General features: G+C 35.8%; 65 protein-coding genes, 1 tRNA gene, 1 pseudogene and 1 other annotated feature (1 of these 68 running past the window's edge). Of the genes and pseudogenes, 22 read left to right on the top strand and 45 right to left on the bottom strand.

The features are described from left to right. Positions 1-1058 carry the 3' portion of an ABC-F family ATP-binding cassette domain-containing protein gene (locus ACSKT4_RS00335; protein WP_186870031.1) on the top strand. 499 nt of this gene lie to the left of the window's left edge, so the window shows 1058 of its 1557 coding nt (coding positions 500-1557); its start codon lies off the left edge, out of view; the stop codon is at positions 1056-1058. A 51-nt stretch (positions 1059-1109) separates the two neighbouring features. Here the strand turns inward: ACSKT4_RS00335 and ACSKT4_RS00330 are convergent, their stop codons facing one another. From ACSKT4_RS00330 to argS, 12 genes are all read right to left on the bottom strand, one after another. Next, positions 1110-1415 (bottom strand): MGMT family protein, encoded by a 306-nt coding sequence (locus ACSKT4_RS00330; protein WP_186870030.1) that lies wholly within the window; start codon positions 1413-1415, stop codon positions 1110-1112. Positions 1416-1506: 91 nt separating this feature from the next. Further along, on the bottom strand, positions 1507-2049 hold the full coding sequence (locus ACSKT4_RS00325) for a GNAT family N-acetyltransferase (protein ID WP_211741645.1): 543 nt from the start codon (positions 2047-2049) through the stop codon (positions 1507-1509). A gap of 30 nt (positions 2050-2079) precedes the next feature. After that, the gene (locus ACSKT4_RS00320) at positions 2080-2691 is read right to left on the bottom strand and encodes a class I SAM-dependent methyltransferase (RefSeq protein ID WP_186870028.1); all 612 of its coding nucleotides are present in this window, start codon (positions 2689-2691) and stop codon (positions 2080-2082) included. Positions 2692-2818: 127 nt separating this feature from the next. Next, complete coding sequence (locus ACSKT4_RS00315) at positions 2819-3982, bottom strand: anti-sigma factor (RefSeq protein ID WP_465822616.1); 1164 nt, start codon at positions 3980-3982, stop codon at positions 2819-2821. After that, positions 3972-4472, bottom strand: coding sequence for a sigma-70 family RNA polymerase sigma factor (locus ACSKT4_RS00310; RefSeq protein WP_465822615.1), 501 nt, complete (start codon positions 4470-4472; stop codon positions 3972-3974). The genes ACSKT4_RS00315 and ACSKT4_RS00310 overlap by 11 nt, the downstream gene beginning before the upstream one ends. Positions 4473-4639: 167 nt before the next feature. Next, the gene (locus ACSKT4_RS00305; RefSeq protein WP_465822614.1) at positions 4640-5491 is read right to left on the bottom strand and encodes a DUF72 domain-containing protein; all 852 of its coding nucleotides are present in this window, start codon (positions 5489-5491) and stop codon (positions 4640-4642) included. 284 nt (positions 5492-5775) lie between these two features. After that, positions 5776-6045 (bottom strand): 30S ribosomal protein S14, encoded by a 270-nt coding sequence (gene rpsN / locus ACSKT4_RS00300; protein WP_211741648.1) that lies wholly within the window; start codon positions 6043-6045, stop codon positions 5776-5778. A 27-nt stretch (positions 6046-6072) separates the two neighbouring features. Further along, a complete protein-coding gene (locus tag ACSKT4_RS00295) occupies positions 6073-7272 on the bottom strand; it encodes a GTP-binding protein (RefSeq protein WP_465822612.1) in 1200 nt (399 codons plus the stop codon). A 44-nt stretch (positions 7273-7316) separates the two neighbouring features. After that, positions 7317-8333 (bottom strand): CobW family GTP-binding protein, encoded by a 1017-nt coding sequence (locus ACSKT4_RS00290; protein ID WP_186870022.1) that lies wholly within the window; start codon positions 8331-8333, stop codon positions 7317-7319. A gap of 108 nt (positions 8334-8441) precedes the next feature. Further along, positions 8442-9425, bottom strand: a complete 984-nt coding sequence (locus ACSKT4_RS00285; protein WP_465822611.1) for a ZinT family metal-binding protein — start codon at positions 9423-9425, stop codon at positions 8442-8444. Between the two features lie 323 nt (positions 9426-9748). Continuing rightward, positions 9749-10387 (bottom strand): PAQR family membrane homeostasis protein TrhA, encoded by a 639-nt coding sequence (gene trhA, locus ACSKT4_RS00280; RefSeq protein ID WP_186870020.1) that lies wholly within the window; start codon positions 10385-10387, stop codon positions 9749-9751. A 122-nt stretch (positions 10388-10509) separates the two neighbouring features. Then, positions 10510-12192 (bottom strand): arginine--tRNA ligase, encoded by a 1683-nt coding sequence (gene argS, locus ACSKT4_RS00275; protein WP_465822610.1) that lies wholly within the window; start codon positions 12190-12192, stop codon positions 10510-10512. Between the two features lie 43 nt (positions 12193-12235). Next, positions 12236-12462, bottom strand: a binding site (T-box leader). A gap of 156 nt (positions 12463-12618) precedes the next feature. On the opposite strand from argS, the gene ACSKT4_RS00270 reads away from it, so the two are divergent. Then, on the top strand, positions 12619-13890 hold the full coding sequence (locus tag ACSKT4_RS00270; RefSeq protein ID WP_186870018.1) for an ATP-binding protein: 1272 nt from the start codon (positions 12619-12621) through the stop codon (positions 13888-13890). A gap of 88 nt (positions 13891-13978) precedes the next feature. Further along, on the top strand, positions 13979-14212 hold the full coding sequence (locus tag ACSKT4_RS00265) for a hypothetical protein (protein WP_186870017.1): 234 nt from the start codon (positions 13979-13981) through the stop codon (positions 14210-14212). Here ACSKT4_RS00265 and ACSKT4_RS00260 read toward each other — a convergent pair. After that, positions 14187-14663, bottom strand: a complete 477-nt coding sequence (locus ACSKT4_RS00260) for a hypothetical protein (protein WP_465822609.1) — start codon at positions 14661-14663, stop codon at positions 14187-14189. The genes ACSKT4_RS00265 and ACSKT4_RS00260 overlap by 26 nt on opposite strands. A 307-nt stretch (positions 14664-14970) precedes the next feature. Between ACSKT4_RS00260 and ACSKT4_RS00255 the strand changes: the two genes are divergently transcribed. Further along, entirely contained in the window at positions 14971-15561 is a 591-nt protein-coding gene (locus ACSKT4_RS00255; RefSeq protein ID WP_186870015.1) for a cell wall hydrolase, read from the top strand. Positions 15562-15695: 134 nt separating this feature from the next. Here the strand turns inward: ACSKT4_RS00255 and ACSKT4_RS00250 are convergent, their stop codons facing one another. The 4 genes from ACSKT4_RS00250 to ACSKT4_RS00235 form a co-directional block, all read right to left on the bottom strand. After that, entirely contained in the window at positions 15696-16646 is a 951-nt protein-coding gene (locus tag ACSKT4_RS00250; protein ID WP_186870014.1) for an RNA polymerase sigma factor, read from the bottom strand. A gap of 185 nt (positions 16647-16831) precedes the next feature. Further along, positions 16832-17143 carry a DMT family transporter gene (locus tag ACSKT4_RS00245; RefSeq protein WP_186870013.1) on the bottom strand — a complete coding sequence of 104 codons (312 nt, stop codon included), beginning with the start codon at positions 17141-17143 and terminating at the stop codon, positions 16832-16834. Continuing rightward, positions 17143-17484, bottom strand: a complete 342-nt coding sequence (locus ACSKT4_RS00240) for a DMT family transporter (RefSeq protein WP_255488115.1) — start codon at positions 17482-17484, stop codon at positions 17143-17145. The genes ACSKT4_RS00245 and ACSKT4_RS00240 overlap by 1 nt, the downstream gene beginning before the upstream one ends. 142 nt (positions 17485-17626) lie before the next feature. Then, positions 17627-18217 carry a TetR/AcrR family transcriptional regulator gene (locus ACSKT4_RS00235; protein ID WP_186870012.1) on the bottom strand — a complete coding sequence of 197 codons (591 nt, stop codon included), beginning with the start codon at positions 18215-18217 and terminating at the stop codon, positions 17627-17629. A gap of 224 nt (positions 18218-18441) precedes the next feature. On the opposite strand from ACSKT4_RS00235, the gene ACSKT4_RS00230 reads away from it, so the two are divergent. Next, entirely contained in the window at positions 18442-18909 is a 468-nt protein-coding gene (locus tag ACSKT4_RS00230) for a CBO0543 family protein (RefSeq protein ID WP_186870011.1), read from the top strand. A gap of 240 nt (positions 18910-19149) precedes the next feature. On the opposite strand, the gene ACSKT4_RS00225 is transcribed toward ACSKT4_RS00230, so the two are convergent. After that, positions 19150-19575 (bottom strand): OsmC family protein, encoded by a 426-nt coding sequence (locus ACSKT4_RS00225; protein ID WP_211741661.1) that lies wholly within the window; start codon positions 19573-19575, stop codon positions 19150-19152. A 105-nt stretch (positions 19576-19680) separates the two neighbouring features. On the opposite strand from ACSKT4_RS00225, the gene ACSKT4_RS00220 reads away from it, so the two are divergent. The 3 genes from ACSKT4_RS00220 (at position 19681) to helD (ending at position 23455) form a co-directional block, all read left to right on the top strand. Further along, positions 19681-20463: a nucleotidyltransferase domain-containing protein gene (locus tag ACSKT4_RS00220; protein WP_465822607.1), complete on the top strand. Its 783-nt coding sequence runs from the start codon at positions 19681-19683 to the stop codon at positions 20461-20463. A 132-nt stretch (positions 20464-20595) separates the two neighbouring features. Beyond that, positions 20596-20973, top strand: coding sequence for an SLAP domain-containing protein (locus tag ACSKT4_RS00215; RefSeq protein ID WP_186870008.1), 378 nt, complete (start codon positions 20596-20598; stop codon positions 20971-20973). Between the two features lie 208 nt (positions 20974-21181). Next, entirely contained in the window at positions 21182-23455 is a 2274-nt protein-coding gene (helD, locus tag ACSKT4_RS00210) for an RNA polymerase recycling motor HelD (RefSeq protein ID WP_211741664.1), read from the top strand. A 47-nt stretch (positions 23456-23502) separates the two neighbouring features. Here helD and ACSKT4_RS00205 read toward each other — a convergent pair whose 3' ends face one another. From ACSKT4_RS00205 to ACSKT4_RS00150, 12 genes and pseudogenes are all read right to left on the bottom strand, one after another. Then, on the bottom strand, positions 23503-24366 hold the full coding sequence (locus ACSKT4_RS00205) for an AraC family transcriptional regulator (RefSeq protein ID WP_186870006.1): 864 nt from the start codon (positions 24364-24366) through the stop codon (positions 23503-23505). A gap of 70 nt (positions 24367-24436) precedes the next feature. Continuing rightward, positions 24437-25177, bottom strand: a complete 741-nt coding sequence (locus ACSKT4_RS00200) for a YkgJ family cysteine cluster protein (RefSeq protein WP_211741665.1) — start codon at positions 25175-25177, stop codon at positions 24437-24439. A gap of 78 nt (positions 25178-25255) precedes the next feature. After that, positions 25256-26077, bottom strand: a complete 822-nt coding sequence (locus ACSKT4_RS00195; RefSeq protein WP_211741666.1) for an SDR family NAD(P)-dependent oxidoreductase — start codon at positions 26075-26077, stop codon at positions 25256-25258. 238 nt (positions 26078-26315) lie between these two features. Next, the gene (locus ACSKT4_RS00190; RefSeq protein ID WP_465822604.1) at positions 26316-26972 is read right to left on the bottom strand and encodes a ribonuclease H family protein; all 657 of its coding nucleotides are present in this window, start codon (positions 26970-26972) and stop codon (positions 26316-26318) included. A 115-nt stretch (positions 26973-27087) separates the two neighbouring features. Beyond that, positions 27088-28260 (bottom strand): hydroxymethylglutaryl-CoA synthase, encoded by a 1173-nt coding sequence (locus ACSKT4_RS00185; RefSeq protein WP_465822603.1) that lies wholly within the window; start codon positions 28258-28260, stop codon positions 27088-27090. Positions 28261-28389: 129 nt separating this feature from the next. Then, on the bottom strand, positions 28390-28563 hold the full coding sequence (locus ACSKT4_RS00180; protein ID WP_186870001.1) for a hypothetical protein: 174 nt from the start codon (positions 28561-28563) through the stop codon (positions 28390-28392). Positions 28564-28627: 64 nt separating this feature from the next. Then, on the bottom strand, positions 28628-28918 hold the full coding sequence (locus ACSKT4_RS00175) for a HesB/YadR/YfhF family protein (RefSeq protein WP_465822601.1): 291 nt from the start codon (positions 28916-28918) through the stop codon (positions 28628-28630). 174 nt (positions 28919-29092) lie between these two features. Next, positions 29093-29494, bottom strand: coding sequence for a VOC family protein (locus ACSKT4_RS00170; RefSeq protein WP_186869999.1), 402 nt, complete (start codon positions 29492-29494; stop codon positions 29093-29095). Between the two features lie 14 nt (positions 29495-29508). Continuing rightward, on the bottom strand, positions 29509-29997 hold the full coding sequence (locus tag ACSKT4_RS00165; RefSeq protein ID WP_465822600.1) for a GNAT family N-acetyltransferase: 489 nt from the start codon (positions 29995-29997) through the stop codon (positions 29509-29511). A 24-nt stretch (positions 29998-30021) separates the two neighbouring features. Then, positions 30022-30609: a GNAT family N-acetyltransferase gene (locus tag ACSKT4_RS00160; RefSeq protein ID WP_465822599.1), complete on the bottom strand. Its 588-nt coding sequence runs from the start codon at positions 30607-30609 to the stop codon at positions 30022-30024. 1 nt (position 30610) lies between these two features. After that, positions 30611-31074, bottom strand: a pseudogene (locus ACSKT4_RS00155) (P-loop NTPase family protein). Positions 31075-31087: 13 nt separating this feature from the next. Next, positions 31088-31642: a histidine phosphatase family protein gene (locus ACSKT4_RS00150; protein WP_186869995.1), complete on the bottom strand. Its 555-nt coding sequence runs from the start codon at positions 31640-31642 to the stop codon at positions 31088-31090. 195 nt (positions 31643-31837) lie between these two features. Between ACSKT4_RS00150 and ACSKT4_RS00145 the strand changes: the two genes are divergently transcribed. From ACSKT4_RS00145 to ACSKT4_RS00125, 5 genes are all read left to right on the top strand, one after another. Next, positions 31838-32548, top strand: coding sequence for a Crp/Fnr family transcriptional regulator (locus ACSKT4_RS00145; RefSeq protein ID WP_246521494.1), 711 nt, complete (start codon positions 31838-31840; stop codon positions 32546-32548). 253 nt (positions 32549-32801) lie between these two features. After that, on the top strand, positions 32802-34031 hold the full coding sequence (locus tag ACSKT4_RS00140; RefSeq protein ID WP_186869993.1) for an ABC transporter permease subunit: 1230 nt from the start codon (positions 32802-32804) through the stop codon (positions 34029-34031). Positions 34032-34058: 27 nt separating this feature from the next. Then, positions 34059-35219 (top strand): hypothetical protein, encoded by a 1161-nt coding sequence (locus ACSKT4_RS00135; RefSeq protein WP_186869992.1) that lies wholly within the window; start codon positions 34059-34061, stop codon positions 35217-35219. A 52-nt stretch (positions 35220-35271) separates the two neighbouring features. Then, a complete protein-coding gene (locus ACSKT4_RS00130; protein ID WP_186869991.1) occupies positions 35272-36162 on the top strand; it encodes an ATP-binding cassette domain-containing protein in 891 nt (296 codons plus the stop codon). Between the two features lie 22 nt (positions 36163-36184). Next, a complete protein-coding gene (locus ACSKT4_RS00125; RefSeq protein ID WP_186869990.1) occupies positions 36185-36880 on the top strand; it encodes a peptidase associated/transthyretin-like domain-containing protein in 696 nt (231 codons plus the stop codon). A 257-nt stretch (positions 36881-37137) separates the two neighbouring features. Here the strand turns inward: ACSKT4_RS00125 and ACSKT4_RS00120 are convergent, their stop codons facing one another. Beyond that, the gene (locus ACSKT4_RS00120; protein ID WP_186869989.1) at positions 37138-37539 is read right to left on the bottom strand and encodes a cupredoxin domain-containing protein; all 402 of its coding nucleotides are present in this window, start codon (positions 37537-37539) and stop codon (positions 37138-37140) included. A gap of 463 nt (positions 37540-38002) precedes the next feature. On the opposite strand from ACSKT4_RS00120, the gene ACSKT4_RS00115 reads away from it, so the two are divergent. After that, positions 38003-39472: a multicopper oxidase family protein gene (locus ACSKT4_RS00115; protein WP_186869988.1), complete on the top strand. Its 1470-nt coding sequence runs from the start codon at positions 38003-38005 to the stop codon at positions 39470-39472. Positions 39473-39530: 58 nt separating this feature from the next. Here the strand turns inward: ACSKT4_RS00115 and ACSKT4_RS00110 are convergent, their stop codons facing one another. From ACSKT4_RS00110 to proC, 8 genes are all read right to left on the bottom strand, one after another. Further along, positions 39531-40355 (bottom strand): SDR family oxidoreductase, encoded by an 825-nt coding sequence (locus ACSKT4_RS00110; protein ID WP_186869987.1) that lies wholly within the window; start codon positions 40353-40355, stop codon positions 39531-39533. Positions 40356-40389: 34 nt separating this feature from the next. After that, on the bottom strand, positions 40390-41124 hold the full coding sequence (locus ACSKT4_RS00105; RefSeq protein ID WP_186869986.1) for a DUF3784 domain-containing protein: 735 nt from the start codon (positions 41122-41124) through the stop codon (positions 40390-40392). Positions 41125-41184: 60 nt separating this feature from the next. Next, positions 41185-42348 (bottom strand): hypothetical protein, encoded by a 1164-nt coding sequence (locus ACSKT4_RS00100; protein WP_186869985.1) that lies wholly within the window; start codon positions 42346-42348, stop codon positions 41185-41187. Positions 42349-42395: 47 nt separating this feature from the next. Continuing rightward, positions 42396-42863 (bottom strand): NUDIX domain-containing protein, encoded by a 468-nt coding sequence (locus ACSKT4_RS00095; protein WP_186869984.1) that lies wholly within the window; start codon positions 42861-42863, stop codon positions 42396-42398. A gap of 12 nt (positions 42864-42875) precedes the next feature. Further along, complete coding sequence (locus tag ACSKT4_RS00090; protein WP_186869983.1) at positions 42876-43337, bottom strand: NUDIX domain-containing protein; 462 nt, start codon at positions 43335-43337, stop codon at positions 42876-42878. Positions 43338-43467: 130 nt separating this feature from the next. After that, a complete protein-coding gene (locus tag ACSKT4_RS00085) occupies positions 43468-44145 on the bottom strand; it encodes an MOSC domain-containing protein (RefSeq protein ID WP_186869982.1) in 678 nt (225 codons plus the stop codon). 25 nt (positions 44146-44170) lie between these two features. Next, entirely contained in the window at positions 44171-44470 is a 300-nt protein-coding gene (locus tag ACSKT4_RS00080) for a hypothetical protein (RefSeq protein WP_186869981.1), read from the bottom strand. Positions 44471-44920: 450 nt separating this feature from the next. Beyond that, the gene (gene proC, locus ACSKT4_RS00075; RefSeq protein WP_186869980.1) at positions 44921-45715 is read right to left on the bottom strand and encodes a pyrroline-5-carboxylate reductase; all 795 of its coding nucleotides are present in this window, start codon (positions 45713-45715) and stop codon (positions 44921-44923) included. Between the two features lie 420 nt (positions 45716-46135). Between proC and ACSKT4_RS00070 the strand changes: the two genes are divergently transcribed. Next, a tRNA-Val gene (locus ACSKT4_RS00070) sits at positions 46136-46208 on the top strand. A gap of 122 nt (positions 46209-46330) precedes the next feature. Here ACSKT4_RS00070 and ACSKT4_RS00065 read toward each other — a convergent pair. Beyond that, positions 46331-47173: an N-acetylmuramoyl-L-alanine amidase gene (locus ACSKT4_RS00065; RefSeq protein WP_465822597.1), complete on the bottom strand. Its 843-nt coding sequence runs from the start codon at positions 47171-47173 to the stop codon at positions 46331-46333. Positions 47174-47567: 394 nt separating this feature from the next. On the opposite strand from ACSKT4_RS00065, the gene ACSKT4_RS00060 reads away from it, so the two are divergent. From ACSKT4_RS00060 to ACSKT4_RS00035, 6 genes are all read left to right on the top strand, one after another. Next, positions 47568-49298: an ABC transporter ATP-binding protein gene (locus ACSKT4_RS00060; RefSeq protein WP_186869978.1), complete on the top strand. Its 1731-nt coding sequence runs from the start codon at positions 47568-47570 to the stop codon at positions 49296-49298. Then, a complete protein-coding gene (locus ACSKT4_RS00055) occupies positions 49288-51120 on the top strand; it encodes an ABC transporter ATP-binding protein (protein ID WP_186869977.1) in 1833 nt (610 codons plus the stop codon). Before ACSKT4_RS00060 ends, ACSKT4_RS00055 begins: the two co-directional genes overlap by 11 nt. 63 nt (positions 51121-51183) lie before the next feature. Further along, positions 51184-51912, top strand: coding sequence for an alpha/beta hydrolase (locus ACSKT4_RS00050; protein ID WP_186869976.1), 729 nt, complete (start codon positions 51184-51186; stop codon positions 51910-51912). Between the two features lie 111 nt (positions 51913-52023). Then, positions 52024-52542: a YjcG family protein gene (locus ACSKT4_RS00045; RefSeq protein WP_186869975.1), complete on the top strand. Its 519-nt coding sequence runs from the start codon at positions 52024-52026 to the stop codon at positions 52540-52542. Continuing rightward, complete coding sequence (locus ACSKT4_RS00040; protein ID WP_186869974.1) at positions 52539-52964, top strand: GNAT family N-acetyltransferase; 426 nt, start codon at positions 52539-52541, stop codon at positions 52962-52964. Before ACSKT4_RS00045 ends, ACSKT4_RS00040 begins: the two co-directional genes overlap by 4 nt. Before the next feature lie 88 nt (positions 52965-53052). After that, entirely contained in the window at positions 53053-53754 is a 702-nt protein-coding gene (locus tag ACSKT4_RS00035; RefSeq protein WP_436262599.1) for a YetF domain-containing protein, read from the top strand. A gap of 29 nt (positions 53755-53783) precedes the next feature. Here the strand turns inward: ACSKT4_RS00035 and ACSKT4_RS00030 are convergent, their stop codons facing one another. From ACSKT4_RS00030 to ACSKT4_RS00015, 4 genes are all read right to left on the bottom strand, one after another. Continuing rightward, positions 53784-54449, bottom strand: coding sequence for a nucleoside deaminase (locus tag ACSKT4_RS00030; protein WP_186869973.1), 666 nt, complete (start codon positions 54447-54449; stop codon positions 53784-53786). A 133-nt stretch (positions 54450-54582) separates the two neighbouring features. After that, entirely contained in the window at positions 54583-54855 is a 273-nt protein-coding gene (locus ACSKT4_RS00025; RefSeq protein WP_186869972.1) for a hypothetical protein, read from the bottom strand. A gap of 72 nt (positions 54856-54927) precedes the next feature. Continuing rightward, positions 54928-55125, bottom strand: coding sequence for a hypothetical protein (locus ACSKT4_RS00020; protein WP_186869971.1), 198 nt, complete (start codon positions 55123-55125; stop codon positions 54928-54930). A gap of 86 nt (positions 55126-55211) precedes the next feature. Then, the gene (locus ACSKT4_RS00015) at positions 55212-55427 is read right to left on the bottom strand and encodes a hypothetical protein (protein WP_186869970.1); all 216 of its coding nucleotides are present in this window, start codon (positions 55425-55427) and stop codon (positions 55212-55214) included. 225 nt (positions 55428-55652) lie between these two features. Here ACSKT4_RS00015 and ACSKT4_RS00010 point away from each other — a divergent pair, with 225 nt between their 5' ends. Beyond that, the gene (locus tag ACSKT4_RS00010) at positions 55653-56144 is read left to right on the top strand and encodes a CotY/CotZ family spore coat protein (RefSeq protein ID WP_186869969.1); all 492 of its coding nucleotides are present in this window, start codon (positions 55653-55655) and stop codon (positions 56142-56144) included. A gap of 51 nt (positions 56145-56195) precedes the next feature. Here ACSKT4_RS00010 and ACSKT4_RS00005 read toward each other — a convergent pair whose 3' ends face one another. After that, positions 56196-56765, bottom strand: coding sequence for a CotO family spore coat protein (locus ACSKT4_RS00005; RefSeq protein ID WP_186869968.1), 570 nt, complete (start codon positions 56763-56765; stop codon positions 56196-56198). Between the last annotated feature and the right edge of the window lie 207 nt (positions 56766-56972).

The following is a 56972-nucleotide window of genomic DNA, read 5'->3' as shown; positions in this document are numbered from 1 at the left end:
AGCGTACGAAAGTATTATTAGCTAAACTACTCCTAGAAAAACCTGAAATTCTACTTCTCGATGAGCCGACAAACTATCTTGATGTGGAACATATAGAATGGTTAAAAACGTATTTACAGAATTACGACAATGCCTTTATACTCATTTCTCACGATATTCCTTTTTTAAACAGTGTCGTGAACTTGATTTATCATATGGAAAATTTAGAGCTAACTCGTTATCCTGGGGACTACGATGAATTCCTACGATTACATGATTTGAAGAAACAGCAACAGTTAGCAGCATATAAGAAACAACAAAAAGAAATTGCCCATTTAAAAGACTTTGTTGCTCGTAATAAGGCAAATGCAGCAACGGCGAGGATGGCACAATCCCGCCAGAAAAAATTAGATAAAATGGACGTTATTGAACTCGACGCTGAAAAGCCAAAACCTGAGTTTCAATTTAAAGAAGCACGTACACCAAGTAAATATTTATTCGAGACAAAGGATCTCGTTATCGGTTATGGTGAACCATTGTCTCGCCCATTAAACTTATCAATGGAACGTGGACAAAAGATAGCACTTTATGGAGCAAACGGAATTGGAAAGACCACACTGTTAAGAAGTTTATTAGGAGAAATCCCTCCTGTATCGGGGGATGTTGAACGCGGGGAGAATTTGCATATCGGCTATTTTGAGCAAGAAATCAAAACGGCAAATACCAATACTTGTATTGAAGAAGTATGGGATGAATTCCCTCACTTTACCCAATACGAAGTTCGTGCAGCACTTGCAAAATGTGGATTAACAACGAAACATATTGAGAGTAAAGTGCAAGTATTAAGTGGTGGGGAGAAGGCAAAGGTACGGTTATGTAAATTAATAAATCGCGAGACAAATATACTTGTATTAGATGAGCCAACTAACCACTTAGATCATGATGCAAAGGTTGAGTTGAAACGAGCACTAAAGGAATATAAAGGAAGTGTTCTCCTTATTTCCCACGAACCTGAATTTTATGATGGTCTGGTAACAGATATTTGGAATTGTGAAGATTGGACAACAAAAGTATTTTAAGATTATCATGCAGAAAGAATGCCCTAGTAATGTGGCATTCTTTTTTAGTATTTATGGAAGCCATCGATATGTTTCTAAATTAACTTCATTAAGGCTCCCCAATGCTACTCCTTCAGCTTCTAATTTCAGAATCTGTTCATGATAGGATGCTTCATCCTTTATTACTATTTTACCTTCTGCATTCACAACTCGATGCCAGGGAAGCCGGTATTTTTTACTCATAGAATGTAAAATACGAACAACCTGACGAGCAGCCCTTGGACTACCAGCTAGTCTAGCAATCTGGCCATAAGTCATTACTCTCCCCTCTGGTATTTGCTTTATCAATTTAATTACGTTCTCTGTAAATGGTGTCATCATTATCCTCCAGCAAATGCTTCTTAATAGAATATCAAGGTATTGTTTATACTGGTTCAAATTATCTACTCAATATACTCTCTCCCGTATACTAGCTGGTTTTTTGTCTTCTAAAGTAATCCTCTGCTAGTATCCCCATTATGATTTCATCAGAATATGTTTCATTATAAAATAGCGAATCCCTTAGTACGCCCTCCACTTTAAAGCCTACCTTCTCATAAGCCTTTATCCCTCGCTTATTATGCGAATAGACCTCTAGTTGCAGTCGGTTTAACTTTAACTCCTTAAACGTAAAAGCTAATGCAAGTTCCACCGCCTCCGTACCATAACCCTTATTAAAATACTTCTTATCATGCAGTGCAATTCGAAATCCAGCTTTTCTATTCATTTTGTCGATGTCTAATATGGTTAAATCACCGATGATACCATCAGCTTCAACTAAACAAATTGCAAAATCATAACGAGAATCATCTTCTAATATTCGATCTATTTGAGCATTTATTTGTTCCATAGTAAACGTGTTTCTCGTTCCAGTCATATAACGAATTTCTTCATCATGAACTGCATTTAGTATGCTTTTGTTATCTTCTTTTGTTAAGGGTCTTAAATATACCGATTTACCTTGGTAATACATGGTTGGTTGCCTCCCTTTCCCAAAAGGTTTCTATTTATTAGGTTTTGCCCATATTAATGAAACCATGCCAGACCAGTATTGTTCGATGTGTTTGACTTGTAGTTTAGATGCCTCCATAATCTTCAGAATATCTCGATCGCAATGACAACCTGAAAACCTTCTATAAAGTGGATCAACCACCTTTTGTGTCATAGACAACAATATATTGGAACTTAACCCGTGTTCTAAAAACAATACAGCGCCATCTTCCTGACACCAATCATTATATTTATTTAAGGTTTTCACTGGATCTGGATAACTACATAGTGTCAGAGTCGAAACAATACTATTAAAAGAATTGGATTGCAAAGAAAGTGTATCAACATCCTGATGGATAAAATGCACATGTAACTGATTTGTTATAGCTTGCTGCTCAGCACTTTTAATCATCTCTTTACTAAAATCCACTCCGATAATCTCACTGACCTTTTGTTTGTCATAATGTGGAAAATTAGCTCCTACACCTACTCCGACTTCTAACACTTTACCATAAGCTGACTTAATAAGTTTCTCCCGCCATCCTGCTACAGTTGGATTATTACGATTATTTTCATACATGGAAACCTGACTGTCATACTTTTTTATTAATTTTTCCTTCTTCATATATAACTCCTCATAAGTTCGTCATGGCAAGTATTAACTTATGGTGTCTATTCTTGATAAAGTAATCGTAACATAAGAAGGAGATTAAGATAATTTTAAGCTTCTTAATCTCCTTTAATATTACACCTTATTCTTCCTCACTTCTGTCCCATTCCCAATTCCAGAATGACACTTCATCTACTTCTAGATCACTAATCATTGGTTCTTCCTGAAGTTTTAAGATTTCCTTTGTTGGACCCGTAATGACAGCACCGTAATGTTCGATTCCATGCTCTTTTAAATACTGTATTCTATTATCTATATTTAACGGTTCAAAGGTTAGCTTATTTGCCTTACTTTCATATTTGGAAAGAAAAGCTAGTGTCTTCATAAATTGTGTGTGAAGCAGTTCATAATCCGCTTCTTCATATACCGGAGAATAATGTGATTCAGAGACTACCTTACTACCAAATAAACCCTTTTCTTCCTCCCTAGAATCTAATATCATATCATTATCATGCCAGATCGGATAATCAGGAAAGCCAATTGGCTCGAAAATAGTACCGGCATATCTTGATTCTCCTTCTTGCCCCGTATAAACGGCAAACCAGATAATATCTAGATTTCTACCATTAAATAATTGGAATACGTCATTTGTACTTAGTAGCTCGGAAAAAGACACATATGCAGATACAACCGTTCCCTCGGATAATTGTTCTAATTGGTTCCAATCAGCCATTTCGCTTTCTGCTCCAGGAAGAATAAATCCTGGTTGCTCTTGCTTCATTCTCCCGTAGAAATCTTCCATTGGGAATCCCATCAGAGAGAACAAGAAGTTAACTTTCATTTCGCCAACTACTAATGTTTCATCCCCAACCCTCTTTTTTAAATCTCTACTAGCTTCCATAGAAAAGAATGGTTTTGTATTCGTACTTGTTCCTCCATAATAACCATATGGATTCGTGACTGTTAATGTATAATCAATTATATTTCGAAAGGTATCGACTCGGTCTGGTTTTCCCCATGAATAATAAACAGCTGTTAGGATAGTTGATAAAATCGTAACAAAGAAGAGAATACTGATTACCATAATAGCAGTCTGAAACCTAGCTTTCCATTTACTTCGTCTCAGTATTTTTATTTGCTTTTCATCATTCATAGGATTAACTATTCGGTCTTTATCTTCTTTTTCGTCTATGAACTCATAATATTTTTCTAATTTTTCTAACTCCTGCTCGACCTTTTCTTTTTCCGCTTCGGAAAGTTCTCCTTTTTCATAGGCATCTAATTTCTTCTTAAAATCATCTTTCATCCGATTGTTCCCTCCTCTGTCTTACATATTGTCTGCCGCGAAATAACAAAACCTTAAAATACGATTGTTTAACCCCCATTACACTCGATGCTTCAGCTTGAGTAAGTCCATGGACATCATGCAATAATACAGCATATCTTTGTTTTTCTGGTAAATCATTGAGTAAATATATGATTTCTTGAATCTCTTCTTTTCTAACTACATCTTCTTCAAACAAATTCTTCTTATCCATAAAAGTAGTGAAGAAAGTATCTTCTTTTATCATCATCTTTTTATGCTTACGGTAATAATCAATAAAAACATGATGTGCAATTGTAAATAGCCAGGCTTTAACACTCTCCCCCTTATAATTCTCGATATATAGATGGGCTCTAATAAACGTTTCTTGAACCAGGTCTTCTGCTGTATGATGGTTTCGACTAAGCATTAGGAGGAAACGATATATATCAAAAAAATATGTGTGATAAATGTAATCCAGATTATCTTTCATGGCTCCCCCTTTCACTTATGTAACGATTAAGAAGCAGATTAGTAACAGGAATTTCGAATTTTTATCTTTTAGCATATTTACAAGAGCGAATATACCCCAAAAAAACAAGATACCCTATCAAAGGTTATCTTGTTCGTAATCAAGTTAGCTCTATTGTATATACGTTGTTAAAACAACCCGAGCTGCTTAGGTGCTAACCCTTCGTACTCTATTCCAAGCATATGTTGAAATTCTTTTGCATTATTTGCAGCATCACCGCCAGAATTATTGTTAAATAATACGATAATGTCCTTCGTTTCCTTCGAGATTTCCAAGACTCGATTCTTCCAATCCAATAATTCTTTCTCATTATATTTATATAAATAGCGAACATCACGCCAATTTGTATCCGCGTTTTTAGGTTTAGTCCAGCCATGAAAATTCCGTCCATGCATACGAATCAATGTGACGTCAGATGTAGTCGCTACAGTTACAATAGGAATCGAACCTTCTCCCGCTTGTGGTTCGTCCGCAATCGAATGAATCCAGCCATTTTGTTTCATAAAGGTTAATGTGCTTTCACGATACTTATCGTAAAACCAGGATTGATTTCGAAATTCTAGGGCGACCGGAATCTCCCCCATCATTCTCTTACAATATCTTAAGTAGTTTACATTTTCCCTATTACAGCCAAACCACGGTGGAAACTGAAATAATACCATCGCTAATTTATTGGCCTCTTGAAAAGGCGTCAAGGAATCAATAAAGGCTTGAAACATAATCTCTTTATTTTCAAAAGGAATCTCCTTTCGTTGATGTCCGGTCATTCCTTGATAAGCTTTAACAACAAAACGAAAAGTATCTGGAGTATCCTTCACCCACTTTAATGCATTACGTACTGGTTGTATTGCATAAAAGGAGGCGTCTAATTCAACCACAGGGAAGTGACTACTGTACTCGGCTAATTTATCCCTTGGTCTAATATCATCAGTATATAATAAATCATGATCACCCCAACCAGTTAGTCCGATATAAATCATACCGATTCCTCCTATGTGATAATAAACTAATAGGTTACATTATCCTCTATACTATCATATACCACTACTATATCGTAAACACCTATTCTGCTAGATAGTATAGTAGGAAAGTAGTAACACGAACCATAAATAAATAGCAGTTCCAGTCCTGTCCATACGGAGGGATCCACGTGCATATAAAAAGAAGCATATGAAGAATTAGCATTTTAGCTAAGACCCCTATGCTTCTTGTAAACATAACCTTCCTGACTACTTTTTTAATACCTTATATAAGGAGGATTATTCTACCAGCTAGATTTTTTTACACCTGGTACTTGTCCTTTATGAGCATATTCGCGGAAAGCAATTCTTGACATTCCAAACTTGCGCATATACCCTCTTGGACGCCCAGTCACAGCGCAGCGGTTTTTAAGTCTTGTTGGCGAGGAATCACGCGGTAGTTTACGAAGCGCTTCATAATCTCCCTTCTCCTTTAACTCTCTTCTTATTTCAGCATACTTTTCTATCATTCTTTGTTGTTTCATCGCTTTTACTACTTTTGATTTTTTAGCCATTTTAAATTATTCTCCTCACTATTATGCTTATACTGTTTGGATATTCCATTGAAACGGATCTGGTAGTTTACTCCAGTCACTATCCATTTCCTCTGGCGTTAATAAACAGTTATCCAATTCTTTCGTAATATATTCTTTATCTAAATCAAGTCCAATAAAAACTAACTGTGTCTTTCGATCACCAAATTCCAAATCCCATGTTTCCATGACTTCTGGATTTTCTTGTAAAAGGGCTTCTCTTCTACTAGGAGGAAGTGCCACTACCCAATATGCAAGTGGCTCAATGTTTGCAGATAACCCTGCTTGCGAAAGTAGAACAGAAAAATCATTTCTTGTTGCTAACCACATAATTCCTTTTGCCCGTACGATATTTTCAGGCATAGTCTCGATAAACCTTAATAGACGTACCGAATGAAAAGGTAGCCTGCGTTCATAGACAAATGAAGCAATCCCATACTCCTCTGTCTCCGGTACATGCCCTTGAGGTCCATTGGTCAGCTCTTTTAGCCATCCTGCAGAACTACTTGCTTTCTCAAATTCAAAAGAGTTCGTATGAAGAATTTCTTTTGGGTCTACTACTCCATGTGTCGTTCTAATGAACTTCGCTTCTGGCTGTAATTTTCTTAGAACTTGTTCGAGTTTCTCTAAATCAGCTTCATCCACTAGATCACACTTATTTAAAACTAGCACATCACAGAATTCAATTTGGTCAATTAATAAATCTGCTATTTCACGTTCATCCTCCTCCGAAATCGCTTCTTTCCGATCTAACAAACTTTCACCTGATCCAAAGTCATGCCAGAAACGGCTAGCATCGACTACTGTAACCATCGTATCTAATTGACAATATTTGTTAAGGTCTATCCCTAATTGATCATCCAAATATGAAAATGTCTGGGCCACAGGTATAGGCTCACTAATTCCTGTTGATTCAATTAAGATATAATCAAACCTACCATCCTTCGCTAACTTTTCTACTTCAATTAATAAATCTTCTCGTAGTGTACAACATATGCACCCATTGGACATTTCGACCAGTTGCTCATCCACTCTAGATAATGTTCCTTCATTCTCCACAAGTCCTGCATCAATATTTATCTCACTCATGTCATTTACAATAACTGCTACCTTCATCCCATCTCTGTTGTGTAAAACATGATTTAATAAGGTTGTTTTCCCTGCCCCTAAGTAACCAATTAATACGGTAACTGGTATCTTCTGTGTCATATACATTCTCCCTTTCAATAGTTAATCGTAATCATTACGATAAACTATCTAAAAAAATATCCTTCAGTTTGAAGTTTGAATTTTTCATCTATACAATAGCGAAATCCTTTCTTGAGCTCTTCTTCATCTAATTTTGTTCCAATAAATATTAGTTCACTTTTTCTCGGTTCATCTTGTTTCCATTTCCGGTCTTCTGTACTAGCAAATAGCATGTGAACCCCTTGATAAACAACTCGATTATCAATATCCTTTACATTTAATATTCCTTTGTATCGATAAAGCGACTCTCCTTTCATTTGAACAAGGTAAGTAAACCATTTATTGACACGGTCGAGGAACAATGGTTTGTCTGACTTTAGAATAATAGAATGTACATTGTCATCATGGTGATGATGATGGGATTCTGTAAGTAAGTTCGATTGAATCTTAAGCTTCGCACTTAAATCAAATGATTGAACACCTATTAGCTTATTAATGGGTACTTCACTATTTGTCGTAGTGATTACTTCCGCTGTCATGTTCATCTTTTTAATCCGAAGCTTTAAATCTGCTAATTCCTCCTGAGAAACTAAATCCGCTTTATTCATAATGATTAAATCCGCAAAAGCAATTTGTTCCTGGGCGATTTCCTGCTCTAAATGTAGGGGCAAATGCTTCGAATCTACAACCGTACAAACACTGTCTATGTCAAACCAATATGCCATTACTTCATCCATTAGAAAGGTTTGAATAACAGGTGCTGGGTTTGCTAGTCCAGTTGTTTCAATAATAATTCGACTTAAATGGATCTCCCTTTTGGCCATTTTAACGATTAAATTTTTCAGAACCTTAATCAAATCTCCACGTACATTACAACAAATGCATCCTTTGTTGATTTCTATTATTTCCTCGTGTGTCTTTATGACAAGCTCTGAGTCAATTCCGGTATCACCGTATTCATTAATAATGACTGCCGCACGTCGATTTTGCTCATCTCTTAATAATCGGTTTAACAGCGTTGTTTTCCCAGCACCTAAAAATCCGGTTAAAATGGTGACAGGAATTTTATGTTGTTTGAGCATTTAGAACCTCCTTTAAGTGTGTTATCGACTATTATAAGAAAACCTAACACAAGAAGGGACAGTCCCCTCCTTGTGTTAAATATGATATGATTCAAATTGTCATCGAAATTAATGAGCAATCATTTCTGTTACAATACCATCTCCATCCAATTCAGATGGGTAGTATGTAGGCCAGTGATCCAATTCATTCAATAACGCATCTCGGTCATCACCCCAATAAAGGTGAAAATGATAAGAATCAGTAGGATAAATACTATGATCACTAAATTGAATGTACGTTGGAACTCCTTCCACTCCATCCTCATGTTTAAAGATATAACGTACTCCCCTGTTTCCTGCATCATACTCTAATATTTCATATCCATCGTACGTAAATTTACCCGAATATTCATTTCCATTTTCATAGAATGTTACAATATCTTCCTCAATTACGATTCGATTAACATCTGTTTTATAGCCTCTATCATAATACTCTTTGTATTCTTCAACTGTTTTGCTGTCATCTTCCTCTGCTTTGTGAGCAAACACCTCATCTAGTGTACCATCTAATAAATATGGATAGACAGACTGCCAGTCACCTTCCCAATCCGATAATGTACGATCTTTTATTTGACTATCTTCAAAGTACCCAGCATATATTTTTTTAGCTTCTTCATCATGACCAAGTCCATGATGATCGTCTATGGTAATTGTAACAGGCTCAGATTCACCCAAAACTTCATGATTATCATCATAAAGAACTGCTTTAAGCTGTACACCATCCAATTTAGCTTCTCCCTCGTATTTTTCCGTAGTTTGTCCTTCAATTACTTCCCACTCAGAAGCTCCTGGATCTAGCGTAAACCAATGCCAATGTGGATGATCTACTTCTTTATCCGTAGTAGCAGTTAATTGAATTGTACTACCAGTATGATAATGATCAGCTAATCCATCTATAGTTACATTAATTTCTGTTGCATCCTTGTTTGACTCAGACGGTACCTCGTCCTTGGAATTTATTGGCTCCTTTTCATTCGAAGATGAATCTTGACATCCAACTAGTATCATAATTAGAACTAGTGCACCTAACCCTTTCAACAAAATGACCTTCATATTAAATAACTCCCCTCTCCTAAATCGTAATGATTACGATTTATAGCATACACGCTTAACCTTTTAACGTCAAGTAATCTTATCTGTATTTTTAATCGCTTCATATTCAACAATAGTAGAATAGCTTAAAAAACTAATATTCTGTAGACAAAAGATCTATTAATATTTTTATACTTGGTATTTAGTAAATACTAAAATTCTAGCATTCCTAGATTGTACATTTTCCTTCTGAAGATGCAGGAACAACAAAGACTATAAAAGAAAAACAAAAAAAAAGAGTTAGGACGACACCTAACTCTCTAATAAGCATATACTTAAATTCCTTACACAAGGTACAATAGCACACAAAAGAAATGACAAATAGTACCGGCAAGCACGAAAAGATGCCAGACCATATGATGATATTTAAATGCTCGCCACATATAGAATACCGTTCCAATGGTGTAGCATAATCCACCAACAACGAGTAACACAACCCCTGCATGTGCTAAATTTTCAACAATTCGGTTCCATCCTAATACTACCATCCACCCCATTAACAAATATAATAGCGTGGAAGTAAAAAGGAACTTCTTTACAAAGTAAGCTTTAAATACTATTCCCGCTATTGCTAGGCCCCAAATAATTCCAAACATTGACCAACCTAGAGAACCTTTAATCACTAGCAATGTAAATGGAGTATATGTTCCAGCAATAAATAAGTAAATAGATGAATGATCAAATATCTCGAATAAATCTTTTGCTTTACCCTGTGGTAGTGCATGCACTAATGTAGAAGATGTGTACAATATAACCATTGTTGCACCAAAGATAGTAAAGCTAACTACATGTAAAGCAGTTCCATTCAATGCAGCGAATACGATAAGTAATACTAACCCAGCAATACTAAGTACAACCCCTATGCCATGTGTTATCGCATTAGCGATTTCCTCACCCTTCGAAAAGGTATGTGTTTCTGCCAATCCCATCATCCTTTACTTCATTATGATTCGTTAACATTAATCCAGTATGACTAAATAAAACAATTTTAATAACTCTTCGTACTGCAAAACTGTTAATCCATATACTTCATTATAGCATGAAGTTACATTTCTTCTGGAGCTTTAATTCCCAATAAACGTAAACCTTCTTTTAAAACAATGTTAACAGCATATACTAATGAAAGTCTTGCTTGTTTATGTGGCTCATCTAATATTTTGACAACCGCGTAATACTTATTAAAGGATTTGGAGATATCCAGTAAGATTTTTGCAATTTGTGATGGATCATAATCATCCAATGCTCTCGTAATGGTTTGTGGAAAATCCATAAGTAGCTTAATAATCGGCCATGCTTCTGGATCTATAAATGTACTCCCATCATTCGATTGCTCTACATACTTCCCCTTCCTCAATAAAGATGCTGCACGTGCATGTGTATATTGAACATATGGTCCTGTTTCCCCTTCAAAACGCAGCATATCTTCTAATGAGAACTCAATATCATGTAAACGAAAGTTCTTTAAATCATGGAATATAATTGCCCCTACCCCGACTTGTTTCGCTACCTCTTCTTTATTTGATAAATTAGGATTCTTTTCTTCAATATTACGTAAAGCTAATTGTATCGCTTCTTCAATAACCTCTTCTAATAAAACTAGTTTCCCTTTTCTGGTAGACATTTTCTTTCCTTCTTTTAATATCATACCAAACGGAATATGTGCCATTCCTTTTTGCCAGTAATATCCCATTTTTTCTAGTACTGCAAACAGCTGTTTGAAGTGTAGTGTCTGTTCATAACCTACTACATATAACGACTTTGTAAACTGGTAAGTCTCCTGACGATAGATAGCTGCTGCTAGATCACGGGTAGCATATAATGTCGTTCCATCACTTTTTTTAATAAGGCTAGGGGGGAACCCTTCTAATTCCACTACATAAGCACCTTGTGACTCTACTAATAAACCTTTAGCGGATAATCGCTTAACTACTTTCTCCATTTTATCATTATAGAACGCTTCTCCATCAAAGGAATCAAATGATATTCCTAGTTGAGTGTATATTTTCATAAATTCTTTTAGTGACTCATCACGGAACCACTGCCATAATTGAATGGTTTCCTCATCCCCATGCTCCAGTTTCTTAAATGCTGCTCGACCTAATTCATTTAAGGAAGGGTCCTTCTCCGCCTCTTCATGGAATTTCACATATAGTGCTAGTAATTCTTTTATCGGACTTTTTCGTACCTTCTCTTCTATCCCCCATTTCTTATAAGCTACGATAAGCTTACCAAATTGTGTTCCCCAGTCACCAAGATGATTAAGACGAATAACCTGGTAACCACTCTTCTCCGCAATAAGGGATAATGCATTCCCAATAACCGTTGATCTCAAGTGTCCCATTGAAAATGGTTTAGCAATATTTGGCGAAGAAAAATCAATCGTGAGCGTTTTATTGTTACCAATCATTTCATCACCATAATGGTTTTTCTTTTCTAGAATTGATTTGATAGTCTGTGATGCTACCTTTTCCTTCTGTAAGAAGACATTAATATATCCACCGACTGATTCTACTTTTTCAAATAATGGTGAATCAAACTTTTCTGCTAGCTCTGCTGAAATGATAGTCGGAGATTTCGCGAAATGTTTGGCTAGCTCAAAACAAGGGAAAGCAAAGTCTCCATGGGACTCATACTTTGGTTTTTCAATCATCTTTAAAACAGTTTCATACGGAATTATTCCCTCTACTAATTTGGTTACTTGTTCTGCAAACGCTTGTTTAAATATCATGTCTTTTCCTCCTATATAAAAAAGCTCTCGCCTCTTATGAATTTTAAGAGGCGAGAGCTATCATGATCCCGCGGTACCACTCCATTTGTTTTTAACATCATTAAAAACCACTTAAGTATTGTTAACGAGGTTCTCCCCCGGCCATCCCTACTATTATTTCAGGTAAGCATCTCCAAAGTCCGGTTCATTGTCTGTGCAAGCACTAGGCTCCCACCAAACCCTAGCTCGCTAAGCCTCACAAACAACTACTCTCTTTTTCATCGATTTTCACTAATAATTGAAAACATTATAACAGATTAAGCTAATCATTGTCACGAACATTTTATCTAATGCAAAACTCGAAATTACCTTACTAATTTTGTTAGTAAAAATAATGGCACTATAGTATAATTTTACCATAACTAAAACGATAGAAAGGATTTGTCAATGAAAAAAATTAACACACTAATACATTATTTGGATGAGCATAGTAAAGAAAATACGAATTATTTTACATACGCAAGTGTAATTAATAAGATAATTGATTATCTAACTGAACATAAAGGTGACGGCTTTATGCTTTATAATACGGATTCTGAGAGATTTGCCGACTCCAGTGATGTTATTCAAGAAATTCTTCTTCGCCATCCAAATGATATTGAAATCATTGCACATGTTTATGATTCTGTTGGATTATCTGACTTAGTTATGAAGGAAAGAGGCAAACATACAGTCAGGTACTCTACATTAAATAATATTTTTTACTTTTCACAGTTTGAAGTTGCACTAGTAACCATTCCAATCTACACATTCCATCATCCATATAATGAGAACTTATTATTTGCCAAAAGTGATGACCAAATTCTAGAATTTGTTTCTTATTTTGAAAATATGGAAAAGAATTATATGTTAAATGGAATTACAATTTATACCGATACAGAAGATGGCCTTATCCGTTCTAAGGAAAAAATTACACATCAAATTGATCGAGAGGATGTTTTATTAGAGGAGAGTCTTAAATCCGATATATTCCGCTCAATTGATGAATTTTTCCTCAATAGTGGCCAATTCTTTAAACAATATAACATACCTTATAAAAGAGGCATTTTATTATATGGTAGTCCAGGAAATGGAAAGACAACTTTAGTGAAATCCATCGCTGGAAGTGTGTCAGCTCCAATAGTGTATTGGCAAATTACCGAATACACCTCGAGTTATTCCATAAGAGAAATTTTCTCTAAAGTGTTAAGGCTTGCACCTATGGTTCTCGTAATTGAGGATATCGATTCTATGCCAACTGAAGCTCGTTCGGTCTTTTTGAATACATTAGATGGAGCAACGACTAAGGAAGGTATATTTTTAATCGGAACAACTAACTACCCTGAAAAAATAGACCCTGCATTAATTAATCGTGCTGGACGCTTCGACCGGGCATATGAAATAAAGCAACCAGATGAGGTACTAAGAAGGGAGTACATTGTAAATAAAAAAGGAATTGGCGAATTTCTTACTAATTCCGCTATCGAAGAATTAGTACAAAAGACAAAAGGTCTGTCTATTTCACAACTAAATGAAATTTATATGTCGATTGCCTTAGAATCGCATTATAATAATCATGTAAACATTGATAAAATTATCAATGATTTACAAGAAAATACTAGGAAAGCACAAAAACAAGATTGGATATCAGAGCCAAGCACGGGCCGAGTTGGTTTTTAGTAGGAAGGATAAAAGCTTTCTACTTTTTTATTTCTTATTTGTATTATTTCCTATATAATTTACTTACTACTGAATTAGGAGTGATAATATGGGTAAGTCAAAAGCATTAAAAAAACGCGAAAAGCAAATTCGCGAAGGAAGACTGAATCCAGAAATTAACCGCAGCCCTTTTGTGCATCTTGATTTAAGAACAAGAAAAACAAAGACAAAAAAAGACTACTTATACCGCACCAAACACAAGAACCGAAATCCAAAGCAATGGGAAAACGGTTCTTTTTATTTTATTTTAAATACTGTTAAAGGAGGATGTGAATCCATATAAGAAAAAAAAGAACCATACCTGTATATAAGTGAAAAAATCTAAGTTGAATTGTTGGTTTAAACAAGCGTAACCATCCAGTTAAAACTTGAATAGCCAAGATAGCCAATGCGATCAATCCGACAACCATTTTAGTATGCTGTAATGAAAATCCGTAACGAGAAATAACCAAGAAGGCATGGATTGATAACAAACCAAATGCAATATTTCCTGTCCATCGATGGATTGTGACTACTCGTTTAGAAATATTCGCTAGCCTTATTTTTGTCCTTCTACTTTGGACATTTCGAATCGTTTTAAACACAGCATGTCTTGTCCAATTATAGAGGATGAGAATAGCCCCTATTATCCCGAACCAAATATGTACCCCTACCTTAGGGTATGAATAGTGGCCAAGTACTTTCCATACCACTACCACAAAAAATATGCTATTTACTAGAAACCATTTACTCACGATATATTTTCCTTCCTTAGAAAAAACTCATAGACGTCTATTAGCATAGCAAACTTTGTCCCCACCTTGCATAACTGACGAACAACGTCATCATTCTGAAATAACTGTAATGTTCCTGCCTTCTAATGGTAAACATACCACTTTTTAGGACCATTACACATTAGGCAAATAATTCCACTAGTGTCGCAATACCTTTTCCCTTCTAACTTTAACCATTCATAAATACGATTACCATTTTTTACTACTGAAAAATGATGTTACATCTAGTAATCTCGTAGATAGCCAATACAACTAGGAGGTTCACATGATGAATAAACTGAAAAAGCTTCTAATTACAGCAACTTTATCGCTCTCTATAATAGCAGTTCCTACACTAGCTGGTGCTACTCCATACACGGTTCAAAAAGGTGATTCCTATTGGTCTATTGCCCAAAAATATGGTACCACTGTAGCCAATCTGCAAATAGCAAACAATCAATCTGGTAATCAATTATTCATTGGCGACACCATTCAAGTACCGGATACAATATCTCAGGCTGACAAACAACTGATGGCCAAGCTAGTTCATGCAGAGGCAAAGGGTGAGCCATATGCAGGAAAAGTAGCAGTAGCAACTGTTATTTTGAACCGTGTTGACCATCAGGAATTTCCGAACACAATAAGAGATGTAATCTATGAGCGTTCTGCTGGCGGCCATTATGCATTTACCCCAGTTCAAAACGGTCAGATTAACACAACCTACACATCAGAGGACATGAAAGCAGTAAATGAAGCTATCGCATTCCGTGGACAAGGTAATGGTTCTATTTATTTTTACAATCCTAAAACATCTACCAGTAATTGGATTACAACCCGCGAAACTACGATAACAATAGGTAACCATCGTTTTGCAAAATAGACAAAATCAGGTATTCTGTGATATCTTCCTTCACAAATACCTGATTTTATCATATGGACAAACCACTACTAAATTTCCACCTTAATCCTTTAATAACGTAATGACCTTCCTCAATATCTGTTACCAAATCAACACTATTTTTTCTCCCATCCTATTGGGAACTTTTCTAATTGTGGTTCCATACCAAGTTCCTTTGCTGCTGCCACAATAAATTCTTTTCTGAAATAATAACTACGATGATAAACAATCGTATCATTTTCTATTTCATGATATTGAATGTCATGAATGAAGGGCCCATTATCATCCTCTACAATCTTTACAATAACCCGTTTTCCCCATAACCAATGCTCCTCTGCTCTGTATGGTGGTAAACCATGTAGCATAGAACCTTTTCGCATCGTATCCTTATTGAACTCTTGAAACCCTAAGGATGCTTCGTGATGCAAATCATCACTTACTAATTTAAACATTGCTTTTAAATCACCGTTATTTAAGGCGTTAATATAAGCGCTAATAACTGGATTGTGTTTCATAACTTGATTTTTATTCTTTTCATCACCTTTTGTTGAAAAGTCTTCCTTCCTTAATCTAGCTTCCATTCTTCTTATAGCGGAGTATATAGCACCCTTTGTTGTCTTGACGATACTAGCTACTTCTTCCGCTTTGAATTTAAATACTTTTACAAGTAAAAATACCGCAACCTGTCTAGGAGTAAATAAGTTTACTAAATAATTTAATGCGGCCTCTATCTCTAGGTTATCCGAAAATTCTTCGCTTGGATCTGCTACGTCCTCCAATGTCCCGACAATTCGCTTTTCTCTACGACATTGATCTATCCACGTATTAGTTGCCATTCTAAATAAATAGGATTTAGGATTTTCTGGATGCCACACCTGATAAAATCCACCAAATGCTTTAATCAATGTCTCCTGAAATAAATCCTCTCCATCCCAAGGAGAGCCAGTTATATACCGGCAATAATTCCATAAATCCTCCCGAAAGCTAAGAATAAGTTCACTAAACTCCTCTCTTAATTCTCTTGATTTTTTCGTAAATTGTAATGTTTGTTCTTCTATTGAAGACATCTCATCCCCCCTATTCATTATTTCAACGAATAACAAGCAAAAAATTATACTAGGCGAACCAATAAAATTTACATACACAGAAAATGGTTCAATAGTCTCCCATACAATTAGGATTATACTGCAAAAAAGATGCCTGTCACATCTCATATTCATTCTGAACATGGGATATGACAGGCATCCTTTTTCTAAAGGACTTTTAAACCCGTAACACCGATAATAATCGCCAATAAGCTTACGATTCGTATCAAGCTTTTAGATTCTCCAAAGAAAAGCATATTCATTAAAACGACGCCTCCCGTTCCAACACCAGTCCAAGTTGCATAAGCAATACTGGTAGGAAGATAGTTAAATGAAGCATAAATGAATGCGAAAGAGAGACCAAGACCACCTGCATAAAGAACTGCATTGGCGACATTTCTTTTTTGACTGAATCGATTCAATCCCCAAACACCAATTAACTCATTAACTGCAGCTAATATAATATATATCCAGCCCATTATTCTAGCACTCCCTTCGTATCTTTTTTATCATCCGATAATTTTAAGCCTATGACCCCTGCAATAATGAGAAGAATAAAGAAGACTTTAGATATACTAATCTGTTCCTCAAAGATGAAAATGTCCATCAAAAATGTTCCAACCGTCCCAAATCCTGCAAAAATTGCATAAACCGTGCCTGTGGGTAGTCCCTCACAAGCTTTTGCCAAAAAGTGTAAATCTAATAGTATAAATGCAACAATCAATGTCCAATGCCACCAAGTCGATGCCGTATTAAACCCATAAATCCAAACCAACTCAGATAAGCTCGTTAATCCAACATAAATCCAAGATTTATTCATTTTAACACTCTCCATCATCCCGTGACTGACATTCAGTCATTTTTTCTTTAAAAGAAAATTCCCTTCATAAAAAAGGAAATAATCTATAAGCTTTCCATAAAACCATCAACTAGCATCATTCTAATTAGTGGCATATTGGCATTTAATTGTTCTGTTCAATCTTTACTCCTAGACCATACATAGAAAACTCCCACACTTCTTTTTTCTTAATTGCTTCCATATCCTTATCCCCGTGAGAATAAAGAAATGTTTGCTCAGCAGCAGATTCTATAAGATCGATAAGTAATACCGCCGTTTGGTCCGGATCTAAATTTTGACGTAAGGTTCCTGCCTCTTTTGCTTCTCCAAGAAATCTACTCATCCAGGAATAGTATTGTGAATATAGTGCTTCCCACTCTTGTAGATAGTCCGTCGAAGCTAAACCAGCATATACGAGTGCGAATATTTGTCGATATTCTTTCGTAACGGAAAAGGCAACATCAATTACATCTTTCATTTGCTCAGAGAAAGGATCATTTTTATTCACCTTTTTAATAATTTCACTCAGCGTTTTTTCCACCATAACTTCTGCAATAGATGGGACAACAGATAATTTGGAAGAAAAATAAATGTAGAAGGTGCCTTGGGCAATACCGGCTTTTTTAACAATATCGGATACTTTGGTTTTTTCTAATCCTTTTTCTGTAAAAACGTCCATTGCTGCATGTATAATTCGCTCTTTCTTATTATCCATTGACTTCCTCCACGAAAAATGACTGATTGTCATTCATTATACAGTAATTTTCAAAAAAGTCAATACGAGTAGCGTGTAAAGGGCGGTTTTTCGTTTGACAAACTTTTTAAATCGGAATGTGATGATTTAAATCTCCGTTACGGTCATTAACTATTATATGGATATAAGTATAATTATGCTCTATCGAATCACAATAACATTAACTTCAACTAAGGAGTTCAAACATGTTATTTATCATTACTTCTATCATTATTGCTCTAGCAATATTCATTCTGATGCCTAAAAAAATTTCCTATATCGAAATGTATACGGTATCTTTGTTTTCCATCGTTTTTCAATTATTAACTGATATCCTGTTGGAATTCAAATATAACCTATATGGTTATTTTAATGAGGGGGTAGATTATCGTACATTATGGATTGTTTTTGGTATATATCCTTTATTTACGATGATATTCCTTAATTATTTTCCATATGATAAACGGCATATAGTAAAAGTAGGTTATATCATAGCATGGACGATTTTTGCACTTATATACGAATATATAAGTGTACAAGTAGGAACGTTTTATTATAATTCTTGGAAGCTCCTGTATTCTGCGCTAACTTATCCTATTGTATATTTGGTTATCTATTATAATTTTATCATTATTCGTAAATTAATACGGTTATATAAAGAAAAAAACGTATAAACAGAATAAACACATCGAATGCTAAAGAGCTCCGGATGTACATTAGATTCCTCACTTTAGGATAGTATTGGACCCTCTCACGGAATCAACTAGCTACCTAAAACAAATTATCGCCCTCGATGACTTTCTATTCCTGTTACGGGGCGAAACCATACCAAATATATCCGGAGCACCCTAGATCTATAAACACTAGTACAGATGATTCATTGCTTGAAACAGTTGGTCCCAACCAACGAATATTTATATAATTTTCTCTCCTTGTACACCATTAATAGAATAACTAACCGTGATTTCTGCACTTAAGGAATGAGACACCGAACAATATTTATCTTTTGATAATTCTATTGCTCTTATTACTTTATCCTCAGGAAGATCACCTTCCAGTGAATAGTGAATATTTACTTTAGTAAATTTTTTCGGATGCTCCTCTGCACGGTCTCCCGTAACATTCATTTGAAAGGAAGTTGGATTTAATCGCATTTTATTCAAAATGGAAATAATATCAATTCCTGTACACCCAGCAACAGCGCTTAATAATAACTCAGTTGGCCTTGGACCTTTATTTTCTCCACCGACAGTTTCTGCAGCATCCATTTGAATCTCGTGACCAGATGGAGTAAATCCTGTGAAGGACATTTTATCATTCCATTTAATGTTCATTTCCATAGTAAACCCTCCATTAATTAAAATATCTTCTAACTTAGTTTGCCTAGTTTCTACTATATTTACAACCATTTTGATTGTACCAATTTCTTAGATGGAGGATTAAATATGCAAGAAAAAATATGGACACTACTGAAACAGCTAGAAGAAGAGCACCAAATAAAAACCATATATGCATGCGAAGGAGGAAGTCGTGCATGGGGAATAGAGTCAGAAATGAGTGATTATGATGTCCGCTTTATATATGTCCATCCAACTAACTACTACTTAAGTATTGACCCAATTGGAACTGGAAAGAAACTTGATGTCTTGGAGGGAAAAGTACATAATATAGAATTGAGTGGTTGGGAGCTTACAAAGGCATTAAGACTGATTCGCAAATCAAACCCTACTCTCTACGAATGGATATATTCTCCAATTCGTTACTTTCAATTTTATCCCACCATTAATCCCGTTAGAGATATTTTACCTTTAGCTTTTAATCCAAAATCTTGTATTCTACATTACTTTAATATGGCAAGAAAAAATTATTCTAAAGCAAACAAAGAAACCGAAGTGAATATAAAGAACCTCCTGAATATAGTACGCCCCATACTTGCCATGAAATGGATAGAGAAGTATCAAGTCTTCCCTCCTGTTAACTTTCAACAACTAGTTGATGAGTTCATTATAGAGGATGACATAAAAATCCTGATACAGACATTGCTAAACAATAAAAGGCAAGGCAATTTAGATGAAACGTTACAAACTACGGCTATCCTACAATTCACACAAAATGAAATGAGCCGAATAGAATCAACAAAAGCATCTTTAAATGTTAATCGTATAGATGTAACCGAGCGATTAAACCAAATTTTTCGAGAAACATTAAACGAACTGGAATATAAATAATATTGTTCAGTATGAAAACTAAACTACCTTTCTTCTTTTCAAACTTCATCCTTTTCTATAAGATAAATGAATAAGGTTATGATCAAGCAAATTACCCTGGATGAATATACCGATAAAAAGGAGAATAAATAGATGCAGACACTTCAATATGAGTCAGCGTGGAACAAAACAATTTCTCAACAGGACAGAACCTTAGTTGAGGAAACCTTTAAAAAAGCAGCATTGACAGCCGATCCAATTCAGTTCACACCCTTAAGGATTGATTGGAATTATAAAAGAGAATTACTTGTCATCGTAATTGTGCATAATACTACAGAATCCGATTATACCTTTAATCAAGAAAAGCTATCCCTAAAGCTACATGATATAACATTAGCGGAGCATACGTTTACTATACCTAATCTGCTAGTGAAAGCTAAAACCAGTATGCCATGGACATTTATATTTCCTGTCGGTAGTTATCAAGAAAACAGTAACATTAAGGACGGAAGATTAGAAATAACTCGGTAAAAGCAAAAACGCTTTTTCCTAATGAAAGGAAAGAATATGAATCCAGTCCTTCCATTAGGAAAAAGCGTTGATTAAGTAATATACATGTGCTATACTAAAAAAGTGTCTATTTTTCCATATTTAGTTAAATATATATCCAATTATATTATAACATCACAATTATGGAAAGTCAACAATAATAGAAAAAAGAAGAAATGGGGTTGATGGAATGAGTCACGACGCAGAAAGACAGAAAGAGCAAAATCGGGTAGATAAGGTCGTTCAAGAAATCAACATCAAGGAAGAAAAGTTATTTTCCAAAGCGGGTGGTCTTAAAGAAAGCATCGTTGATTTACGGAAGAACTTCTGGGAAGATGTAACCGTGAATTTAGATGAGCCGGACGATGTAATTGAAACGCAAGCCAGTTTAAAACAACAAGCTGAGTTATTAGCTGAACGAGAAAGATCCCATGGCTCTATCGGTAAAGAACTTAAGACGTTAAGGTTACTCAAAGAATCGCCATATTTTGGACGAATTGATTTCTCTGAAAAGCCAGGAGGTAAAAAGGAGAAAATATATATCGGTATCGCTTCCCTCATGGACCTGGATGATGAAGAGTTCCTTATTTACGATTGGCGTGCCCCTATTTCTAGTCTATATTATGATTTCTCACCTGGTGCAGCTTATTATGAGACAATGGATGATACGATTGAAGGAGAAATATCGTTAAAGCGGCAATTCATCATAAGGCAGAGTAAGATTAAAGGAATGTTTGATACAGGGGTAACAATTGGGGATAGCTTACTTCAAGCAGCTTTAGGTAACAACGCAAGTACCACAATGAAAAGCATCGTTGCTACGATCCAAAGAGAACAAAATAAAATCATTCGGAATGAGCATAGTAAATTACTAATTGTGCAAGGTGTAGCAGGAAGTGGAAAAACTTCTGCTGTCCTACAGCGTATTGCTTACCTATTATATCGGTTTAGGGACAGTCTTAATAACGAGAACTTATTATTATTTTCACCAAACCCCCTCTTCTCAAGTTACATTGCCAATGTATTACCAGAATTAGGTGAAACCAATATTAGTCAGACTACTTTTTATGACTTTTTACGTGATGGTATCGAAAAAGATATTAAGATTGAATCGCCTTTTGAACAAATGGAATTTATGCTAACGGATAAAGATACAGCAGAATTATCCATCAGACAGGTCAATATGAAACTCAAATCGAGTATCGCATATAAGACATTAATAGATGAATATCTTTCTTCCCTAACATCCAGGGGGATTCAATTCCGGAATATAACATTTCGTGGTGACATTTTAATCTCTAAAGAGTCTATAGCAGACTACTTTTATTCACTAGATGAATCGATATCCATTCCGAATAAAATGGAACTAGTAGCTAAATGGCTCCTTCAAGAGATCAAAATTCATCAACAGAAAGAAAAATCGAAGGATTGGGTATTAGAACAAATTGAGTTACTGGATAAGGAAGAATACCTACAAGCTTACTATGGGAATCAACGCGTTGATGAAGATGATCCTAGCATAGAAGAGGATATATTACGAAATATTGTTGTGAAGAAGCAATTTGCAGGAGTGAAAAAGCAAATTAAAAAGTATGCTTTTGTTAATACACTAACAACATACCAGCAGCTGTTTATGAATTGGACAACAAGCTTTCTTCCAGATAATTGGGACAAAATAAAGGAATTAACAAAGCAATACCTAACGAATAAACATTTAACGTGGGAGGATGCTACACCATATCGTTATTTCCGAGGAAAGCTGTTAGGAGATAAGGAAAATAGGTCAATCCGCCACTTATTTATTGATGAGGCACAAGATTACTCCGCTTTCCAGTTCTCGTACATGAAAGAAATTTTCCCATATACGCGAATGACCCTATTAGGAGATATTAATCAAGCTATATACACTTATGCTTCGACAGAAAATCCTTTAGTTCCAGAGTATATCTCCGAAAATCACGAACGGATTGTCCTTACGAAAAGCTATCGTTCCACTAAGCAAATTGTTGAGTTCACGAAAAAATTCGCTCCTGGCGGCGATATGATTGAGCCATTTGAAAGAGATGGAGAACCACCTCAGATCATAGAAAGTCAAGGTGATGTATCAACAAATTTGAAAAAACTCATACAAGACTTGAAGGCAAAAAACTATGAGACCATTGCTGTCATCTGTAAAACGCTAAAAGAAAGTAATGAATTATATGAGATGTTAAAGGATAAAGTCTCACTGAAACAAATTAAAGAAGATACTTATTCGTTCGAAAAAGGTATCGTAGTAGTACCGGTTTATTTAGCAAAAGGAATAGAATTTGATGCTGTAATTATTCCGGATGCTTCAAAGGAGCATTATGACCAGGAATTGGATAGAACACTGTTTTACACTGCTTGCACCAGAGCAATGCATTCGTTAACCATTTTAACAAAGGGAACACCATGTATCTTCATACAAGAAGCATTAAATTAAACAAGGAGTATGTCACCAAACTTTACTTGGTGACATACTCTTTTCATTTATTTCTTTTTAATCGGAATCCATATTTCACTATAATACTTGTCTGAGGATGGGTCCCCATTACTTAGATAAACTTCCATCTCCGGTCCACCGGAATGTTCATAACCTGTTGAAGGGAACCATTCTGTAAATATTCTTTGCCAAACTTTTGGCATTGCATCTGGCATCGCACCATGAACGGGGAACACTGCCCAAGTTGCACTTGAAATCTCTCTTTCTATCCAATCAGTTGGAACCACCTCAATATTCTTTTCAGCAGCTATCAAGTAGGTCATGTTTTCCAATTGATGATCGAAGTCGAGACAAATGCCTAACAAACCTAACTCTCCACAGTTTTTTGCAAGCTCCTCGGAAAATCCATTTGAATTTGATTCTTCCCAAAATGCAGCAATAGCACGATGATTATCTCCTCCTATTGTCGTTGTATTAATACTTTTTCCCACTACCGTAAATGCCTCTTTTTCAACAATCTTATACTCCATCTCGACATCTCCCTTTATCTGAATATGGAAAGAAAGCTTAGGATAGGCCTTTAAAGAATGGCTATTCTTCTTAGCCATAGAGGGACTAATACCATGTATACCTCGGAATGCTTTTGTAAAAGCTTCAGGACTTTCATACCCGTACTTCAAAGCAATATCAATCACTCTAGCATTAGAATTTATAAGCTCTTGAGCCGCTTTCGTAATACGTCTATTTCGAATATATTCACTTACAGTAAATCCAGTCAGCATTGTAAACATGCGCTGAAAATGAAACTTAGACATATAAGCTATCCTTGCGATATCTTCCATGACTAGTTCGGCTTCAAGATTATCCTCTATATACGCAATACTTTCAACCATTCTTTGTAGCCTCTCCATAATCCCTACTCCCTTCCCTACTAGTAGTCTATCAGCTTGGAATAGTCGCTTCCTGTCTACCCATGCTCACTTAAGACAGATTGATAAGATCCTTCATCCAATTCGTCAAATAATCCTGCTTATATAAATCATCTGGATACTGAACAAAGCCTGTATCCCCTTCTTCATACAAGAACTGGAGGAATTCATTTAAGGCCCCCATGTATTCAGAATAGAGGAACTCAAAACTAATGGTTTCTTTCGGCATAAGATTCGTTTTACATACAGTAGGGTTAGTATAATTCATATATGTCCGACAAGGAATCGGTCTAATTTCATAGGCTATACATTGATTAGTTTCCGTATTCAACATTGGACATGGTGTTAGTGATTTACGATACTTCAATTTAAAATCAGCATCATTCGCAAAATCAAGCTTATTATTTTCACTTATTTGGTCCCCATATTTGTCATAATAATGGATGAGATGATTGCGAATTGCTTTTTTTCGCTCTGCTGGAAAATTCTCTATTGCCTGCTTCATAAATTTGGCTTCCATTTCATTAATAATAATTGGAAAATAACAACAAAATGAACAGCCTAATCGACATGTAGGGGCTAATCCAACATGCTTCTCCATATTAGTAATCTCAGAACTTACAACATCTAGTAATTCAGTAAAACTAGATAGAAGCTTTTGTTCTAATTGAACGTCCTTTTCTGCCCATTTCTCCACAATAGAATAAAACTTTTCTTCATCTACTTCATATTCATTTGTTAACTGATTACATTTTTCTTGAATTTCTTCAAGAGCTAAATATTGATTTGTCATAACTAATCTCCCATAAATTTCTACCATACATTCTACCTTAAACCACTCTCAATTACTATCCGTTAATTGTAAACTGTTTTATTCTGTGGCTTTAGCCTTCCTACTCACTTTACATACAGCATCCATTAACCTATTGTGTAATGGTGGGAAAATCGTAAAAATGATATCCATTGTATTCCGAAGTGGCATTGGACACACGACTGGCTTATTTTTATGAACTCCGTTCAATGTGATCTTCGCCAACTTATTCGGTGACATCAATTTCTGCTTATCTAACTGTTTCTTCATGATAGATTTATTAATATTAAAGGATTTAGCTTTATCAAAGATTGGAGTATCAACAAAGGTAGGACAAAGAGTAGTAACGTTAACACCAAATTCTTTTGCTTCATAATGGAGGGATGTAGTAAGCCCTACAATAGCATGTTTTGTAGTAGCATAAGCGGATGAGATTGGGGATGGGCCAAGTCCCGCAGCAGAAGCAGTATTAACAAGGTAGCCGAATCCTTGCTTTTTCATAATAGAATAGCCAATCTGTGTTCCATATACCACTCCCCACACATTAATATCTATGATATCTTCCCAATCGGTAATAGACATTTCATCTAGTTCACCGTACATTGCAATACCTGCATTGTTAAATAAATAATCTAACCTTCCAAATTCTGCATATACTGCATGAATACATTCGTGAACACTTGAATAGCTGGTTACATCAACCTTTACAAATCTGGATCGATTCCTATCTTCGTTCAGTTCCTTTTCTAATTTATTCCCTTCCGATTCATTAATATCTACGATAATCACATACACATCATTTTCTACTAGTTCCATACAAATTGCCTTTCCTATTCCTGATGCACCACCCGTAACAATAGCAACCATCTTATTCGAACTCATGACTACCCCTCCATTTTTTTATTTATCCCCTTCGTTTTAAGCGCTTACATTTTTAGGGTTAATCATGATTGACTTGAGTAGTTTACGAATGGGAGCTTTCCATTTTATTATAATATAATGTTCAAGAAATGAACTATCATTCTGATAACATTCATTGTATTGTCACTTTTATAAATTTTTAAAATAAACATCTAATCAGATGCTTATTTTAAAATGCTAATCCTGCTAATGGAATAGGTTAAGTCAGTTCACTGTTGCTTGCTATTTCAATTCCATTAATTGCTTGCGTGGCTAAATGGTCTGCTTCACGGTTCTTTTTCCTAGGAATTAACTTGTAGTCAGGTGTAATCCCCAACTGTTCAAGCTTTTTCTCGATTCGTTCTATCCAGCGTAATAATTCTTCCTCATAGCACGGCCATTCATCTTTTAATTGATTCATAACGCCTTGTGAATCTCCTGTAAATGTTACTGGTAAGTGATGAACACCAAGCAACTCTAATTCTCCAATTGCAAAATAAAGCGAGGCATATTCTGCTTCACCATTTGTATTCAGCTCTTCTACTAAAGCATTTTTTCTAATACGATATTGTTTCCCGTCTTGTTCATAATATATGACACAACCTAAACCAGATCTTTTGGTTTCCAAATCAAACCCGCCATCAAAAAAGACCACCACGTTATGTGGTTCAGAATCAACACTCTCTACATATTTCTTCAATTCTTTATACATCCACGTGGTATCATAATTATCATAGAAAATTAGCTCCTTTACCCGACCTGTTTTTTCAAGGTCCTTTGCTAGTAAGAGCGCTTTTTCAGGATTCATTTCATCCGAGTAAAAGCAAGTCTCTGTTCCCGTTGGCGCCTTATAAATCATTTCCATTTTGATTTTCATGAAAAAATCATCCTCTTTATAATTTGAATAATTATATTTTCCACTGAAACAAATACATCATACCATTTTGCACATTATAAAAGAACTCCAGGCAATGCTAGAGTTCTTTTTCTTTTTAACTATTTTTATTTACATACTGCCTTTTATTATCAACTGTTCCACTTAACACGATGCTAGCAGGATCCTGTTCAATATTTAATTCGATATCTGCTCCATCTCGTGGTAATGTTTCCTCAAATATAGCCTCATACTCCTCAATAGTAACTTCCTTACGTGTATCGAATAAACGTTGATGGCTTTCAATGTGAAGGTGCTCTCGATAATTTGGTTGAAGAACACCAGTGAAAAATTCTCCTACTGCACCTGAACCATAGCTAAACATTCCAATCCGTACGCCTTCTTTTAAATCTTCCTTATTTTCCAGTAAAGAAAGTAAGCTTAAATATAATGATCCAGTATAAATGTTTCCAACATTACGGTTATACTGTGTGCTTATTTGGTAGTTTTCTAATAAACGTTCTCTTACTTCTACAGGGGCTTCATCAATAACAGTTCGTAACGCCTTTAAGCCCATTTTTGTATATGGTAAATGATAGCAAATTGCTTCCATATCAGAAAGATTCAAACCTGATTTTGATTTAAACGCTTCCCATACTTTATTAAAGAACAAAATATACTGTTCATTGGAGAATTTCCCATCTACAAATGCCTTATCTGAATATATAGGTCTCCAGAAATCCATAATATCATTTGTTAAATACACATTATGATTCTCAAGTTCCATAATACGAGGGTTAGCACTAATAATCATCGCTACGGCGCCAGCACCTTGTGTGGATTCTCCTGCCGTATTTAAACCATATCGTGCAATATCAGAACCTAATACTAACACTTTACTTTCTGGATTTAAGGCAATGTGCCCTTTGGCCATTTGAATCCCAGCAGTAGCTCCATAGCAAGCTTGCTTCACTTCTACTGCACGGGCTTGAGGTTGTAGTCCTAATAACTGGTGGACATACACTGCACCAGATTTAGAATGATCAATCCCTGACTCAGATCCAAAAATAACAAAATCTATTTTCTCTCTATCCTCGTCATCTATTATTTCAAGTGCTGCATTTGCAGCTAGTGTAACAGAATCTTGAGTAATTGGTGCAACAGCCATTTGACTTTGTCCAATTCCAACCGTAAACTTAGCTGGCTCTATATCCCTTGCTTCAGCTAATTTCTCCATATCTACATAAATATGTGGTGCATAAAAACCAATTTTGTCTATACCAATTTTCATGTTTTTTTCTCCTTTGAAACAGTTTCTCTTCCCCCATTATATCTGTTTGTGAATAATCACACAAATATAATTTCCGAAATTAGTAATGGAGCTTGTCCAGGTAACATTGGAACAAGCTCCATTAGGAAATTAGCCATTATCTCTTTTACGTTTGTTTTTCTTCCCATCTAGAGTTAAGAATTCACTATCACTAGCTATTTCGACATCCTGTTTTCCGTTTCGTTCTGGTTCGGTATTATATTTAATACCATGGTTCTTCTGTCTACCAGTATCTCGATTTTTATTTTTATTCTCTTCTGACATCCTAATCCTCCTCAAAATATGTTCAAGAATTATTATGTCCATGAAAGATTAACTTATTTCTTGTCTATTTTGCCGTGAATTGATATTCTACTTCATCTTCCCCCATTATTACCTTCATATCAAATTCATCTAAAAACCAAGCATCTTTCTCACCGAAATAGAAGGTAATCCCACCTACCTCTTGCTTCGTTGCAATTTCCCCATCTAATCCAACCGAGATTCCTAGAAAGTAATTTGGATGTTCCGTTTTAATACCACCGTAGATTTTAAGGAAAAAGTGAACATAATCACCTTCTTCTAAACCCATTTCTTCTATATACCATTTCGCTGCATCTTCTGTTACTTGTAACCCCATTGGTACACCTCAATCCTTATATTTCTTACAATTCTTATTCTACTATAGCTTAACTGAAAATATGTAGTATATGACTTGGTTGATATGAAAATAACATGACAAGTTGTCCGTGAAGCTTACCTTTACGTATACAAAAAACCTCCCCAAATACGTATAGAGAGGTCTGTATATCTATTATTTTTTATAACTCGGACTGAGTTCACTCCATACATCAAATATATTATCATCTTGATCATAAAACACAAAGTTATTTCCAGAGTGTCCTCGGTCCTCTATTTCTCCAACTTTTACATCATTGGCTTTTAAGAAGGTATGAAACGCGTTTAATTGTTCCAACCCATCTACTTCAAAGGTTAAGGAGAAATGCTCTCTCCCATTCCAATCCTGAAACCCAACCTTTTCCCCTTTCATAGACTTCACAAGGAAAAAACTTTGATTTGCAAAATCTAATATTGACTTATTTTCATCACAATAGTTTTCCTTTGCACCAAGTTTAGCTTGATACCACTTTGAAGCCTGTTCCGGATCCCGGACTGGTATATATGTTGTACCAACTCGTTTAATAAAATGATCCATTTAAATTCTCCTCATTATATTTGTCGTGAATAACGTAGTGAATGGTAGCCATCAGACTCTTCTTCTGTTACTACTTTAAATCCTTTTGCTTCATAAAAAGGTATAGCTTTCTTATTCCCCTTTTGGACAGACACCCACTGAATTCTTGCGCCATACTCCTCTTGTTGTTCTGTAACAGCATTTAGAAGCAGACTGCCAATCCCCTCATTCCTTCTATTAGGGTCTAAGTACAATACATAAACCTCTGCATCCAAATCACTAATCATACCTCCACCTGCTACACCAACTACTTCATCTTGATCTAAGGCAACAAAATACCCGCCCCAATCCTTAGATGAACTCGAAACTTCTTCTAAAATCCGTTCATCATTATAATACGTAGCAATAATTGACTCGATATATTCCTTCTTATATATGCTACGATAGGTAGCCCAATTAGCTTCCGTACATACTTTTACAATACCTGATACATGGCTTTTATTTGCTTTTTTTATCTCCATCATGCTGTAGAAAATAACCTCCAAACTCTACTTCAATGTTTTTTCATAGCAGATACAATCATGTACCCGCTTAAAGCGCTTTTTTATGCTATCCTTTTGATCTCCTAGATAATGTGCGAAGGTTTGAACGGGATATAACTTCAAAAAGCTACTCGAAATGTTCCCTTTTAACTCTTTCTCTCCTTCTAGATACACATGTAAATAGGAATCCACTTGTTGGAACCCATACTTCTCGTACCAAGTATGAACCCACTTATCATCCCGTGTCCAGGCCTCAAATCGATTTAACTTCTCCTTCTTCGCTAATTCTTCACCTTGCCGTATAAGCTCGGAAGCAATCGCCCTTCTACGATAATCTGGATGAACAGCAATATGCCATATCATCCCTCCTAATCCGGTCCCCCGGGAACAAACTGTCCCCTCTTGCATTTCGTATTCGATATCTAATATTCCCACTATTTGACCGTCTTCTACTGCTACTAGCTCAATAGCAGGATTTTCATACTGTTCTTTTTCCTTTAATACATTATCAAAATAGGCGGTGTCCAAGAATGAAAGCACACGACACCTCACCCACCCTTGTTCATCGGAGGATTGATAATTTCTTATTTCCATTTCACTTCTCCATTTCCACTTGATTTATAAAATTCTTTACATTCTTTGTTGAGTTGAGAATGATGACTTGTTTCTCTCCGGATAATATGTTTAATTTATCCAAGATCATTAGCCGTTTATCCTTTGGATATTTCCAAACCCATTTCAGAAAATCAATGCTTAACTTTTCTTCACATCCTTCTGCCATATCAGGACGTGATGTCTTAGCATATTGTAGTCTTCTTTTAAGCACACGAAGCATACAAATATATCTTGAAATATTTAGGAAAATGATCGTGTCAGCCCTGTTGAACCTTATGTCCAATGTTCCACTTCTCTTTGTTCCTCTTTTGAAGTACCAGTCCAGCCAGGTCTCCAAAAAAGCGTATCTAAGTGGTAAACCTTTAAATCAAGAACCTGCCCTAACCGACGGGCTAATGTCGATTTTCCTGATCCACCAGAACCGATAACGACTATTCGATTCACCTTAACACCTGCCCTATTTCCATAATCTTGTTACCTCTATTAACCTAGAATTAGTAAATGTTAGTTTGTATATATCAGGCATGTCCAGCTCTTGCCAAAATTGAAAACCATATGCTTCATTAAAATAATTCATCATCAATACCATTATATTGCCATGTGTACCAATTACGATATTTTTTCCCGGATGATCTTCTATAACCTTCATTAATCCTTGTATCCCTCTTTGCTGAGCCATTTTATTTGACTCACCGCCTTTAAAAAAGAAGCTATCATTCTCCCAAACCTTTGTTATTGCATGTGTAAAATCAGCTACTGGTTTTTTTGCTAACCTTCGTTCTTTAAAACGGTCTTCTATCAATACGTTTACACGTAAAAAATCAGCAACTCCTTGTACCGTTTGAATTGCTCTTTTATACGGACTGGAATAAACATAATCTATATGTTCTTCCTTTAGTATTTGTGTAACCCTTTTTGTGTCAGTTTCCCCTCTTTCTGATAATGGTCTATGTAATTCATCTGGCGTATAAACTGAATGTGCATGTCTAACTAAGTATATATTATGGTTCATTCCCTCACCCCTACAGTAAAATAGTAACAGAATTCTGATAATAAACAAATAATAATGGATATACCTTAAAACACGATGTGCTTTTTCACAATATCGTAACGAGTCTCGGAATAGCAGCAGTAAATTTAGTGTTACACTAAAGATGTAATTTACCACATCTTTATCAAGGGGATGTTTTTGATGATTTCTAGTCTCATGTTGGATTCAAAAAGCGGTAAACATTTGTCCATTTCAATAGATTTAAGAAATCTATTAGACTCTATTAGTACGACGAAAAAAATATATAAAGACACTTTTTTATTCCATGAAGGGTTACAAGCAAATGAAATATTTATTATTAAATCTGGACTATTACAGGTTTCTAAACTAACTACTGATGGGAAGGAACTAATTCTGCGTATTTGTAATCATGGTGATATGGTCGGTGAACTATCCCTTTTTAGTGACGATCCTAAATATTTACTAAGTGGTAAGGTACTAACTACAGGTGAAGTAGAAGTAATTAGAAAAGACGAATTAGAAAATGCTTTATTATCTAATAGCGAACTAACCCTTGAGTATATGAAGTGGTCAAGCACACAAATGCGTAAGTTTCAATCCAAATTGAGAGACCTGCTATTAAATGGGAAAAAGGGGGCACTATATTCTACTTTAATTCGCTTAGCAAACAGCTATGGATTAAAGCACGATGACGGAATATTAATTGATGTCGTACTTACTAACCAAGAATTAGCTAACTTCTGTGCCGCTACACGTGAAAGTATTAATAGAATGCTTGTTAAGCTACGACAGCTAAATGTTATTTCTATGGATAAGTCAGGAAAAATCTTCATTAAAGATATGGACTACCTTAAAATGGAGATCGGCTGCGAAAACTGTCCACTTGAAATATGTAATATTAATTAAATAATTAGTCGCCATCAAATATAGAGATGTCTACCATTTTAAAGGTAGGCTTTTTTATTTCTCCTAGATTTTATGAATACCAATACAATTACTTACATAATATTCCTATAATATTACAAGCTTATTAAATTTTTATTTGCATTTTCAAACAATTACTTTTAATATTAGATTCAAGAATAATTTTTATAAAATTCTAATTCTACACAAAAATAGAACAATCCGATGTTTAGCGCATTAAAAGGAGTAATCAATAATGACTAAATCAATGATGATTCACGAATTCAAAATGATGTTGAGAAACAAAAAGAACATATTATTTATAATCGCGCTTGTCAGTTTAATATTGACCTACGCACTTTTAATTCTACCAACGCAAGAAACTCCTGATTCTTTTAATGCAGAGGAAATGAAGAAGGAGATTAGTAACTTAGAAGCCATAACCCAAGGAATGATTAATCGGGGAGGTACCGGCTATGGTGAAAGGACAGGATCCCCGTTTGCAAGCTATATGTATTCCTTAAAAGTCCAATCCAGAATGGTAAATGCCTTTGAAGATAAGAACTTTAATCGCTTTACCCAATTAAGAATGAAAGGCTTTGATTATAATACCACTAGTGCTAGCAGAGATTGGATGTTAATCGGGGATGCCCCTTATCCAGGACTAGATGATAGCCGCAATTATAGTTTAACAGACCTTCGTTACCAAGGTTATCTAGATGCAAATATTCCGATTACCTATGAGACGATTGAGCAAAAAACCGCATTACAAACCATTACCAATTTTCTTCTTGGTACAACCGCATTTATTGTGCTATTTTGTGCTATCTATTTTAGTAGTGACATGTTAGCGAAGGATAGACAGCACCGAACTATACTACAAGGTTTACCTATTGGCTGGTATCGTTTAATCAATGTTAAATCAGCTGTAGCGTTTGGTTATACATTATTAATTTTATTCGGATTATTACTTTTAGCAGCAGTGATAATTTCTATTCAAAGTGGATTTGGCTCTTTTAAATTATCTGTTCCAATTACGCTACCTAGTTCTGAAACGGATGAATACTTCGGTTATCGGTTTAGCGAGTTTGATTCGATTTCAATTGCCAATTTCCTACTACTAGCACTTGGAATTATACCGATACTGATATACCTATTTATCCGGTTAAATGCATTACTTAGTCTACTTTTTAAAAATGCATGGATTGTTTTAATGGTTAGTACGCTCATCTTGTTCTCTGAAAGAATCTATTACTCTAGAACATTAACGGATCTTTTTGGCATTGAAATAAGTAATCTGCCACTGACGTATTTTGACTTTGGTAGAGTCATCTCAGGTGAAAAATACTATTTAGTACATTTGGAATCCATTACGTATGAAAAAGGTATTCTAGTGTTACTATGTACAATTCTATTCTTAGAAATTAGTCTTTTTGTAGTATCTCGAATAGTAAGCAAACGTCGTTTTTACCGCAAAGCGGCATGATGTCATTAGTCAGAAAGGATAGTCGATATGTTTTGGAAGTTTACCCTCTTTGAAACAAAATTATTATTACAGAACCGAAAAAGTTGGTTTATAGCTGCATTCCTTCTTGCCTTTTTCGTTTTATTCTTTATGTACTATAGTCAAGATCAGCCAGAACCATTAGATGATCAGAAAAGAACAGAAACACAAACATCCTATGCAGTCTTCGAACACCTTGATCTTTTGCGTCATGATCTACCTGAGGTTGCAGAAGTATACAATTATCACACGCAAATCCAATCACTATTAGGTATGCAAGTGTGGTTTATTGGGAGCGGTCATGATAGTGAACAATATATAGAAAATGGATTAGAAATTAACCAGTTACGGCTTAAAGTACATGATATAGGGAACGCTGGAATTCCTAATCATTTAATTGTGCCAAAGGAAGATATTTTAAAAGAGGATGCATTATTACATTATATTAAAGACAATGAACTACCCATTGAGCCAGACTCTTATTCAACGAATCATTATATTACAAATGCCCTTTCTATGTTCTCAGGGCTATTATTTCTTGTAATCGTCCTAATCAGCGGAAGTGAAATGCTCCTATACGAAAGAAATCATCAATCCGTCATGAAAGGTTTTCCTTTATCCTTTATAGGTAAAGTTACAAGTAAAATCATGATCCATTTCGTTCATATTTATACGTTTTTACTAGTTGGATTTTCTCTCGGAGCAATCTATATGCTTAGAAAATTTGAAGCAGGAGATTTTTCTTTTCCGATATTAGTTTATAAGAATAGTAATTATATCGCTGTATCAACTGGACAATATCTCCTCTATATGTTTTTAGGCCTTGCCCTAATTACATTGTTACTATTATCACTATCCATTTTACTAAATATGCTATTTAAGAATGCATTCGCTAATATACTCATTGGTTTAGGGATATTTATCCTCCCTGATATTGCAATGGCGGCGGGATTGAAAGCAAGCTTTTTACATCCGATAAAATTCATCGATATGTACAAGGTTCTCTCCGGTGACCTTGCCACGGAATTAGGTAATAGTTTCATTGATTACTGGAATGCAATGGCCATCTTAGGAATCATAACAATCGTAATCATTAGCATTATTTATGCTATTAATAAGTTTGCCTATCATCGCGTGCCAAAAAACATGCCTTTAGAAAAAGCATTCTAATCATTTATTTAAAAAGATCGCCTTAAAAATGGCAATAGAAAAGAGGATTGACATGTTAAAACTGGAAAATATCACAGTTAAATATAAAGACAAAGTAGTATTAGAGAACCTTTCACTAGAAGCCAAGAGTGGAGAAATTATTGGACTTGTTGCTCCAAACGGTACGGGTAAAACAACCCTATTTAACGTCATATCAAACTTCTTAAAACCAAATAAAGGGAATGTTACGTTTAACGGAGATCTCCAATACAAGACGGAAGGAAAAGAAATAGCTATTCATAAACAATTGGCTACATTTCCGGACCAGGGAGATTTATTTGAAGAATTATCTGGTGTTGATCACATGAAGCTGTATGCCAATATGTGGAAAGGTACAACGAAGCATGTCAAAGAGATTTATGAACAACTACAAATGGAGAGGTATGTTAAAAAGAAAGTAAAAACCTATTCTTTAGGAATGAGACAACGATTATGCTTTGCCATGATTGCTGCAGCGGATACCCCAATCATGCTTATGGATGAGGTGATGAACGGACTGGACGTGGCGAATGTATCACTCATATCCAAAAAATTAATGCATATGAAGCAAGAAGGTAAGCTGATTTTTGTTGCCTCCCATTTACTTTCGAATCTCGATTTATATGCGGACCGTGTCCTATATTTAAAGGGTGGCGATATCATTCATCAACAAGTCTTAACTGATACTACAGATGAGTACTTGAAGGTTGACTTAACACCTGATCAATATGAAAATTTAGCTTATACATTACCCGAGGATCATCTTTTTATCGCGAATCATCTATGTTGTATTCCGATTAAAAATATGACGGAAGAAGAACAGAAGGAATGGGTTATAAAACTGTCTGCCTATAAAGGAAAAGAACTTACAATAGGACCACTTGGAACCGCTGAATACTATGAAAAATACTATCATGAATTTTAGATTTTTAGGAGGGAAATAAATAATGAAACGAATGCTTTTCCTCTGTTTTATAACTTGTTTATTCGTTTTAATAGGGTGTAGTGAACAACCCTCGGAGAAGGTATTACGATATCAAGAAAATAATGAAATCATCGACAAAGAAAAAGATGAAATTATTGGAGAAGTTAGTGATACTATCTACGATACAATTGACCGTAGTAATGCTGAAGCAGAAGAAATTATCATTAGCCCGGTCCTAAAAGATATGCCAGACATTATTCCTAAGGAAGGAAGATATTCGATTGCTCCATTATGGTCGGAAGTGATGGCTCCTCAAGCTGGAAGGGTGCTGGTTTATGATCAAGACAATGTGCTTTTGGTAAGTGAAGTTTTTGATTCCTTGTATGGGGTTCAGAGTGTTACGGTAGACTTAAATGGCTCGCATTCGGTTCATCTAGATGGCATAAATGAGGCAATAATCACCCCTGTCGATACACAATTTTCGAATCAGCTTTCCACAGGTATTTGGGAAGTTGGAAAAGATATTGAAGCAGGAGAATATTCAGTTTATCCCCCCGAGTATGGGTTTGGAGATTTACATGTTTATGAGGAAGGAAAGCCACCAAGAGTTTTTGAGTTTCTGGACGTTTCTCCTGAATCTATGGTTGACATTCAATTAATAGAAGGACAAAAGTTACGCGTAAGTGGCTTATCCCTACTTCAATTTGAACTAAAATAAGAAGGATGAAAAGGTGGGAACTACTGTGATAGTATATCACCTTTTTTTGTTTGATCTTTCTATTAATCTTCAACTTCAATCAATGACTTAACATTCTATACTTAATGATTGAATCTACGTATGAAGCATAGTCTGTGAACTTGTTATGTCGAAACAATTTCCCTTCTAACTTGTTTTATCGACAAAGAACAAAGAACACCCTATACAGGTACTCTAATCCTGTTTAGGGTGTTCTTTACTAAAACTACAATACGATATTATTGTACGATTAATGTTGCTACCATCTCATCATGGCCGGTTCCACACATAATATTACAATATATTTTATATTCTCCTGGTTCAGTTGGTGTAAATGTTGCTTCCCCATCACCTTGGATTTCAACGTCAAATTCATCAATAGAGATTCCGTGATGACCTTCTTCATTTGTAAGGGTAACCTTTACTTCTTCACCTGCTTTTACAGTGTATACATCTTGACCTAGGCTAAAATTGGTTGCTACTAGATTTACTTCATTATTTGCATCTGGTGTATTTGCTTCCGTACTTTGGGATGAGTCTGTTGATGCATCATCTTCTTTAGAATCTGTATCCCCTCCTCCACATGCTGTTAAAACTATTATCATAGAAAATAGTAATGCCATTAATAATTTTTTATTCATTTTTAATTCCTCCTAAGCGCAATTCTTCTTACACCCTTATCATAACTAATCAATCTATTATTAGCTGTGACATATGTCACAGCTAAACACCAATTCACGAACTTGTCACAAAATATAAACCGTTACTTCTTTCACTTAGGAAATTGGTAATCAATTTTACGATTATAGTCGAAAAATACCTTTCTACCAGTTAAAATAGAAGGTGATTTCTTTTTAAGTTCTATCCAACATTATTATAAGAAAGCGTTTCTATAGATGGTGCACGATTTCTTTTTGGGGCGCTCGCATTAGTTCTGCTCGGGCGACTATTACTCTGGTTCACGCTTGTTTTACGTATTTTCGAGCGACTTCTAGTATGTATCGCGCGTATTTTTATGTTTATCGAGCATCTTTTATTATTTCGCCCAACGTTTGAATCTCATGTACTCTATCCATTAATAGATAAGATTGGAGAATTTTTGTAATGAAAAAAGCTTATGTTTACATAGCAGCAATCGTGATAGTAGTGATTGGTGTTACCTTACTTCTTCTGTACCTATCGAAAGATGATACATCTTCATCTAATCCAAGTGATTTATCTAATTTAGTAGAATCAAAGCCTTTACCTATCCCCCCATTATTGGAGGATGTCAATCCAGATCCGAACTTAGCGGAATTCCATCTAACCGCACAGCACGGTGTGACGGAAATCCTTGATGGGATTGAGTCTGAAACCTTAGGATACAATGGAAACATTCTTGGACCTGTTATTAAAGTTCATGAAGGAGATCGTGTTAAAGTAGTCATGAAGAATGACTTACGAGAAGCAACTACGCTTCACTGGCACGGGCTCCGTGTGGATGGGGAAAATGACGGTGGTCCACATTCAGGGATTAAACCTGGGGAGACATGGGAACCGGAATTCACGATTGAACAACCAGCAGCAACACTCTGGTATCATCCGCATAGGATGCACGCAACAGCAAAACAAGTTTATGAAGGACTAGCAGGGTTATTTATCATTGAAGATGCCGTATCGGACAGTCTTCCAATCCCTAAAGATTATGGGGTAAATGATTTCCCAATAATTATTCAAGATAAGCAATTAGATGCTAGTGGCAATATGCAGTATGACCCTGGAATGAATGACATGATGATGGGTCTATATGGAAATGCTTACCTTGTCAATGGCGCAATATCTCCTTACTTAGAGGTTCCAAAAGGAATGGTTCGTTTACGCCTTCTCAATGGTTCCAATGGTCGAACCTATCATTTTGAGCTTCATAATGGGCAAGAATTTTACCAAATTGCTAGTGATGGTGGTTTCTTAGAAAAGCCAGTAGAAATGACTTCCTTAACCTTGAGTCCTGCTGAGCGTGCTGAAATATTAGTAGATTTTTCTGCATTGGAGACTGGTGATGAAATTACGCTAATAGATACAGTCTCTGAACTAGGAAAAACGATTTCAGAAGATGAAGTAGAAGTTATGAAGTTCACCGTAACGGATACAGAATCAGAAGCGTATCCAATCCCAGAGCAATTAACTGAGATTGATACTATTGATCCTGCTGATGCAGTAGTGACCAGGGAAATGGTTATGGCTGGTGTAGGATCGACCCTAACCATTAATGATAAATCAATGGATATGGGCGTCATTGATGAAGTTGTAAATTTAAACGATACGGAAATTTGGGAAGTAAGTAATAAACGTACCGGAGTACAGGGTGGTATGGCACATCCATTCCATTTACATGGTGTCCAATTCCAGGTCATCGACCGTGATGGGAACCCACCTCCAGCAAATGAAACCGGCTGGAAAGACACGATTTTGGTAGAACCAGGTGAAACGGTGCGAATTATTACAACCTTCAACCACAAAGGGATATTTATGTACCATTGCCACATTCTGGAACATGAAGATGCTGGGATGATGGGACAGTATGAGGTGAAATAGATCTCTTTACAATTTTTCGTATTCAAAAGTCGCAGGATATCATCATCACTGCGACTTTTTATCTATTAAGCTTTCTCATTACCGTCTTCTCAATCCATGTCCATGGAATAAACTTCTTCATCAACCATAGCGATTTTGCACCTTTTCCAACCTGGTAGCGAAATTTTGGACGATTTGCTTCACAAATTCTCCGTACTAGCTTGGCTACTTCTATTGGATCCCCTGCATTTTGATAGGATTGTTTGGCAAATGCATAAGCATTTTTCTTTATCGTATCATTACCAATTCTCTCCCCTACTTCTAATCCCTTCTCCCAAATACCCGTTTTAAATGAAGCAGGCTCTACTAGAGATACATAGATACGCATTGGAAGAAGTTCCATACGCAAGCTTTCACTATAACCTTCTAAAGCGAATTTTGAAGAGCAATAAGGACCCATTCCAGGAAATCCAAAATATCCACTAACACTACTCATATTAATTATTTTTCCTTGTGTTGACTTTCTCAATAAGGGCAATAAGTGGAATGTCGTTCGAATAACACCCATTACATTCGTATCATATTGATTTTCCCATTCCTCCATCGTTAAATCAGAAGTAAATCCGCCCTGTGAGTATCCTGCATTATTAATAAGAACATCGAGCTGACCGAAGTGATCCGATATCCATTTGCTTACTTCTTTAATTCTTTCCTCATCTGTCACGTCCATCTCGACTATTTCTAACCGTTGATTTACATTAATTTCTCTAGCCATATCCATTATTTCTTTTTGATTAGCTTGATTTCTCATTGCTCCAATTACACGATACCCTGCCTTTAATAGCTCTATAATGATAAGCTTTCCAAAGCCACCATTGGCTCCTGTTACAAATGCTACCTTCATGACATTTCTCCATTTCTAGCATGAACTTGACAACCTATTGTTCCTGTATTAGTTTTTCATAAATATCTACTGTTTCTTGCTTACTCTCCCGATTCAAAATAACATAACTATCATCAAAGGCAATATATAGGAAAGGACCTTCCTTGCCGGCTACGAATAACTTCCCTTGTCCATATGGATCCTCCAGCTTAAACTGTCCTTTCCGAACATTTTCAGAAGAATAACCGTTTGTCCGCTTCAAAACCGCAGGAAGCTCATCTAGTAATTCCACCTTAGCAATGTCATCAATAGCCCATTCATCTCCGTACATACCGGAAATAATGAATTTTTCGTTTTCTATGATGATATCGTTATTTGTACTTCCGATAAATACTCCTACAGCGATAATTCCTACCGTTATAATTGATATAACGACAATAATCCAAAGCGATTTTTTCCTTTTATGGGGGAGCTCATACTTTTGAAGATATATTAACCCACCTAGTAAGAAAACGGTAAATAAACTAAATCCAATTAATGGACCATATGGAACACGAAAAACCGTTAGCAATATAGCTAATAGGAGTATATAAAACGAGTACACGAATATCTTCCCAAGTTTTTCTATATAACCATTTTCTATTAAATACTCCTGTTCTTCCTTTGGACGATTATAAAAACCTGATATTAAACTGTATTCCTTCTTCTTAACAATTAAATAGGTCATTCCACCATGTATAATTAGTATCCAACCCATCACCACGATAAAGATTAACATACCAGTAGTCATCATTACCACCTCAATAAGCTATGTTTACACCGTTAAACAATTATATAGTACCTTTTCCATCTACTTTTTTAGTAATTCTTTAAATCTTTCTATCTCACGTCGTAATACCTCCACCTCTTGTTTCGATACTTCCATTTCTCCATAACGTACTTTTTGATACACGTGCACATCAACGTTCAAACCAATCCGTTTCAACCATTCATCAATTGTTTCCGTGGTCTTTCTTCCCAGCTGATGCTTAATTGCTTTTCGTTCAAACTTATGAACCAAGATTCGGACTGGGTGTTTTTTACTGATTTTCCACCAAGTTAGTAAACCTTTTTGTTCTTCAGGAAAATGTACATCACCACGATGTTTACCTGAAGCAATGGTAATTCCTTTTATACCAGCTTTTGGTGATTTATCTCCTTTAAATATTAGAATGGTCATGATAAGCCCAAAAATCGCAAGAATGACACCAATACCCATATATCCACCTAAGATGAATGAAACTATAGGTAACTCCGTTGACACGTTTTCTAATGACTCTATACCTGTTCCTATGTCGATTTCATCTTCATTATTATTGTTTTCCATAAATGGTACAAGGAATAGAACTCTGCCAATTAGGGAAAATAAGAAGTATATAGTAGAGTCCCAAATTTTCACTAGATACGTTTGCGAACTAATCCAATATGCAATCATACCTCCACAACTCATCAATAGTAATAAATATATAACCCCTTTATAATAAAGCAAAGTCCTCTCGCTTCTCTCCAATACCGATATGTTACTGCACATAAAACCAATGATTATTACAAGTAACTGGAGAAACAATCCCATAATGGAATAAAGGTTATTCGTAATTAGAAATACTACAATTGAAAGTGTAGGCGTTAATAATAGATAAGCCGCTTCCCTCCCTATTACTAAAACGTGACGTATACGAAAGTATCTCCATAAAACAATACAAGAAATGAACACGCTAAGTAAAAGAGGATATCGAAAATATAGAAAAGTTGGAATTAATAGAAGTAAGGTGAAATAATAATAGCTATGGTTTAAATCTTGCTTTTCTAAAACCACGAAAAGTATACAAAGGAGGGCAATGACTACCAACATACTCCAAGCTGGAACCCAATGGTAATAATAATGTATTGGTAAGAGAAGTAAGATACTTACTATAATCATTTCACACATAAAGTGATAAACATCGGTGATAAATTGTTGTTGATCTTGCTTCATAAGCCACCCCTCCGTTATAACATATCAATCCTCCTCTTTCCTAAACCTTAATTCCTATTAAGTGAGTCAATTTCATTATTTAAAGAACTTGCCCACCTAATTACTTTATTTCCTTCAACATACCCTTTAATCATGGTACGTAAGAGAAACGGCTGTAAATGATAGCGTTCTAGCTCATATACCGATACCCAAAAGAATTCAATATGTTCTTCTATCGATTGAGGATTTTCCATTGCTAAGTCCTCCATCTCAATGTTAAACAGCTGGTTTATTTCACAATTCAATATACCTTGATTCATCCACTTATGCTCTACTAAACCAAGGAATTCTCCCACTGTACATCGCATCCCCAGTTCTTCCCTTATCTCCCTTACTAATGCATCCTTTGCACTTTCTCCGAATTCAATATGTCCTCCTGGTAAAAAAGTATTCTGATATCCTTTCGCTTTTCCAACTAATAATTTATTATCTTTTATTAAGATACCTCTAGCTAAATGATGAAAAGGCTTTTCCATCTTCTTCACCCCTTAATTTATATCTCCTAAATAAACTGGAAATTCTACTCCTTTTGTATAGTCTATGAGCTTCTCTCTCATAGTTTGCGGATAGAGCCTATATTGCATTAACTCTTCCAATGGCAACCATTCCACAGAAATTTGCCCCTCATCTGGCACTATTCCATTCCCCAGACCTCTACTACCAGTCACGCTACATAAAAACATATACTCGATTTGATGTACCTCTGCATCAAACTCGGCATGTTCATGATTCTTCCCGATGTATTCCCGAATAAATAACAGGCTACCGACATCAACATCTGCATTAACTTCTTCCATACACTCTCGTTTTACAGCTTCATGAAGTGTTTCTCCATGTTCTTGTCCACCACCAGGAAGTAAATAATAGTAGCCATCTTTGTCTTCTTTTTTTATGGTTAATAGCTTATTTTCTTCCATAATAATTGCTTTTGCTGAATTTCTTATTCCCATTCTCCTACTCCCCTGCAACAGGCTATTGGTATAAATAGAAAATCGTACAGTCAACTATATTTCTGTACGATTTCATTTTTAGTGTTCTACCTATTTATTCTTTTGAATTTGACTATACTTATCAATCGATTCAAGAGGAAGCTTTTCCTTCCAAACGCTTCACTAAAGGCTGCTTCCAACTATCAGCTAATAAATGGCATTTTACTAACTTTTTCGCCAGCTCCAGATCATTCTTTTTTTCATACATGACTTCATTACAATTGGCAATGGACCATTCTATATGAGGTCGTTCTAACAAGGCTAGTTCTGCTCCTGCTTTAACGAACCCCTCTTGCAAAACGCGAAAATACCAGCCTGTCCTTCCCGTTTTCTGTATTCGCATTGCTAAGTCCATTGTTTGATGGCGACGTGCTGGTTTCCAGCAAGGTTTTCTAGGTTGAGAAACTTGTATGACCGCCTCACCAAATTGATATGTATCACCAATACAAACGGTGTATTCATCCATATCAGCCACTGCTAGATTTTCCCCCATACCACCTATATGGATACCTTCTATATGTTGTTCATCTTGCCAATAATCATAGTGACTTACTGGATATGCAAAGATCGCCTTCTCTTGGCCCCCATGATTTTTCTTATCCGCTACTTCATCACCTTTTAACCCGGATTTACTTAGCCAAACAGGCATTTCTGTACTCGATTTAAACATGCCGCTCTCCCATGCTTTCTCTAATGGATTAGTGGCATCCGGATTACCGACTCGCTTCACTTTACCTACTAACAAATTTTGAACGTATGGTGTTTTCACTCTCCATCTCCTATCACGAAATATGCTAATTTAACCAAGTTAAAATAAAAGGAATGATCATTAAAAAAACAGCTGCCATAATGACCCCATTGGTCATCGTTTTTGATAACTTATTTCTCCTCATCCCATTATACCAACCTGAAAATTGCAACTTATTCCGATACAATACAAAAAACAGAAAAAGTATCCCTATGAATCCAAATAGCATATAATCTGATGAAATTTCAAATGTTGCATAAATACTTCTTATAGTATAACCACCTATCACACCAAAGAAGGCCAAAAGAAACATTATCCGAACTAACTCCAGACTCATTCTTACCATTACATTACTCTCCTTTACGGAATATGCCACGTTTAGTAAGTATTTACTATAATATTACCACATTTTTTAGAATTATTTATCGGTTCGAATTAATTTCTTTGCAAAATAGCTGAAGTAATTACCATCTATTTAACACTTTCTTTAAATGTAGAATCGGGCTAAATTTTAGGTTTTATTGAATGGAATTTCACTGGGAAAAAATCGGCTAGTAATGGAAAAATATGGTGTATTGGACTTATTTCATCTGGTGGTTTGAGGGTTAATGACTCTATATCATTTTATATTAGAAAGCAAGTAGCAGTGGATTATTCGAGTACTACTCCGAAAAAAATAGGGGTTGATATTCCTGTAATTGCTAGTAACTATATACTAGCAAAAAAGAGAAGAATCCAAATGGATGGTACCAACTAATAGTTAGGGATACAACTCCATGGATTCTTCCTTTTTCATTTATCTCATTTTATTTATATTGGCTTGTACCGCTTTTATGATAGCTGAACGGAACCCATTTTCTTCCAAAGCAGCTACAGACTGAATTGTTGTACCGCCTGGTGAACAAACATCATCTTTTAGTTTACCTGGGTGTTCATTTGTTTCTAATACCATTTTAGCTGATCCTAAAAGTGCTTGTGCAGCTATTCGGTATGCCTTATCACGTGGCATCCCATTTACAACTGCCGCATCTGCTAATGCTTCGATAAACATATATCCAAACGCTGGAGATGACCCACCTACCGCACTAGCAGTATCCATTAGACTTTCATCTATAGTCTCTGCTTTACCAAAGCATTCAAATAACCGTGTTACCTCAATTTGCTCTTCAGGTGTAACAAGTTGGTTAAAACTAATAGCGGTTAACCCTTCGCCGACTAGTACAGGTGTATTTGGCATTGCTTTAACTAACTTTATATTGCGATTAAATTGTTCTTCAGTTTGGGCTATCGATTGTCCAGCAGCAATGATAATCACAATTGTCTCTTCTTGCACGACATCCTTTATTTCATCTATTACTAGAGGATATTTATCAGGTGTAACTGAAAGAAAAACAATATCACTCTTGTTCACAACATCTTGGTTATTTTCCGCAACGTTTATTCCATACGTTACGTTTAAATCTAATAATTTTGGCATAGTACGATTGGATGCATAAATATTCTCCGGTAGCACAAACTCGGAATTCACAATACCCCCGATAATCGCCTCTGCCATTTTCCCACTACCAATAAACCCTATTTTTCGTTCCACGTAAAAAATCCTTTCCACTGATGTCATAAAGGTATATTTTAGTATATTGCTAGTTTTATAGCAATGGGAGAGCAGTAGATATATTTATTAAGTTATAGGCTCTTACATTATGCGGTCGCTTAGAGATGTCTAAATTCGCGCGGAAAACGTAAGAAATCGCGCCAGGTTTACTTCATATCGCGCGAACATCACAATAATCGCGCCACATGTATTAAAAATCGCGCCACACCTGATTTATAGCGCGATTTTCTATTAATCTGGCGCGATTCTATCAGATTACGCGCGAATTTCCCTTTATATCACGCGAAAATCCACTCTTGTCGCGCGATTCAATCAACATCAAGATAACAAACTTTAGTCGAGCAATTTTCTTATTGACATGTAATGATAGAATCCATATAATTATTCAATAAAGATTATGATTCCGTAGCTCAGCTGGGAGAGCGCCACCTTGACAGGGTGGAGGTCGTTGGTTCGAGCCCAATCGGAATCATCACTTCAAACAAAGCGATTCCTAATTCGTATAGGAATCGCTTTGTTTTTATTTATTTACTTACAGACAATTTTACACAGGATCTTTTTGTTTGCTGATACACATTCACTTCAACAGCACATTCACCTAACCCTCAATCGATCTCCCGGATGGATAACATCACTTGTCAATCCATTCAAGCTCCTTAAGGCATTGACAGTAGTATTATAGCGCTGTGCAATACTCCATAATGTGTCACCAGCTACAACCGTGTAATATACTGCCCCACCACTAACAATTAGCACTTGACCTGGATAGATTGTGTCATCTGTTAATCCATTTAAATCTTTTAATTGTTGTACTGTCATATTATGGGCTTGGGCGATACTCCACAATGTGTCACCAGATTGTACGGTGTACGTACCAGGACCACCGCCATTCGATTTCCGTCTTAATCCTAGAGCTTGAGCAATACCATTAGCATGACCAAGGGCAATGCGGGTTAAATAGGCATCAGATTTCAACTTAGCTGCATCACTTGCATTATCAATAAAGCCATTTTCAGTTAGTACAGCTGGCATATTGGTCTCACGTAACACATGGAAGTTTGCTCTTTTTTTACCACGATTTACAAAATCAACTTGCCGCATAATCTCCGCATGCATCCTATCACGGTAAGTGACTGTATTACTGGAAACGCTACCATTATAAATATAGTCTTCGTAACCAGTACCCCCACCAGCATTAATGTGAATAGATACAAAATAATCTGCTCCCCAGCTATTTGCATCATTTGTACGCTGAGCTAGCGTACGTGAAGTGTCACTAGTACGACTCATGCGAATACTATGGCCGTCATAGTCACGATTAAGAATATCGCGAACTTTTAGGGCGATTGCTAGATTGACATTTTTTTCTTGCAATCCGTTCCCTACCGCTCCTGGGTCTGTTCCACCATGACCTGGATCTAAATAAATTTTAGACATTTTTAATCCCCTCCTACTATTTTTATATTAAAAGAGTGGCTTGCCCGATTGGACCAGCCACCTAGTACATCAGTTGGTTTTATATCTATAACTGTATTGCACATAACCAACAGCATTCTATCAAGAAACATCTAGCTTCTGATAAACTATTCACCATGATAAAATCCACTAGATTCAGCAATTAGGAAATGGTATCCTTTCACCCATATTAATACAGCGGCAATTCTCATTTTTCGTGATTCAACGAACAACCATTCCCCTTCCCTTCTCCGCGATTTATTTCAAAACACGAAATAAATTCTTGGAACTAAATCAAATTATCCTTTATAATAAAAAAGCATTATATTTTTAAATTTAAAAAATTCATAATTTCGACAACGGGGGCATATTTCACGTGAAAACAGTTTTTTCCTATTTGAAACCATATAAATTACCCGCAATTGTTGCATTTCTACTCATGCTCGTTGAACTTGCTGTCGAATTACTACTACCATTTTTCCTTGGAAAAATGATTAACGATGGCGTAATCAACCAGGATTTAAACAATATTGTGATGTGGGGCAGTATTATGATTGGCCTTGCATTATTTTCATTTATTTCTGGAATCATTAATTCCTTTTATTCTTCCCATGTGAGTTGGGGGTTTGCGCACGATCTTCGTGAGAGACTATTCCGAAAAATACAGGAATTCTCCTTTGCTAATTTAAATCGTTTTCCAACCTCCCATCTCATGACCCTTTTCACAAACGACGTTCGACAAATTCAGAATACGATTTTCATGGGGTTAAGGATTATGGCAAAAGCTCCACTTATCACTATTGGCGGTGTAATAATGGCGTTTATTGTTAATCCAAAGCTAGCAGTTATTTTCATAATCACCGTACCACTTCTGATTGTATTCTTATTATGGGTACTAAAAATTGCTTCTAAAATGTTTAACCGCGTACAGAACAGTATTGACCATGTAAACCGTGTCATGCAAGAAAACCTTGCAGGAATGCGACTGATTAAAGCTTTCTTTAGACGTGATCATGAAGAAAATCGTTTTACAGATTCGAATACAAACTTACGTGATACGACCCGAAAAACATTTCGTTTTGTAGAAGCTTCCACACCAATCTTACTATTTGTTATGAACTTGAGTATTATTTTCATTCTTTGGTTTGGAAATATACAGTCTGTTGCTGGCACAGCAGAGGTCGGGGATGTTGTAGCAATTGTAAACTATGCAATGCGAGTAGCGATGGCAATATCAATGTTCTCTTTCATTATAATGGCTATCTCTCGTACGAAAGCTTCCGCAGAAAGAATCAGTGAGGTTCTAGAAGAAAAGGTAGACTTACTTGATTCCGAAGATGCAACAGAAGAACAAAGCGTAACCAATGGAAAAGTTGAATTTAAAGATGTTAGCTTCCATTATCCCACTTCACGAGAACCGGTTATTCGCAACCTTTCCTTTACCGTTCAACCAGGTGAAAAGCTTGCTATTATCGGTGCTACTGGATCTGGGAAATCTTCTTTATTTCAACTGATTCCAAGACTATATGACGTGACGGGTGGCGCTATTTTCATTGATGATAAACCAATCACATCCTATAAATTGGATGCGCTACGAAAGACAATTGGCTATGTACCACAAAGCCCATTATTATTCAGTGGGCCAATTATAGACAATATATCCTGGGGTAAAGAAAATGCAACACAAGAACAAATTATAAAAGCAGCAAAGGATGCCCAAATTCATGAAACGATTATGGAGCTTCCAAATCAATACCAAACAGAAATCGGTCAAAAAGGGGTAAACCTATCTGGAGGTCAAAAGCAGCGTATATCCATTGCCAGAGCACTTATCCGTAAGCCAAAAATCCTCATGCTTGATGATAGTACAAGTGCACTTGATTTAGCTACAGAAGCTAAGTTGCTAGATGCGATTCAAGACGACCTTAATACATTATTCATTATCACGCAAAAAGTATCTACGGCAATGAATGCCGACAGAATATTACTATTAGATGAAGGAAAAATGTTATACATTGGTACACATGAGGAACTACTATTGAAGTCTGAGCTATATCGAAAAATTGTGGAATCACAATTTGGAAAGGAGTATCTGAATGTCCATTAAACAGCAGCTTAAAGATCCTTTTCAATATGAGAAAATACCGATAGAAAATATATCCGAAGAAGTAACGAAAAAAAGGGCAAAGAATACATGGGGTACAATTAAGCGGATATGGTCCTACCTTGCTCGTGAGAAAGCAAAACTATGGTTCGTTATCTTCATGGTGCTAATTAGTTCTGCCATGAGTCTACTTGGACCATTTATGGTCGGCAAGGCAATTGATGGTTTCATAGTAGATAAGGAAGTAGCAGGCCTAGGCATGCTCGTAATTGGTCTGCTCTTCGTATATTTATTACATTCTTCATCCGTATTCCTACAGAATTATTGGATGATTGGTATTGCTCAAAATACGGTTTATGATTTACGATCTGAACTGTTCCATAAGTTTCACCGATTGCCAATCGCCTACTTTGATAAAAGGCAGCATGGGGAATTGATGAGCCGTATTACGAATGACATCGATAATGTAAATAACACATTAAACCAATCTGTTATTCAAGTATTTTCTAGTATTTTAACACTACTAGGTACGGTTGGGGTCATGCTTTACTTAAGTCCATTACTAACACTCGTTACAATGACCATTATTCCGGTTATGTTTTTTGCAACCCGCTGGATTACCAAGCGCACTGGACCACTATATAAATTACAGCAAAAAAGACTAGGTGAACTAAACGGCTATGTAGAAGAAACGGTATCCGGACAGCACGTAGTTAAAACCTATTCACAGGAAGAACGAGTAATCAATGAGTTTGAAGTCAAAAATAAAGATTTGAACCATTCTGGATTTTGGGCATTAACCATTTCTGGATTTATTCCAAAGGTAATGAACATGTTGAACTTTCTAAGCTTCGGGATGATTGCTCTTGTTGGCGGTATTCTTGCCATTAATACTACGCTAGTAACAGTTGGTACTATTGTCATTTTCACCGAATATGCTCGGCAATTTACTCGACCGTTAAATGAACTATCAAACCAGTTCAACCTGCTTCTGTCTGCGGTTGCGGGTGCTGAGCGTGTATTTAATGTAATTGACGAAGAGGAAGAAGAACAAGATGAAGACAAAGCAATTGAATTAAATCGTACCCATGGCTATTTCAAGTTTGAGAATGTGTCTTTCGGATATGAAGAAGAAACTATCATTGACAATGTTAGCTTTGAAGCAAAACCTGGCCAGTCCGTAGCTTTTGTTGGTCATACTGGTGCTGGTAAAACGACCGTCATTAACCTAATCTCTCGCTTTTATAATTATGATTATGGGCGAATTACACTTGATGGTATCGATTTAAAAGATATAAAACGCTCTAGCCTTCGTTCACATATGGCATTTGTACTACAGGATTCCTTCCTGTTCCATAATACAATTAGGGAAAATATTCGATATGGTCGATTAACTGCTTCAGACGACGAGGTCATTGAAGCAGCGAAGAAAGCAAATGCCCATGATTTTATTGTCCAATTACCTGATGGCTATGACACCATACTAGACCAAGAAGGCAGTGGAATTAGTCAAGGACAAAAGCAATTACTTACTATTGCTAGAGCTTTTATCGCTGAACCTACTATACTCATTCTAGACGAAGCAACTAGTAATATTGACACCATCACCGAATTAAAAATCCAGGAAGCGTTGAAAGAATTAATGAAGGGTAGAACTAGCTTCATTATTGCTCACCGCTTAAACACTATTCAAGAAGCAGATCAAATTGTGATGTTGGAGCATGGAGCTATTTTAGAAAAAGGGAACCACAATGAATTATTAGACTTAAAGGAAAACTATTATAACCTATACAAAGGACAGCTCCGTGAAGTAGTCGGCAGTTAAGATTACAATACAAGCAATTCGTGATAAACTAGTGCTATGTTAAATGGTTATGGGGTGAATATATTGGCAAGAAAAGGTAAAATGCTAGAAAGAGAAATAAATAGTAGTTATCTCGGTGAAACCATGACACTGAAGATTTATTTGCCGGAGGCTTTTTCACCGTTGTATAAATATCATATCTGTATCATGCAAGACGGCAATGACTATTATCAGTTAGGAAGAGTAGCAACAGTTAGTGACCAACTGCACGATGAGGCGGAAATTGAAAATACTATTTTTGTCGGTATTCATTATAAAGACCGCTATGACCGGTTAAACAAATACCATCCGTCTGGTGAACAATATGAGAGCTACTGTCATTTTACAATGAAAGAAGTTGTACCACTATTAGACGACTTCCTCCCTACCTACCATATGGGAGGCGCTCGAGGGTTAATGGGAGATTCGTTAGCTGGCACCTTTGCATTACTGCTGGCGATTAAGTATCCGAATACGTTTGGAAAAGTGATTATCCAATCTCCTCTAGTCGATGATATCGTACTTTCATTAGTTGATAAGGCTACTAACATTCAGGCATTAGATATATACCACACCATTGGATTAGCAGAAACTAGTGTTCAAACGACGAAGGAACCAGATGTAGATTTTCTTACACCAAATAGAAAATTAAAAGAGCTGTTAGACCAGAAAGGATTAACTTATCATTATAAGGAAATTCCGGATGGTGAACACACCTGGAAATATTGGCAACAGGATATGAAACATGCTTTAAAAACCATTTTCACTGACTAATTTACGGTTTGATGTAAATAGGTAAAAAAACACTTTCATTACGGCAATTTTTGTTATAAATTTAATTGTACAAATGTACTCATACGGATAAAATGAATAGGAGGTTTTTACATGAAATACGGTATCGCAATTTTTCCATCCAAAAAAATTCAAGATGAAGCCAACTCGTATCGGAAGCGTTATGATCCGCATTATCCATTAATTCCACCACATATAACGATAAAAGAAGCTTTTGAAGCAGATGATCCTATGATAGAGGAATTAATACCAGAACTAAAACGTGTTGCTAACGAAACAAAAGCCTTTACTATTCGAATTAATAAAGTGAGTTCTTTTGTTCCTGTGACGAACACCATATACTTAAAAGTAGAACCTACACCAGAGCTTACAGCGTTATATGAAAAGCTTCATACGGGAAAATTCCCACAAAACGAGCGCTACGCTTTTGTACCCCATATTACGATTGGCCAGAGATTATTAGATGATGAATACTCGGATATTTTGGGTCAATTGAAAATGAAAAGCTTCCAATTCGAAGAAGTAGTTGATCGTTTCCAGCTTCTTTACCAATTAGAAAATGGTTCTTGGACGGTTTATGAATCATTCGTATTTGGGAAGGAACTTGTATGAACATCAAAATAGCTAAAACAGCTAAAGAAAAGAAACAGGCATATAACGTGCGTACAAGCGTATTTGTAAAGGAGCAACAGGTTCCGCCAGAAGAAGAACTGGATGAATTCGATGAAACAGCCATTCATTTCGTTGGATTCATAGATGAACAACCTATTGCTGCTAGCAGATTACGATTTGTTGAAGAATACGGTAAACTGGAACGGATTTGTATCTTAAAAGAATACCGTGGCAAATCGTATGGAAGAGCCATGATGGAAGCCATGGAAGCGACAATCAAAGAAAAAGGATATGGAAAAGCAAAATTGAATGCCCAAACCCATGCTGAGGAATTTTACAAAAAATTAGGCTACCACACTGTTTCAGATGAATTTATGGATGCTGGAATACCGCATGTGACAATGATAAAAGAATTACAATAAACAGTTCGCTGGGCGAACTGTTTTTTGATTTTCACGTATTACATAGCACAATTGGGAAACCCTATTAGTGGAAAGGGGACGGTTAATTGTGCCTTCATATTCTCAAATGCTAGTGGACACTATTTTTGGTTTCTTTGCTCTATTTCTCCTGACAAAAATTCTTGGAAAAACACAAATATCACAACTAACTGCCTTCGACTTCATTTCAGCAATCATTCTTGGTGAACTGGTTGGAAATGCTTTATTTGATGACAACTCAGGTATATTACAAATTGGGTATGTTCTGTTATTGTGGGGTAGTTTATTATATATCACAGAAATTATCACCCAAAAATTTAAGTCAACAAGACCTTTATTAGAGGGGTCACCAGAAATAGTGATACGTAAAGGAAAGTTAATTAGAGATGTGATGAAAAAGAATAAATTAGACATAAATCAATTGCAGCATATGCTCCGTGGTAAAGATGTATTCACTTTACGAGAGGTGGAGTATGCTATATTAGAAACAAATGGTACATTATCTGTATTAAAAAAGTCAGATTTCCAAACGCCTACACGGAAGGATATGAAGCTAGCACCTCAACCTGCTAATCTTTCCGTAACGTTAATTAATGATGGGGAAATCATTTATGACAACTTAAAAGAAAGAAACTTGACCGAGGAATGGTTGATGGATGCGTTAAAAGAACAAGGATACGATAATGTAAAAGATGTTTTTTATGCTGAATACATGAAGGATGAGGAATTATTAGTGTTACCATTTATTAATCGAGGAAAACAAAAGAAATAGCATAATGGCGCAGTTGATATGCCCCACACTTATACAGTGTGGGCCTCTTTCATTTTTTTGATATCAATCACCATTTCATCAAACAACTTCGGAAATGCGTTCGGTTCATCCTTTATGTACATAAGTTTATTGGAAGCAAAATAATCCCTTCCTAGTGTAACTCCTAGCGGGTAATCAATTGCATGTGCAGCAATTAATTCTTCTGAACGAGTATTTTCATAACGTAACAAGAAATCCGTTCTTAATATCATTTGAATTTCACTTAAAATAGGATGTGGCCCATTTACCTTGATATTTCTCGACTCAATAAAACCATGTTGATCCTTAATGGTTGTACCACCTGCAAGCTTATCATCTAAAGCAGCAAAGTAAACCTGTTTGATCTTGGAAAGGATAATGGCACCGAAACATTGAATACATGGTTCCATTGTAGAATAGATTGCTGCCCCCTCGAGTTGGTTATAATCACTTAGCTCTAATTGTAGTAATACATTCATTTCAGCATGTGCTAAACGATTGGAAGAAATTTGCTTTGATGGGGCAGTTTTTTCATGTATTCTATTTCTTCCTTCTAACATAATTGCTCCATCTTGGTTAACAAGTACTGCACCTATTGGGATAGACCCATGACAATATGCTTCCCAGGCTTGTAAGAAACTTCTTTTCCATGGTTCAGACAAATCATACCATCTCATACGTATACCCCTTTATTTTCATTATTTTATAAATATTATAACATAATGGAATAAGAGAGAATACCTCTATATAATGTGCGCTTATTTACGATATACTAAGTCAAGCTACACGTAATACACGTCATCCAACCTACTAAACACGCTCATTAATAAATTGCCCTAAACCTGTAATCTCTGTATATATCGCATCTACTTCACTAAATTCTGAAACAGATTGCTCCATTTCATTTAGAATCAAGTCTACTCTATTATTCCTAATTTCTTCTTGATGCTGTAATTCTTCATATTTTGCCTGTAATCCAGCTTTATATGGTTTTTCCACAGTCGTGATTGTTCTTTTACTCGTTACCATTCTTCTTTGATAATCGGAATACTCATGTTGTTGAATTGGTAATATATATCCCATATCTCTACCCCCTCAACCCTATTTGTAAAGGTATTCGTAATTTTCTATTAGTTTATGTCTGTTCCATAATACTTACTCACCCATTCTTTTTTCAAAATCCTTTATCCAATTTTCAATATCTGTAATATTCTTCATAAAACGTGTATTCCACGCGATCATTTCCTTTTCAAAAAGTACTTTTTTCTTTTCCGGACTTTGCAACCATTTTTCATTCTTTTCAAGGTGTCTTTCTATAATTTCGAGATTTTTCATTAATTTCTCTCTATCCATTTCTTCCCTCCATTCATTAATAAGCAAAAAAAAGGCAGCAATTAAGCTGCTTATGGTTATGGATGGTGGCAAACTAATGTAATCCGTTAAATCCAAGAGAATGGTCCGCGACCTTTTCTTTCATCGTCTAATTCGTCATGGTCACGGTTATCTATGCTGCTTGACTCATATCTTTCATTACCTTCGTCTTCTCTGAATCCACCAAAGAAACGATCTCCTTTTCTTTGTGGTCTAATAATGACATTTTCTGCTTCAATAACAAGGTCCTTAACACGAATCACTCTTCTATTATTCTCTGACATGAATGTCACTCCTCCATGATATTTGCTCGATATTAGTCTATGTCATTATTTCGAATGGGTATGGTCAAGTGCCCTTTTTATTCTTATTTATTTGATTGTTTTACTTCACGAAATATGGATAAGTAACCAAAAATATTTATCGTACAGTCGCCCACACCATCTAACACGATGCACATATTCTATTAGAGACAATAGTCAATTAGCTTTAGAAAGGAGAAATGTTTCATGGGTTGTGGCCATGGTAGAGTAGAAGGTGTATCAGCAAAAGAAAACTGCGTTTGTGAGATTCTTCGTGATATTGTAGATGCTCAAAACGATGTTATTGAAAATTGCTGTGATACTAGTTGTGAGCAATCAATCAATGATTTATTAGGTGAAACAGATCCAGGTAATGGGTTGGATACAGTACCTGTCATTTTATACTGCGCAGGTGATTGTAAGCCATTTAAAGGATTTGGTGCAAGACGTGGGAACGGACTAGGAACTATTGGTAAGCTTCAATCTAGCTTTATCTTCCGTGTGAAATCTGTAACAGACGACTGCTGTGCTGTTCTAGAATTACTACGTGATCCTAATGATCCTTGCGAATGTGATCATTTAAAAGATCCTTGTGATCAATCAACTCATAATCTAGAAAACACTGGTATCTGTATCACTGTTGACCTAGATTGCTTCTGTCATGTAACTTGCTTACCAGCTATTAGTGTATTTGATTGAAAATAAGAACACCATGGGGTAACTTTCCATGGTGTTTTTTCTTTTACTATTTTAAAACCCTAAAAGTCTAATATCTGTAATATCTTCTATTGAAACCACTATTGTTCTTCTTCCAACCCTCATCTTAATCACTTCACTTTCCTTGTCTAACATGATCCCTCGATACTTATTGTCGTTTGTAACCACTTCACATCGCATTCTTGGTAAATGACTGGGTGTTTTTATGAAATAGTCTATTTTTTCCAAAAGGGTCATTTCTTTAAACTTCTTCCGTTCTAAATTATTTTCCTCCGTCACTTCCTCAAAACTTGAAGAGGTTGATTCCATCTCTTCTAGTTCTTGTGTTGGAAAAGATGGACGTCTCTTTTTCACTTGTGGTTGTGGTTCTTTTACTTCATTGGAATTTGCTATCCCTGTACTAAATGAGTTCAAACTAGGTCTTTTTTTTATTGTCTCTTGTGATTTAGCTCCAGATTCTGAATGGGTAGGCGATGAGGAGATAGATTTATTTGCTTGCTTTTTTGCAGACGTATAGGAGTGCTGCATCGGTGCGGTTGGCTTATCCACAGTGGGCTGATGAATGTATAGTAACGGTTCTCTTGCATATTTTCTGCGTTTCATTTACTAAACCCCTTTCTATTGTTTGTCGTCAACCTATTATATGACCTAAAGAATTAAATGGTGTTAAATGCCTATTTACAAAAGTGCTTGTTCCTCATAGATATCAAAGAAGAGGCTAACTATATAAAGTCAACAAATTTAGCCCAAAAAGAATAATGTTTTTTATTATAAATTTTGGCATGACAAATAAGCTTGGTGATTACGATT

It is taken from the genome of Ornithinibacillus liuyingii, assembly GCF_055550225.1.
The sequence above is the reverse complement of the archived record's forward strand: the minus strand, read 5'-3'. Positions and strand labels throughout refer to the sequence as shown.

What these genes read in the sequence shown, in the direction of transcription:
- ACSKT4_RS00110 (WP_186869987.1), bottom strand. Translation starts at nt 40,355, where the DNA reads ATGAAGGTAGCATTTGTAACAGGAGCCAATGGTGGCTTTGGAAAGCTT.
- ACSKT4_RS00120 (WP_186869989.1), bottom strand. Translation starts at nt 37,539, where the DNA reads ATGAATAAAAAATTATTAATGGCATTACTATTTTCTATGATAATAGTT.
- ACSKT4_RS00135 (WP_186869992.1), top strand. Translation starts at nt 34,059, where the DNA reads ATGTTTTGGAAGTTTACCCTCTTTGAAACAAAATTATTATTACAGAAC.
- ACSKT4_RS00040 (WP_186869974.1), top strand. Translation starts at nt 52,539, where the DNA reads ATGAACATCAAAATAGCTAAAACAGCTAAAGAAAAGAAACAGGCATAT.
- ACSKT4_RS00185 (WP_465822603.1), bottom strand. Translation starts at nt 28,260, where the DNA reads ATGAAAATTGGTATAGACAAAATTGGTTTTTATGCACCACATATTTAT.
- ACSKT4_RS00230 (WP_186870011.1), top strand. Translation starts at nt 18,442, where the DNA reads ATGTTATTTATCATTACTTCTATCATTATTGCTCTAGCAATATTCATT.
- ACSKT4_RS00080 (WP_186869981.1), bottom strand. Translation starts at nt 44,470, where the DNA reads ATGGTAAGAATGAGTCTGGAGTTAGTTCGGATAATGTTTCTTTTGGCC.
- ACSKT4_RS00045 (WP_186869975.1), top strand. Translation starts at nt 52,024, where the DNA reads ATGAAATACGGTATCGCAATTTTTCCATCCAAAAAAATTCAAGATGAA.
- ACSKT4_RS00160 (WP_465822599.1), bottom strand. Translation starts at nt 30,609, where the DNA reads ATGGAAATAAGAAATTATCAATCCTCCGATGAACAAGGGTGGGTGAGG.
- ACSKT4_RS00025 (WP_186869972.1), bottom strand. Translation starts at nt 54,855, where the DNA reads ATGGGATATATATTACCAATTCAACAACATGAGTATTCCGATTATCAA.
- ACSKT4_RS00250 (WP_186870014.1), bottom strand. Translation starts at nt 16,646, where the DNA reads ATGTCTTCAATAGAAGAACAAACATTACAATTTACGAAAAAATCAAGA.
- ACSKT4_RS00200 (WP_211741665.1), bottom strand. Translation starts at nt 25,177, where the DNA reads ATGACAAATCAATATTTAGCTCTTGAAGAAATTCAAGAAAAATGTAAT.
- ACSKT4_RS00005 (WP_186869968.1), bottom strand. Translation starts at nt 56,765, where the DNA reads ATGAAACGCAGAAAATATGCAAGAGAACCGTTACTATACATTCATCAG.
- ACSKT4_RS00100 (WP_186869985.1), bottom strand. Translation starts at nt 42,348, where the DNA reads ATGAAGCAAGATCAACAACAATTTATCACCGATGTTTATCACTTTATG.
- ACSKT4_RS00140 (WP_186869993.1), top strand. Translation starts at nt 32,802, where the DNA reads ATGACTAAATCAATGATGATTCACGAATTCAAAATGATGTTGAGAAAC.
- ACSKT4_RS00180 (WP_186870001.1), bottom strand. Translation starts at nt 28,563, where the DNA reads ATGTCAGAAGAGAATAAAAATAAAAATCGAGATACTGGTAGACAGAAG.
- helD (WP_211741664.1), top strand. Translation starts at nt 21,182, where the DNA reads ATGAGTCACGACGCAGAAAGACAGAAAGAGCAAAATCGGGTAGATAAG.
- ACSKT4_RS00205 (WP_186870006.1), bottom strand. Translation starts at nt 24,366, where the DNA reads ATGGAGAGGCTACAAAGAATGGTTGAAAGTATTGCGTATATAGAGGAT.
- ACSKT4_RS00320 (WP_186870028.1), bottom strand. Translation starts at nt 2,691, where the DNA reads ATGAAGAAGGAAAAATTAATAAAAAAGTATGACAGTCAGGTTTCCATG.
- ACSKT4_RS00020 (WP_186869971.1), bottom strand. Translation starts at nt 55,125, where the DNA reads ATGGATAGAGAGAAATTAATGAAAAATCTCGAAATTATAGAAAGACAC.
- ACSKT4_RS00165 (WP_465822600.1), bottom strand. Translation starts at nt 29,997, where the DNA reads ATGATGGAGATAAAAAAAGCAAATAAAAGCCATGTATCAGGTATTGTA.
- ACSKT4_RS00225 (WP_211741661.1), bottom strand. Translation starts at nt 19,575, where the DNA reads ATGGAAATGAACATTAAATGGAATGATAAAATGTCCTTCACAGGATTT.
- ACSKT4_RS00145 (WP_246521494.1), top strand. Translation starts at nt 31,838, where the DNA reads ATGTTGGATTCAAAAAGCGGTAAACATTTGTCCATTTCAATAGATTTA.
- ACSKT4_RS00325 (WP_211741645.1), bottom strand. Translation starts at nt 2,049, where the DNA reads ATGTATTACCAAGGTAAATCGGTATATTTAAGACCCTTAACAAAAGAA.
- ACSKT4_RS00290 (WP_186870022.1), bottom strand. Translation starts at nt 8,333, where the DNA reads ATGCTCAAACAACATAAAATTCCTGTCACCATTTTAACCGGATTTTTA.
- ACSKT4_RS00105 (WP_186869986.1), bottom strand. Translation starts at nt 41,124, where the DNA reads ATGACTACTGGTATGTTAATCTTTATCGTGGTGATGGGTTGGATACTA.
- ACSKT4_RS00295 (WP_465822612.1), bottom strand. Translation starts at nt 7,272, where the DNA reads ATGACACAGAAGATACCAGTTACCGTATTAATTGGTTACTTAGGGGCA.
- ACSKT4_RS00030 (WP_186869973.1), bottom strand. Translation starts at nt 54,449, where the DNA reads ATGAGATGGTATGATTTGTCTGAACCATGGAAAAGAAGTTTCTTACAA.
- ACSKT4_RS00010 (WP_186869969.1), top strand. Translation starts at nt 55,653, where the DNA reads ATGGGTTGTGGCCATGGTAGAGTAGAAGGTGTATCAGCAAAAGAAAAC.
- ACSKT4_RS00195 (WP_211741666.1), bottom strand. Translation starts at nt 26,077, where the DNA reads ATGAGTTCGAATAAGATGGTTGCTATTGTTACGGGTGGTGCATCAGGA.
- ACSKT4_RS00065 (WP_465822597.1), bottom strand. Translation starts at nt 47,173, where the DNA reads ATGTCTAAAATTTATTTAGATCCAGGTCATGGTGGAACAGACCCAGGA.
- ACSKT4_RS00215 (WP_186870008.1), top strand. Translation starts at nt 20,596, where the DNA reads ATGCAGACACTTCAATATGAGTCAGCGTGGAACAAAACAATTTCTCAA.
- ACSKT4_RS00125 (WP_186869990.1), top strand. Translation starts at nt 36,185, where the DNA reads ATGAAACGAATGCTTTTCCTCTGTTTTATAACTTGTTTATTCGTTTTA.
- ACSKT4_RS00305 (WP_465822614.1), bottom strand. Translation starts at nt 5,491, where the DNA reads ATGATTTATATCGGACTAACTGGTTGGGGTGATCATGATTTATTATAT.
- ACSKT4_RS00220 (WP_465822607.1), top strand. Translation starts at nt 19,681, where the DNA reads ATGCAAGAAAAAATATGGACACTACTGAAACAGCTAGAAGAAGAGCAC.
- ACSKT4_RS00235 (WP_186870012.1), bottom strand. Translation starts at nt 18,217, where the DNA reads ATGGATAATAAGAAAGAGCGAATTATACATGCAGCAATGGACGTTTTT.
- argS (WP_465822610.1), bottom strand. Translation starts at nt 12,192, where the DNA reads ATGATATTTAAACAAGCGTTTGCAGAACAAGTAACCAAATTAGTAGAG.
- ACSKT4_RS00265 (WP_186870017.1), top strand. Translation starts at nt 13,979, where the DNA reads ATGGGTAAGTCAAAAGCATTAAAAAAACGCGAAAAGCAAATTCGCGAA.
- ACSKT4_RS00270 (WP_186870018.1), top strand. Translation starts at nt 12,619, where the DNA reads ATGAAAAAAATTAACACACTAATACATTATTTGGATGAGCATAGTAAA.
- ACSKT4_RS00150 (WP_186869995.1), bottom strand. Translation starts at nt 31,642, where the DNA reads ATGAACCATAATATATACTTAGTTAGACATGCACATTCAGTTTATACG.
- ACSKT4_RS00055 (WP_186869977.1), top strand. Translation starts at nt 49,288, where the DNA reads ATGTCCATTAAACAGCAGCTTAAAGATCCTTTTCAATATGAGAAAATA.
- ACSKT4_RS00090 (WP_186869983.1), bottom strand. Translation starts at nt 43,337, where the DNA reads ATGGGAATAAGAAATTCAGCAAAAGCAATTATTATGGAAGAAAATAAG.
- ACSKT4_RS00315 (WP_465822616.1), bottom strand. Translation starts at nt 3,982, where the DNA reads ATGAAAGATGATTTTAAGAAGAAATTAGATGCCTATGAAAAAGGAGAA.
- ACSKT4_RS00255 (WP_186870015.1), top strand. Translation starts at nt 14,971, where the DNA reads ATGAATAAACTGAAAAAGCTTCTAATTACAGCAACTTTATCGCTCTCT.
- ACSKT4_RS00240 (WP_255488115.1), bottom strand. Translation starts at nt 17,484, where the DNA reads ATGAATAAATCTTGGATTTATGTTGGATTAACGAGCTTATCTGAGTTG.
- ACSKT4_RS00190 (WP_465822604.1), bottom strand. Translation starts at nt 26,972, where the DNA reads ATGAAAATCAAAATGGAAATGATTTATAAGGCGCCAACGGGAACAGAG.
- ACSKT4_RS00175 (WP_465822601.1), bottom strand. Translation starts at nt 28,918, where the DNA reads ATGGGGTTACAAGTAACAGAAGATGCAGCGAAATGGTATATAGAAGAA.
- ACSKT4_RS00310 (WP_465822615.1), bottom strand. Translation starts at nt 4,472, where the DNA reads ATGAAAGATAATCTGGATTACATTTATCACACATATTTTTTTGATATA.
- ACSKT4_RS00245 (WP_186870013.1), bottom strand. Translation starts at nt 17,143, where the DNA reads ATGGGCTGGATATATATTATATTAGCTGCAGTTAATGAGTTAATTGGT.
- ACSKT4_RS00115 (WP_186869988.1), top strand. Translation starts at nt 38,003, where the DNA reads ATGAAAAAAGCTTATGTTTACATAGCAGCAATCGTGATAGTAGTGATT.
- ACSKT4_RS00130 (WP_186869991.1), top strand. Translation starts at nt 35,272, where the DNA reads ATGTTAAAACTGGAAAATATCACAGTTAAATATAAAGACAAAGTAGTA.
- rpsN (WP_211741648.1), bottom strand. Translation starts at nt 6,045, where the DNA reads ATGGCTAAAAAATCAAAAGTAGTAAAAGCGATGAAACAACAAAGAATG.
- ACSKT4_RS00170 (WP_186869999.1), bottom strand. Translation starts at nt 29,494, where the DNA reads ATGGATCATTTTATTAAACGAGTTGGTACAACATATATACCAGTCCGG.
- ACSKT4_RS00285 (WP_465822611.1), bottom strand. Translation starts at nt 9,425, where the DNA reads ATGAAGGTCATTTTGTTGAAAGGGTTAGGTGCACTAGTTCTAATTATG.
- ACSKT4_RS00095 (WP_186869984.1), bottom strand. Translation starts at nt 42,863, where the DNA reads ATGGAAAAGCCTTTTCATCATTTAGCTAGAGGTATCTTAATAAAAGAT.
- ACSKT4_RS00330 (WP_186870030.1), bottom strand. Translation starts at nt 1,415, where the DNA reads ATGACACCATTTACAGAGAACGTAATTAAATTGATAAAGCAAATACCA.
- ACSKT4_RS00015 (WP_186869970.1), bottom strand. Translation starts at nt 55,427, where the DNA reads ATGTCAGAGAATAATAGAAGAGTGATTCGTGTTAAGGACCTTGTTATT.